This window comes from Arthrobacter sp. Bi26 (genome assembly GCF_918697925.1).
Taxonomy (GTDB): domain Bacteria; phylum Actinomycetota; class Actinomycetes; order Actinomycetales; family Micrococcaceae; genus Arthrobacter.
On sequence record NZ_CAKKMF010000001.1, the window covers coordinates 1 to 56,072 of the forward strand.

Genomic DNA, 56,072 nt, shown 5'->3' on the forward strand with positions numbered 1-56,072 from the left:
GGCAGGGGCAGCGGGAGCCGGAATCGATCCACTCGCTGGGCAACAGGAGGAACGTGCCCTGCTGGAGCAGCTCGCCCGGGCCCTCAAAACCGTGTCAGGCAGCGCTTTGACCGCGAGCATCCGGTCCGGATCGGTCGGCATGATCCTGGCCGTTCCTGCGAAGCAATTGGAGGACCCGACCCTCCAGCGTCTCGCCGATGCCCTCGCGGGCAGCGACACGCCACCCGGCCCACCCGTCCGCGGAGCCCGGCCCGGCAGAGGTCTGCCCGGCGGAGGCTGGGCCGGCAATCCGGCGGAGGCGACATGGAGCATCGGCGTGGGGCACCTGAGGGGTTCCTTGCTCGAAGCGGCGGCGGGCATTGACGAAGCCGCCCACGTCGCCGAAACCGCGGCGACGCTGCGGGGTGATCGGAAGCCGTTCTACCGGGCGACGGACGTCCGGCTTCGGGGGCTGCTGGCCCTGCTGCGCAAGGATCCGCGGGTGCAGCAGTTCGCGGAGTCAGAACTGGAGGGTGTCCTGCAGGCCGACGCCCGGGACGGCGGCGGGCAGCTGGAACTGCTGGGCCGCTACCTCGAGTCCGGCGGCAACAAAGCGGCTCTGGCCCGCACCGGCTATCTCAGCCGCCCGACACTGTACGCGCGGCTGGCCCGCCTTGAAGAGCTCCTCGGCGTGGACCTCGACGACGCGGAGTCCCGGACGTCGCTGCACGTCGCCCTACTCCTGCACCGGCTCCGGGGCCTGTGACCGCGCGGATCCGCGCAGAATGCGAGCATTGACGAATGGCGAAGCCCTTTACCTTGACCCAGCTGCGGTATTTCGCGGTGGTGGCCGAGCTCGAAAACATGACTGCGGCGGCCGAAAGGCTGCTCGTGACCCAGTCCACCCTGTCCACCGCCATGGCCCAGCTTGAAGCAAGTTTGTCGACGCAGCTGTTTGTCCGGCTCAGGACGCGCGGCCTGCGCCTGACGCCGTCCGGCCGGCAGCTGGCCCAGGACATCAAGGTGCTGCTGGAGCATGCGGACTCGCTGTACGAGTCAGCCCGCGGGCTTGCGACAAGCCTGGTCGGAGAGCTCAAAGTGGGCGTGTTTTCGCCCCTGGCGCCCTTCAGGCTTCCCGCAATCCTGCAGACCTTCGAAGTTCAGCATCCGGGAGTCGAGGTCTCCTTCCTGGAAGCCGATCTGGCGAGCCTGCAGACGGCCCTCCTCGAAGGGCAGTGCGATGTCGCGCTGATGTACGGTCTCGGCCGGGGCCGGGGCTTCACACACACGGTGCTCGAGCGCGTGCCCCCTCATGTGCTGGTCCATGCTGAACACCCCGCGGCGTCCCGGCCCGAGCGAAGCATCGCACTGAAGGATCTCGACGGCGAACCCGCGGTGGTGCTGGATCTGCCGCACAGCCGGGAATACTACGAGCAGCTGTACGCGATCGCGGGGGTGCTTCCCAATGTCCGGCACCGCTTTGCCGGGTATGAGACGGTGCGCTCGTTTGTGGCGAAGGGCCACGGCTACGCCATGCTGAACCAGCGGCTCCACAGCGACATGACGTATTCCGGCGGCAGGGTGGTTGCCCTGACCCTGACGGATGACTTCCCGCCAATCGAGGTGATGCTGGTCCGGCCCGAGGGAGTGCAACCCACCCGCCGGGCACTGGCCTTTGAGGAGACCTGCATCCGGCTCTACGGTGCCGCCCGGCACTAGCCCGGCGGATTCCCCGTGCCCACCGACTGTGACTGCGAAAATCCGCAGCGATTGGCATCGATGAAATCGATTGATTTGGCCAAAACAATCAATTGGACAGATGTGAACCGGATCACACAAAGTTGGTCCAGTGCGGTGGTGCCGGCGGGAGTCCAACGGCAAATCCCGCGCAATGACGGCCCTTGGCCGAGTCCCGAAGCGCGACAACCATGTTGATCAAAGGAGATTCAATGGTTCCGATTCACGCCCCAGGTGTCCGACTTATGTCCGGACCGTGGCTTGCCGGCAACACAGCGGCAACATCAGCAGATTTCATTTCCCGGGCCCGTAACACGGCAGGGAACTTCGGAAACACGGCGCCTCTAGCGTGGCTGTCATGACGATCAACGACATCAAGGACCAGCCGGTGTCCGCTTCCCAGACCACACCGTCCGCCCCGGCCCTGGACAAGGACGCTCCGCGGTCCGGACCTCTCGGCATCACCAAGATGCAGAAGCGGGTCCTCGCAGGCGGCAGCATCGGGCAGTTCATCGAATTCTACGATTTCACGCTCTACGGCCTCACCGCCGTCATCTTCTCCCAACTGTTTTTCCCCGGCAGCAACCCGGTCACGGCCATGCTTGCCACGTTCGCCACCTTCGGCGTCGCCTTCGTGGTCCGTCCCATCGGCGGCCTGTTCTTCGGCGCGCTCGGCGACCGGATCGGCCGCCGCCGGGTCCTGACCATCACGCTCGTCGCCATCGGCGGGGCCACCGCCTTGATGGGGCTGCTGCCGACCTACGGCCAGATCGGCGCCTGGGCACCGGTGTTGCTGGTCCTCTGCCGGCTGATCCAGGGCTTCTCCGCCGGCGGCGAATCCGTGGGAGCACCCTCGTTTGTCTTCGAGCACGCCCCGGTCAGCCGCCGCGGGTTCTGGCTCAACATCACCATCGCCGCCACTGCGCTGCCCTCTGTCGTCGCCGGTTCGATGATCCTCATCCTGAGCCAGTCAATGCCCAACGAGGCCTTCATGGCGTGGGGCTGGCGCCTGCCGTTCCTGCTGGCACTGCCGCTCGCCCTGTTCGGCGTCTGGATCCGCAGCCGGACGGTGGAAAGCGATGCGTTCAATGAGGCCAAGGCTGCCCGGACCAAGGAATTCAGCCCGGTCCGCGAAGCCTTCCGCGAAAACCGGCTCCGTATGGTCCAGGTCATCTTCGTCATGGGCCTGACCGCAATGGGCTTCTACTTCCTCTCGGCCTATTTCGTCTCCTATGTCCAGACCACGGGCCACCTGAGCCGTGAACAGTCCCTCCTGGTCAACGCCGCCGCTCTCGCGCTCTACGCCGTCCTGCTTCCTTTCGGTGGCCGGCTGGGCGACCGCTTCGGCCGCAAACCGATGCTCATTGCCGGTTCAGCCGCGCTGGCCCTGCTTTCAGTGCCGAGCTTCATGCTGGTGACCAGCGGAAGCCTCCCTCTTGCCCTCCTGGGCCAGTCCCTCTTCGTGGTGGCGCTCTGCATCTACGGCGGAGGCTGCTACACCTTCTTCGTTGAAATCTTCACCACCCGCACCCGCTTCACGTCGGCGGCAATCAGCTACAACGGCGCCTACGCGCTCTTCGGCGGCACAGCACCGTTCATCGGGACCGCCCTGGTCGGCGGCACCGGAGTGCCTCACGCGCCCGGCTTCTACATGGCCGCGGCCGCCGCCGTCGTGCTCCTGCTGGTGCTCTTCACCAAGGTTCCCGAGACGCGCGGCCGCATGGGCTAAGCCCGCCGCCCCACCCTCTCCACCGCAACCTACAAAGGATTTCCCATGACTTCAGCAGCTTTCCTCGAAGACTTCCACCACGTGGCCACCATCGGCGCCACCCCCGACAACGGCGTCGACCGCCAGGCGGCAACCCCGGAGGATGCGCAGACACGCCACTGGTTCGCCGGGTGGGTGCGTGACGCCGGATGGGAACTCCGGGTGGACGGGATCGGCAACATGTTCGGGCTGCTGGAGTGGACGCCGGGGGCGCCCTATGTGCTGATCGGATCCCACCTGGACAGCCAGCCGCTCGGGGGCCGGTTCGACGGCGCGTACGGTGTCGTCGCCGCCCTGCACGCGGCCCGGCGTCTGGACGCCGAGGTTGCGGAGGGCGGGCCCGCGCCGCGGTTCAACCTGGCCGTAGTGAACTGGTTCAACGAGGAGGGCGGCCGGTTCGCGCCGAGCATCATGGGAAGTTCGGTGTTTGCGGGACTCCTGCAGCGGGAACAGATGCTGGATGTGGCGGACCTGCAAGGCGTCACAGTCCGTGAGGCGCTGGATGGCATCGGGTACCTCGGCACCTCTGACGGGCCCGAGGCCGCCGGCTACGCCGAGATCCACATCGAGCAGGGCAGGATCCTGGAACGCGAGGGCATCTCCATCGGCCTGGTGGACAGCAGCTGGTACACCCAGAAACTGGACATCGAAGTGCTCGGCGAACAGTCGCACACCGGAGCGACGGCCATGGCCGACCGGCACGACGCCCTGGTGGCAGCCTCCAAGATCATTCTTATGGTGCACGACGTCACGGCTGAGTTCGCCGAGGAGGCCCTCGTCTCATCCGTGGGCCAGCTGACCCTCGAACCGAACTCGCCCATTGTGGTGGCCCGTAGGGTCCACCTCGTCGCCGACCTCCGCTCCGGCGATCCGGACATCGTCAAGGCGGCCCGCGCCAAACTCATCGAGGACATCGATGCGCTGGCACGCGAGCACGACATCAAAGTCAATGTGAAGGACTTCGACATCCGGCCGATCCGCCGCTTCCCCGAAGGCGGGATCGAACTCGCGGACAAGGTGGCTGCAGACCTGGGCCTTTCCGCGCGGCGGATCCAGACCATGGCCGGCCACGATTCCGTTGCCATGAACACAGTGGCGCCGTCGGTCATGCTCTTCATCCCCAGCGTGGACGGCGTCTCGCACTGCGAACGGGAGTTCAGCACCGACGAGGACATGGTTGCCGGCGTGGACATGCTCACTGGGGTGGCCCGGGACCTGGTTGCCGGCGCCCTGGCCGAAGCCTCCTCCGAGCCGGCAGCGGCCTTGGCATGACCGAGCTGCACTACCTCGACGCCGGCACGGCCCTGCGGCTTTTCCGCTCCCGGGAGCTCTCGCCGGTGGAGCTCATGGAAGCGGTGATCACCAGGACCGAGGCCGTCAACGGCGGCATCAACGCCCTGACGGAGACCCTGTTCGAAGAGGCGCTCCCGGCAGCACGGCAGGCCGCTGCCCGGTATGCGCGGGGCAGGGACCTCACACCCCTGCTGGGGCTGCCGGTGGCCGCCAAGGAAAAGCACGGGCTCCGGGGACGCACCCTTTCGCAGGGGCTCGTAGCCCGCAAGGGGGAGCTCGCGCACGCGGACCATCCCGTCATCGACCGAATCCGGCGTGCCGGCGGCATCATCCATGCCCGCACCACCACGCCCGAATACAGCTGCGCCACCGTCACCCACAGTCCCCTGTGGGGAGTCACGCGCAATCCCTGGAACCGGCAGTATTCCCCGGGCGGCTCCTCCGGCGGTTCCGGGGCGGCACTGGCCGCCGGGCTGGCGCCGCTGGCCACCGCCTCCGACATCGCGGGTTCAACCCGCCTGCCGGCGTCGTTCACCGGGACCGTCGGCTACAAGGCGCCCTACGGAAGGATTCCCGGCCTGGCCCCGCTCTCCGCGGACCACTACCGCGGCGACGGCCCGATGGCACGGACCGTGGCGGACGCAGCCTTGCTGGCGAACGTCATGGCGGGCCGTCATCCGGGCGACCACACCTCCCTCGCCGGGAGTCCGGCGTTGTCCTGCCCGCCGGGTGCTGACACCGCCTCGGCAGTGGCCGGCATGCGCATCGCTCTCTGCATCCGGCTGGGGAACTATCCCGTCGCCGCGGATGTTGAGGCCAATACGCGCGGCGTGGCAACGGCCCTGCGTGATGCCGGCGCCGTGGTGGAAGAGATCGAGCTGCCCTGGACCACCGAGGACATCAGCCGGACAATGTTCACACATTTCGGCTACCTCCTCGGTCCGGCCATGGAGGACGAGACCTCGGAGTCTCCCGAGCTGCTGGCCCCGTACACACGGCGGTTCATGGCGGACGCCCGGAAAGCCGCCGCGGAAAACCGGTTCGTCGACGGCATCCGGGCGGAAACCAGAATCCAGGCCGAGCTTGCCGCGGCGATGTCCGGCTTCGACGCCCTTCTCTGCCCGGCCTCGGCCGTGGCCGCCCTGGACGCGGACGGCATGTACCTTGACGGGATCGACGCCGGGGGCGAGCGGCTCGGGCACTACTGGCAGGGGCACATGACGGCGCCCTTCAACATCAGCAACCGCTGCCCCGTCCTGGCCGTGCCGAGCGGCATGGCCGACTGCGGCATCCCCACGGGTGTGCAGATCGTGGGCCATCCATTCGAGGACGCCACAGTCTTCACGGTGGGTGCCGCCGTGGAGGCGGTGCGGCCCTGGGCAGGACGCCGTCCGGAGCTCCTGGTGAACAGCTAGGCGCCCGGGCCCCGGCCGGTCCGTCCGTCCATGGGAAGATTGAACGCGTGGCTCATATTGACGTTTCCGGCATCGACTACTTCCTCTCCGACGGCACCCAGCTGCTCAACGGCGTGACGTTCAAGGTCCCCGACGGCACCAAGACGGCGCTGATCGGGCCCAACGGAACCGGCAAGACCACGCTGTTCCGGATCATTTCCGGCGACCTCGTTGCGGATGAAGGCGTGATCGGCCGCTCCGGCAACATGGGGATCATGCGCCAGTTCGTGGGCCAGGTCCGGGATGAGTCCACCGTCCGCGACCTCCTGGTCTCCGCCGCCCCGCCCGCCCTGGCCGCCGCCGCGCGCACCGTCGACGAGGCAGAACTCGCCATGCTGGAGCACGACGACGAGCCCACCCAGATGGCCTATGCCCAGGCCATCGTGGACTGGGGAGACGCCGGCGGCTACGACGTCGAGACCGTCTGGGACGAGGTCTGCATGGCCGCCCTCGGCCTGCCGTTTGACCGGGCGCAGCACCGCCCGGCGTCGAGCCTCTCCGGCGGCGAGCAGAAGCGGCTGGTGCTCGAGGCTCTCTTCGCCGGCCCGGACGAACTGCTGCTCCTGGACGAGCCGGACAACTACCTCGACGTCCCGGGCAAGCGCTGGCTCGAGGCCAAGCTGAACGAGTCGAAGAAGACCGTGTTCTTCATCAGCCACGACCGTGAACTGCTCAACAACGCCGCCGGCCGCATCGTCACGCTGGAACCGGGCATCAACGGCGCCGGGGCCTGGATCCACGGCGGCGGTTTCGGTTCCTACGTGGATGCCCGGGCCGACCGGAACGCGCGCTTCGAGGAGCTGCGCAAGCGTTGGGACGAGGAGCACGTAAAGCTCAAGGAACTCGTCAACATGTACAAGAACAAGGCCGCTTTCCGTTCCGACATGGCCAACCGCTATCACGCGGCCCAGACCCGGCTCGCGAAGTTCCTCGAGGCCGGTCCGCCCGAGGCCCTGCCGATCGAGCAGAATGTGCAGATGCGGCTCAAGGGCGGGCGCACCGCCAAGCGCGCCGTCGTGGCGGAGAAACTGGAACTGACGGGCCTGATGAAGCCGTTCTCCACCGAGATCTGGTTCGGCGACCGGGTGGGCGTCCTTGGTTCCAACGGTTCGGGCAAGAGCCACTTCCTGCGCCTGCTCGCCACCGGCGGCACGGATCCGGAACGGGAGCACCTGCCGGTGTCCGACGTCGAGATCGCGGAGGTGCCGCATGAGGGCACCGTGAAACTCGGCGCCCGGATCCGGCCCGGCTTCTTCGCCCAGACCCACGTCCGGCCCGACCTGCTGGGCAAGACCCTGCTCGAAATCCTGCACCGGGGCGACGAGCACCGCTCCGGCATGGGCCGCGAAGCCGCCGCCGGGGCGCTGGACGGCTACGGGCTGGCAGCGCAGTCCGAGCAGAAGTACGAGTCCCTCTCCGGCGGCCAGCAGGCGCGGTTCCAGATCCTGTTGCTGCAGCTCTCCGGCGCCACGCTGCTGCTGCTTGACGAACCCACGGACAACCTCGACCTGCACTCGGCCGAGGCCCTGGAACGGGCGATCGACCACTTCGAAGGCACCGTCCTGGCAGTCACCCACGACCGCTGGTTCGCCCGCACTTTCGACCGCTTCCTGGTCTTCGGCTCCGACGGCAGGGTCTACGAGTCCGCCGAACCGGTCTGGGACGAAAAGCGCGTCGAGCGCGCCCGCTAAGCCAACAAGCAACGCGGCGTCACTTAACGCCCATCCCCGAGGGGTTTCTGGGGCGCCAAGTGACCCCGCGTTTGCTCTTTGGGTCGCGCAACAAATGATTAAATGATCACAAACCGTTAGCATTTGATCATGAACACTGATGAGCGGCACCGCCTGATCGGCGGACTGCTTCGCAACCGCGAGCAGGTGACGGTGGACGACCTGATGGCCGCCTGCGGCGCCTCCGGTGCCACCATCCGGCGCGACCTCGACATCCTGGCCCTGCACGGCGTGCTGCGGAGGGTCCACGGCGGAGCCAAGAGCCTGGTTTTCGGCGGTGAAAACCCCCAATACGGGCAGCGCGAGCTGGAGGACCACACCGCCAAGGTGAGGATCGCCGCCGGTGTGGCGGCCATGCTCCAGGACCGGAGTCACGTCTGGCTGGACAGCGGCACCACCGCTACGGAGATCGCCCGCCAGTTGCGCCAGCGCGAGATGACGATCATGCCGATGTCGTTGCGAGCCGTCACCGCGCTGTCCCTGGACGATGTGCCTGCCGGCCGCCGCCCCGAGCTCCTGATGCCGGGCGGCAGCCTCGTTCCCGGTGAACTGTCTTTCCGCGGGCCCATGACGGAATCCAACATCCGCTCGCTGCGCTTCGACGCCGCCGTGGTCACGCCCTGCGCCCTGAACCTCAAGGACGGGCTGTTGGCCCACGATCTCGACGACGCCGCCGTCAAGCGCGCTGGCCTGGAATCCGCGGCCCGGGTGATCGTCGCCTGCGCCGGATCCAAATGGAACGCCAGCGCCGTCGCCCTCGTCGCATCCCTGGACGCCGTCGATGCCGTCGTGACCGACCGGCAGCTCAGCCTGGAAGAACTTGACCAACTCTCACAACGCTCGGTGGAAGCAGTGATCGTATGACCAGTACCGCAACCGTCCCGCAACTGAAGGCTGCCACCGGGGCGACTTTCCTTGTCTTCGGGATCAACGGATTAGTCTTCGCCAGTTGGGCTGCCCGCATCCCCGCGGTGACAGAGATCCTGCACATCACCGCGGGCCAGATGGGAACGCTGCTGCTGTGCCTGGCGGTCGGCTCGCTGATCGCCCTGCCCACGGCCGGGTTTGTCGTCGGCCGGATCGGCACCGCCAACACCGTCCGGAGCGCCGGACTTGTGGCCGCGGCGGCCGGCGTCGGCGTCGCGCTGTCCCTGATGGCGGCCTCCGTCCCGGGGACGGCGATTGCCCTGTTCTTCTTCGGGATCGGCGTCGGGCTCTGGGATGTTTCGCAGAACATTGAAGGTGCCGACGTCGAGCACCGGCTCGGGCGCACCATCATGCCGCAGTTCCACGCGGCCTTCAGCGGCGGCGCATTCATCGGGGCCCTGATCGGCGCCGGCCTGTCCACCCTGGGGGTCGGGCTCCCGGAGCATCTGCTGGTCATAGCCGCCGTCGTCGCCGTCCTGACCACGGTGGCCCCGCGGTACTTCCTGCCCCATCTGCCCGCCGCGGCGCCCGCCGCGGGGGACCCGGACCACGGCAAGGGCGGGTCGGCCTGGCGGGACGGGCGCACGCTGCTGATCGGCGTCGTCGTTCTCGGCGCCACCCTGACTGAAGGCGCCGGCAATGACTGGATTGCCAAGGCCGCGGTTGACGGCCTGGGCGCTGAACAATCCACGGGGGCGCTGCTGTTCGCCGCCTTTGTGCTGGCAATGACCGCCATGCGCTTCTTCGGCGGCCGCGCGATCGACGTCTACGGCCGCGTGGCTGTGCTGCGCGCCAGCATGGCCGCGGCAGCCGCGGGCCTCTGCCTCTTCGTGTTCGCCGGCACCATCTGGCTGGCCGCTGCCGGCGCCGTGCTCTGGGGCGTGGGCGCCGCCCTCGCATTTCCGATCGGGATGTCCGCCGCGGCGGATGACCCCCGGAAGGCGGCCGCCCGGGTGTCCGTCGTGTCCACGCTGGGCTACATTGCCTTCCTCGCCGGGCCGCCGCTGCTGGGCTACCTGGGCGATGTCACCGGTATCAGGGCCGCCCTGCTGGCGATCGGGATTCCGATTCTGGTGGCCCTGGTGCTCGCCGGCGCCGCGAAGCCCTTGCGCGCGAGGTAGGTGCCCGCCGCGCCCTTGCCTCCGGCGGGCCGTCCGGCAGTATGGTGGTCAAATGCGAACCATGCTGAGGAAGGCCCCCGGCCGCCTGTCGAAATTCGACCTCAAACTGGTGCGCGCCGTCTCCAATCTGCCGGGCGGAGGCCATGACGAGTTCTTCCGCCGTCTCTCCGCCGCCGCCAACAAAGGCAAACTCTGGTTCGGCGTCGCCGGAGCCATGGCCCTGGTGCCCGGAAGGACGCGCCGGGCAGCCTTGCATGGGCTCTTGGCCCAAGGCGTGGCCTCGGCAGTCACGAACGTGGTGTTCAAGACCCTCCTGCCCCGGACGCGGCCCCTGCCCGAACACCTTCCGGTCTTCCGCTTCGTCAATCCGCAGCCGACGAGTTCGTCGATGCCCTCGGGCCATTCGGCCTCCGCGGTGGCCTTCGCGCTCGGAGTCGGCATGGTCCGGCCGGCACTCGGTGCGGCGCTGGCCCCCGTCGCGGCCGGGGTGGCCTACTCCCGGGTCCACACCGGGGCCCACTGGCCCTCGGATGTGCTGTTCGGTTCCGCGATCGGCGCCGGCGCGGCCATGGTGACGCGGAAGTGGTGGCCCGTCCGGCCGCCCTTCCCGGAAACCCGCCGTGGCGCCGTCCGGGCCGCGGAACTCCCGGACGGACAGGGTCTCTGCATCGCCGTCAACACCCTCGGCGGGTCCTATGCCGACGAGACCGTTGACGCCCTGCAAAAAACATTCCCCAAAGCGTATATAAAGAAAATTGGGCATGATGAGGCCGTTGACGCGGGCATCGCCGAGGTCGCGACGCGGCCGGGCATTGCGGCCCTGGGCGTCTGGGGCGGCGACGGAACCGTGGGCGCCGCGGCGGCCGCCGCCGTCGAACGCTCCCTCCCGCTGCTGGTGCTCCCCGGCGGAACGCTCAACCACTTTGCCCGCGACGCCGGGACGCCCACGCTGGGGGCGGCGGTGCAGGCGGCCTCGCACGGCGAGGCCGCAGTGGCCGACATCGGCCACGTGAGTGTCGAACGCGGGCTCCCCGACAGCCCGGAGCACCTCGAACTGATCATGCTCAACACGGCCAGCATCGGTCTCTACCCGAACCTGGTCCGCCGGCGCGAACAGCTCCAGCCGGCTCTGGGAAAACCCCTGGCCGGAGTGGTGGCCATGTTCCGGACCTTCGCGGCCGGTACCCCCACCACCCTGATCGTCAACGGGGTGCGGCACCGGCTGTGGATCCTGTATATCGGCCGCGGCCGCTACTACCCCAGCGACCACGCGCCGCTGGTGCGCCCCGTGCTGGCGGACGGGGTCCTGGACCTGCGGATGATTACTGCCGATGAGCCGTTTGCCCGGCTGCGGCTGCTCTGGGCCGTGCTCACGGGCACCGTGGCCACTTCCGAAATCACCCACCTCAGCGAAACGGACCGGATCACGGTGGAACCCGGGAACGGGCCCATGGTCCTCGCCGTCGACGGGGAGGTCATGCCAGGAGTGCGGAGCGTGGAGTTCACGGTCCGCCGCGACGCCCTGACCTACTACTCGCCCCTCGACTGAGCCTGTCATCCTCCCGGACTACCCTGATTGGCCCCTGAATCATCCCTGAGACCGGCGAAATACGCCGCCGGCCTCGGTAGCGTGGTGTGCAGACGGGCCCGTGACTGCGGAGCCCCGGATAATCTCCCGCTACGCAAAGGAAAGCTTCCATGATCGAAGCACGAGGCCTGACCAAGGTTTACGGCGACAAGACCGCCGTCGCCGGCGTCAACTTCACCGTCGAAGCCGGCCGGGTCACCGGCTTCCTGGGTCCGAACGGGGCCGGAAAATCCACCACCATGCGCATGATCATGGGACTGGACCGGCCGACGTCGGGCTCAGTGACCGTCAACGGGTCGCCGCTGACCGGGCACGCCGCGCCGCTGCGCGATGTCGGTGCGCTGCTCGACGCCAAGGCCGTCCACACGAGCCGCTCCGCCTACAACCACCTGCTGGCCATGGCCGCGACCCACAGCATCCCCAAGAAGCGGGTCCACGAAGTCATTGAGATGACCGGGCTGGCCGAGGTGGCCCGCAAGAAGGTCGGCGGCTTCTCACTGGGCATGGGCCAGCGGCTGGGCATCGCCGCCGCGCTCCTGGGCGACCCGCAGACCGTCATCCTGGACGAGCCCGTCAACGGTCTCGACCCGGAAGGGGTGGTGTGGGTCCGGAACCTGGTGAAGTATCTGGCCTCCGAGGGCCGCACGGTCTTCCTCTCCAGCCACCTCATGAGTGAAATGGCCGTCACGGCGGACCACCTGATCGTGATTGGCCGCGGGAGGATCATTGCGGACGCCCCGATCCAGGAAATCATCACCGGCAAGGGCCAGGGCCGCACGCGGGTCCGCACAGACCAGCCGGACCGGCTCATGCAGTTGCTGGCCGGAACCGGCGTCTCCGTGGAGGCCCAGGAGCGTGAGCTCCTCGAAGTCACAGGCCTGGACCCGCGGCAGATCGCCACCGCAGCGCTGGAGAACCACGTCATGATCTACGAACTCACCCCGCTGCAGGCCAGCCTCGAGGAGGCCTATATGGAGCTGACCAAGGATGAGGTCGAATACCACTCGCTGATCACCACGGGCGCTGTTCCCGTCGAAGCCGGAGGCAACTAAGCCATGAGCTCCACAACCGTTGAATCCACGCCATCGCCCCGCGGCGCCGAATCCCGCGCGCAGCGGTCCGGAAACGGCAGCAGTTCCGGCCCCGGCCCCAGCTTCCTGCGGGTCCTCAACTCCGAATTCATCAAGTTCCGCACCCTGCTCTCCACGCTGATCCTGCTCGGCTCCACAGTGGTCGTCATGGTCGGGTTCGGGGCGCTTTCGGCCTGGGGGACGGGCCAGTTCTCCGAGGCGGCGGCCCAGGACCCGGAGGTGGCGGCCAGGCTCGCGGCGCAGGGCGGCGACATCGCCGTCAGCGTGCCGACTTCCGGCATCGCGTTTGCCCAGCTGATCCTGGGCTCCCTCGGTGTGCTGCTGATGAGCTCCGAGTTCACCACGGGCATGGCCCGGTCCACGTTCGCGGCAGTGCCCAAACGGATTCCGGCGTTCGCGGCCAAGCTCGTGGTGGTAGTGCTGACCTCCTTCGTCATCACCGCCGCCTCCACCCTGGTGGCCGGGTTGGTGTCGGTGCCGATCCTGGATAACTACGGCCTCGGCCTGGACCTGGGCAGCTCGCAGTCGGTCAAGCTGCTCGTTGTCAACAGCATCTATGTGGCGGCGGTCGCGGCGATCGGCATGGCGCTGGGCACCCTGATCCGCAACTCGGCGGGCGGCATCATGAGCCTGGTCGGCCTGTTCTTCGTGGCGCCCATCGCCTTCCAGCTCATTCCGGGCGACTTCTTCGTGGAGGCCCGCAAGTACCTGCCCGGCAACACCGTGGATCCCCTGACCGCCGTGGAGCACGTCCCGGACACGCTCGAGGCCTGGCAGGCCGGCCTGGTGCTGGGCGCCTGGGTTGTGGTCCCGGTGCTCCTGGCCGCCATCCTGCTCAAGAAGCGGGACGTCTAAGCCGGGCGCACAGGCCCAGCGTCTAGGCTCAGAGCATGATCGATGCAGTACCTGTGAGGGACGCGTCGGCCGGACCGGCCGACGCGTCGCTCGCCGAACTCACCGCCCGCCGCCGCGGCCGGCTCCGGCGCTACTTGCTGGCCAATCCGCGAGTCATGGATGTCCTGGTGGTGCTCTGCTACCTGGTCCTGGTCACGCCGACGGCCATCGAGTCGATCCTGCATGGCGACTGGCCGGTGGCCGTCCTGCTCGCCGCGGCCGCGCCCGTCCTGCTGTTCCGGCGGGCCTATCCCGTGCGGGTGGCGGCCGCCGTGGCGGCACTGGAGCTGGCCGTCACCTTCCTGCATCCGTGGGGATCCAATGTCTCCGCCGGGCTCTGGTTTTCGCTGTACGCCGTCGCCGTCGTCCGCACGCGGCGGTTCGCCCTTGCAACACTTGCCCTGACCACCGCCCCGCTCCTGCTCCTGTACTTCCTGCTGGCCGTTGGTCCGCTGGACGGGCGGCTCCCGGACATGGCGGTCCGCACGCCGGAGAATTTCCAGCTGCTCACGGGCATCGCGGCGGGCATCGGCATCACGCTCTCCAACGTGATCGCCACGGGGATCGGGATCTCGGTGCGGCAGCGGCGCGAGCACGAGTACGAGATCGCCGCATGGGCCGCCCGCGCCCAGCAGCTCGGTTCGGTCACGGAACGGAACCGGATCGCGCGCGAAATGCACGACGTCGTGGCGCACTCGCTGACGGTCATGATCAGCCTTTCGGACGGCGCCGCCGTCGTGGTCAAGAAGGATCCGGCGCGCGCCGCCGGCGTCCTGGCCGAACTCTCCCGGACGGGACGCACCGCGCTGGCCGACATGCGCCGGGTGCTCGGCGTGCTGCGCGAGGACGCCGCCGCAGGGCACGCCCCGCGCGAGCCGCTGGTGGCCGGAGGCAGCCTGGCCACACTGCTTGAGGGTTTCCGCACCGCGGGACTGCCGCTGCACTACACGCACACCGGCCCGTCCCTGCCCTCCGATGCGGCGTTCCAGCTGACCGTGTACAGGATTGTGCAGGAGTCGCTGACCAATGTGCTGCGCTACGGCCGTGCGCTCAGCCGCGTGGACGTCAGCATTGTCCGCAACGGTTCACGCGTCACCATCGAAGTGGTCGACGACGGCAGGGGCACCGTTGACCCCGGCAGTGCCGGGGCCGCCGCGCAGGCGAAGCCCGACTCACTGGATACCTTCGGCACCGGGCATGGAATCGCCGGGATGCGGGAGCGGGCCAGGATTTACGCAGGCACTGTACACGCCGGGCGCACTGGTGAGCGCGGCTGGCGCGTGCACACGGAACTGAACTGCAATGGCGAGAATGCCACGGATACAGGGGGGAACAATGCTCGACAAAGGACCGGTACGCGTTCTGCTGGTGGATGACCAGCCGCTGCTTCGGATGGGCTTCCGGCTCATCCTGGAGGGCGAAGATGATTTGTGCATCGTGGGCGAGGCATCCAATGGTGCCGAAGCGGTCAGCCACGTCCGGGAGCTCGCGCCCGACGTCGTCCTGATGGACGTGCGGATGCCGGTGCTGGACGGGATCGAGGCCACCCGGGCCATCGCGGCCTCGGATTCGGACGCCAAGATCATCATCCTGACCACCTTTGACCTCGATGAATACGCCTTTGCCGGGCTGCGGGCCGGGGCCTCGGCCTTTCTGCTCAAGGACGTGGCGCCGGCGGAACTGATCAGCGCGGTGCGGGTGGTGGCCAGCGGCGACGCAGTGGTGGCCCCGCGCGTTACGCAGCGGCTGCTGGAGACCTACGTCCGCGGCGCCGGAGCCGGCATGGATCATGCCGGGGCGGACGGCGGCGGACAGCGCGCCGGGGCGGAGGACGGCGGCGGACAGCGCGCCGCCAGCCCGGCACGCCCGGCGAGGGATCCGTTGCTGGCGGACCTGACGCCCCGCGAAAACGAGATGCTCGGGGCGATGGCGGAGGGGCTCTCCAACGCCGAAATCGCGCACAGGTACTTCCTGTCCGAGGCCACCGTCAAGACGCACGTGCGCCGGATCCTGACCAAGCTCCACCTCCGCGACCGTGTCCAGGCCGTCGTGTACGCGTACGAGACCGGCCTCGTGGTGCCGAGCAACGCGGACTACTGACGGGAACGGCCCGCCGGCCGTGGGAGCCGGCTACCGGCGGGTAGGCCTGAAGCAGTGGTTTCAGGCACATTGCCGAGTTGTCTATGAGGCAACTTTAGTTGCGCTGAAGCCCTCCCTGTTGGGGGATGGCCCGGTCTCGCGGGCCGTCATTTGTGGGACTGCACAAGACGGGGCCTGTGCCGCGCGGTCTAGTGTGAAACGACATTGTGGTCCGCCGCACAGCAGGGATTCGATTCCGTGCCGGCAAAGAGCGGGCCTGAACCCCCACAAAGGACGGCGCTTCCATGCCCGCTGACCAGCAGCTCTCAAAATCCCTGAAACCCAGGCATCTGTCCATGATCGCCATCGCCGGCGTGATCGGCGCCGGACTGTTTGTCGGTTCCGGTGCGGCGATCCAGCAGGCCGGCCCGGGCATCCTGGTTGCCTACGCCGCGGCGGGACTCGTCGTCATCCTCGTCATGAGAATGCTGGGCGAGATGGCTGCGGCCAACCCGGAAACCGGCTCATTCTCCACCTACGCGGACAAGGCCCTGGGCCGCTGGGCCGGGTTCAGCATCGGCTGGCTCTACGCATGGTTCTGGATCATTGTCCTCGGCATCGAGGCCACGGCCGGGGCTGCGATCATGCACCGCTGGGTCCCCGGCATTGACCAGTGGGTGTGGGCGCTTGCCCTGATGATACTGCTGACGCTGACCAACCTCGGGTCCGTGAAGTCGTACGGCGAGTTCGAGTTCTGGTTCGCTTCCATCAAGGTGGCGGCAATCGTGCTCTTCCTGCTCTTTGGCGCCGCCGCGATCCTCGGCCTCATCCCCGGCGTTCCGGCACCCGGTCTGGACAACCTGATCGGCAACGGAGGGTTCATGCCCAACGGTCCCGGCGCCGTCCTGGCCGGCATCCTCGTTGTCGTGTTCTCCTTCTTCGGCGCGGAGATTGCCACCATCGCCGCCGGTGAATCCGAAAACCCTGTCGACGCCGTCAAGAAGGCCGTGAAGTCCACCGTCTGGCGCATCCTCGTCTTCTACATCGGCTCCATCGCCATTGTGGTCACCCTGCTGCCCTGGAACTCCGCCTCCGTCGCCAAGAGCCCCTACGTTGCGGTCATCGAGCTGTTCGGCATCCCCGGCGCCGGAACCATCATGGACATTGTGGTGCTGACCTCTGTGCTCTCCTGCCTGAACTCGGGCCTCTACACCGCCAGCCGCATGCTGTTCTCGCTCTCCCGCCGCGGCGATGCCCCCAAGTCATGGATGCGGATTTCCAAGCGCGGCGTGCCTTCTTCCGCGGTACTGGCCTCCACGGTGGTCGGCTTCATCACCGTCGGCCTGAACTACATCGCCCCGGACACCGTCTTCCTGTTCCTGGTCAACACTTCCGGCGCTATCGCCCTGTTCGTGTGGCTCGTGATCGCCGCCTCCCAGCTGATCCTGCGCCGCCGCATGGGCGCCGCCGCCAAGGATCTCCAGCTGAAAATGTGGCTCTTCCCGTACCTGACCTGGGTGTCGATCGTCAGCATCGTGGCCCTGCTGATCGGCATGGTGATCCTGGAATCCACGCGGGAATCACTCCTGCTCTCGCTGGCTCTCGCCGCCGTCGTGGTGGGGATCGGGGTCTTCCGCTACCGCAGGAACGGCTCCAAGGCCACCGTTCCCGCAGCAGGTGTCGCCGAGGCTCCTGCCGGGAGCGCCGAAGCTGCTGAGGCTCAGGCTGAAGCTGCCGAGGACGCCACTGTGGCTCGTGCCGAGGACGCCACGGTGGGCGCCCGACCGGGGGCATAGCTTCCAGGACTCGCTCGGCGACCCCGGACCACCGGACATGCCCTCCCCCGGCGCCAACCAGCGGACATAGTGGCATTATGTCCATGCCTTGGCCCGAGGGGAGGGCATGCCCATGCCTGCCGCGGGGACATGTCCATTCCCCTGGCGGAGGGGAGGGCATGTCCGGCGGTACCGAGAAGGGACATGTCCGTTCTTGGCCGTGGTCAGAGAGCCTTTTCTGAGGTCTGAAATCCGGACATGCCCTCCCTCTGCTCCCACGAGTGGACATAGCGCCACCATGTCCACTGCTCGGCGCGAGGGGAGGGCATGCCCATGCCTGCCGCGGGGACATGTCCATTCCCCGGCCCGAAAGGAGGGCATGTCCAGCCGCGGCACAGCCGTTTCACAGGAAGGGACTAGCCAGCCCATAGCGCTGCCGGGTTCGATGGGGTTATGACAAATAGGCCCCAGCCCCCGCACGAGCCGCACCCCAACCATGACCGCGGCCTGGAATTCGATCTCTCCACCCTCATGAGCCGCCGATCCCTGGGCATGTTCCTCGGCGCGGGCACGGCTGCCGCCCTGGCGGCCTGCACCCCTGGCGGCACCAGCGGCAGTTCGACGTCGGCCCCGGCCGCAGCGACTTCGGCGGCAGCAGCGCCCGCGACAGCAACGACGTCGGCCGCGGCAGCGGCGTCCGCCTCGTCATCGGCCACTCCGGCCCTGACCCGTGCGATCGCCGAATGCGGCATTGAAATCCCGCAGGAAACCGCCGGCCCCTACCCCGGTGACGGATCCAACGGGCCCAACGTCCTCGAGGCTTCCGGCGTGGTCCGCCAGGACATGACGTCCAGCTTCGGGACCTCCACCAGCACGGCCGAGGGCATTCCGCTGACCGTCACGCTGACCCTGCTGGACAACGCCAACGGCTGCACCCCGCTGGCCGGCGCCGCCGTTTACGCCTGGCACTGTGACCGCGAGGGCAGATACTCCATGTACGATTCCGGGCTCCAGAACGAGAACTACCTCCGCGGCGTCCAGGAGGCCGACGCCAACGGGCAGGTCACGTTCACGACCATCTACCCCGGCGCCTACAGCGGCCGTTGGCCGCACATCCACTTCGAAGTGTTCGAGTCCATGAACAAGGCGACGGCGGCCGGCCAGGTTCTGGCGGTGTCGCAGATCGCGCTGACCGAGGCAGCCTGCAAGGAGGTCTACGCGTCGGCCGGCTACGAATCCAGTGCACAGAATTTCCCCCGCACCACGCTGAAATCCGACAACGTCTTCGGCAACGACGGCGGTATCTACCAGCTGGCCACGATGAGCGGCTCGGTAGCCGCGGGCTACGCCGCCGGCCTCAACGTCACCGTCTAGGCAAGGCGGCGCCCGGCACGCCCGGGGCCCTGTGCGTGCCGGGCTAGACTCGGAGCCATGCCAACACCGAGCACTGCCGTAGAGCACATCCAGGACCTCGGCGCGTACGTCAGCGCGTCGCCGTCGAGTTTCCACGCCGTCCACGAAGCCGCGCGCCGGCTGGAGGCGGCGGGCTTCACGGGCCTGGAAGAACTGCAGGCCTGGCCGGAGCCGCAAGCCGCCGCTGCCAGCAAGTTCTATGTGATCCGCGACGGCGCCCTCATCGCCTGGGTGGTGCCGTCAGGCGCCGGACCGACCACGGGCTTCAACATCCTCGGCGCCCACACGGACTCGCCGTCCTTCAAACTCAAGCCGAAACCCACTACGGGCAAGTTCGGCTGGCTGCAGGCCGGCGTTGAGGTCTACGGCGGGCCCCTCCTGAACTCCTGGCTGGACCGCGAACTCCAGCTCGCCGGCCGGCTCGTCATGCGCGACGGCAGACAGCACCTCACGGCCACAGGCCCGCTACTGCGCTTCCCCCAGCTCGCCATCCACCTTGACCGGGCCGTAAATGAAGGCCTCGCCCTGGACAAGCAGCAGCACATGAACCCGGTCTTTGGCCTGGGCGATCCCGCCGGCGAGGACCTGCTCGGGCTCCTCGCGGACAGGGTCAGCGATGCTGCGGTGGATCCGGCGCAGATCGGCGGGTACGACGTCGTCATTGCGGACACCCAGGCCCCGGCGGTGTTCGGCGCGCGGGGTGAATTCTTCGCCTCCGGCCGGCTCGACAACCTCTCAGCGACCCATGCCGGACTCACGGCGTTGATCGCGCACGCCGCCACGCCGCTGCCAAACGGTGCGCCGATCGCCGTGCTGGCCGCCTTCGACCATGAGGAAATCGGATCAGCGTCCCGATCCGGCGCGTGCGGGCCCCTCCTCGAAGACGTCCTCGTGCGGATATCCGACGGACTCGGAGCCTCGGCGAGCCAGCGGCGGCAGGCGTTCGCGGCGTCGTTCTGCGTTTCGGCGGACGCCGGCCATGCCGTGCACCCGAACTATCCGGAGCGGCACGATCCCGCCAACCGGCCGGTCCTCAACGGCGGGCCGCTGCTAAAGATCAATGCCAACCAGCGCTACGCGACCGACGCCGCCGGGGCCGCCCTCTGGGCGCGGCTGTGCACGGACGCCGGGATTCCGTACCAGGAATTCGTCTCCAATAACGTGATGCCGTGCGGCTCGACGATCGGTCCGCTGACGGCCACCCGGCTGGGAATCCGGACGGTCGACGTCGGCGTGCCCCTGCTGTCGATGCACTCGGCGCGCGAGCTCTGCGGAGTCCAGGACCCGCACTGGCTGGCCACGGTCACCCGGACGTTTTTCCGGACGGCGGTGTAACCGCAGGTCAATGAGGGGTTGAAGCGCCATGGCCGGCCCTAGACGGCCCTGAAAGGGCCTAGCGGCCCTAGACGGTCAGCCCGACCACAAGGTTGAGTGTGGCGGCCAGGATGATGGTCCCGAAAATATATGACAACAGGCTGTGCTTGAGCGCCTCGGCCCGCACACCATGGTTTTCCAGGGCGGTGTCGGAGACCTGGTACGTCATTCCCAGGCTCGTGGCGAGGTAGGCGAAATCCGTGTACTGCGGGGGGCCGGCCTGGTTGAAGTTGATCCCGCCAACCGCCGCCCCCGCATGGGCGTCGGTGCTGTAGTAAAGCTCGGCATAGCGCAGCGTAAACAGGGTCTGGACCAGCAGCCAGGACAGCGCCACCGAGGACAGCACCAAAAGCCCGCCGCCGAAGCGCGCCCAGGTGTCGGTGCTGTGCGAATCGATAACGACGGCGGCCACCGCGACGAGGCTCGCCGCATTCGTGGCCAGGATCAGCAGGTCGGTGACGCTGCGGGACGGGTCCTCCGCCGTGGCATGGGCCATGGTTTCGATGGGGTCCAGCCGGCCGATCACCAGCCAGACCCAGATCACGTAGCATGCCGCGGCGCAGGACCAGCCGACCGCCGGGGCCTCCACCCAGTACCCTGCCAGCCCGGTGACCGTCGCAGCGAGCACGCCGACCAGCATCATGACCGCAAAGCGCAGCCGGCTGCGGCGGATCGGTGGGGGCACGGCGGTGGCATCGGTGTCGGTGTCCATTTTCAGATCATGGCACAGAGCGCACGCCGGCTCCCCGACCGCCGGCCGTGCGGCGGTTTTCCACATGAGCGCCCTGCCCGGTTCCGCCCCCGGCAAGCCCGGGCTAGCGTGGCTCCATCAGGAATCGCCGAAACCAGCCCCAATGCACTAAGATATTGAAGTCTGTGCTGCGCCCTGCCACCGTTCCGGCGGCCGGGCATTGCATGACACCGCAAATGAACCTCCTGTTACGGAAATGCCGTAACCGCTTAGCCCAAAGGAGGTGGGTTCACATATGCGTCCTTACGAATTGATGGTAATCATCGACCCCGAGGTCGAAGAGCGTGCCGTTGAGCCGTCGCTTCAGAAGTTCCTGAACGTCATCACCAACGATGGTGGAACCATCGAAAAGGTTGACATCTGGGGCCGTCGTCGCCTGGCTTACGAAATCCAGAAGAAGTCCGAAGGTATCTACGCCGTGGTGAACTTCACCTCTGAGCCGGCTACCGCCAAGGAACTTGACCGCCAGCTGAGTCTCAACGAGACCATCATGCGCACCAAGATCACCCGCCCCGAAGAGCAGAAAGTTGTTGCTGAGTAATTCAGCAGCCAACCTTCAATCTTCATCCCCGCAGGAACGCACAAGGAGGCAGTAGATGGCAGGCGAAACCACTATCACGGTTGTCGGTAACCTCACCAATGACCCCGAACTCAGGTTCACACCGTCCGGTTCGGCCGTAGCGAATTTCACCATCGCGTCTACTCCCCGCACCTTCGACCGGCAGTCCAATGAGTGGAAGGACGGGGAAACCCTGTTCCTCCGCGCGTCGGTCTGGCGCGAAGCAGCCGAAAACGTCGCCGAATCCCTGACCAAGGGCATGCGCGTGATCGTCTCCGGCCGCCTGAAGAGCCGTTCCTACGAAACAAAAGAAGGCGAGAAGCGCACCGTTATCGAGCTTGAGGTCGATGAAATCGGCCCGAGCCTGCGCTACGCCAATGCCAAGGTCAACCGCACCCAGCGCTCCGGCGGTCAGGGTGGACAGGGTGGCTTCGGCGGCGGCAACAGCGGCGGTGGCTTCGGTGGCGGCCAGGGTGCAAACCAGGGCGGCAACACCGGTGGAACATGGGGCGGCAACCAGCCCGCCGCGCAGGAAGACCCGTGGGCCACGCCCGGGGTCAGCAATGCCGGTGGCGGCTGGGGCAACGGCCCGGATTCCGAACCTCCCTTCTAAACAACATCTAAGGTCCGGCAACGAAAACCGCCTGGACGCCGCAAGGCGGCCGGGTGCAGACCGCGCCGGATCACCACCATCCCGTGGATCAATATCCACGGGCTCCATCGAATAGGAGCTCCACGATGGCTAAGGCTGAACTCCGTAAGCCCAAACCAAAGTCCAACCCCTTGAAGGCCGCTGACATCACTGTCATCGACTACAAGGACGTAGCATTGCTGCGCAAGTTCATCTCCGACCGCGGAAAGATCCGCGCCCGTCGCGTCACTGGCGTCACGGTGCAGGAACAGCGCAAGATCGCCCAGGCAATCAAGAACGCCCGCGAAGTTGCTCTGCTGCCTTACTCCGGCGCTGGCCGCGGCTAAGGAAGGGATTAACTAACATGGCAAAGCTCATTCTGACCCACGAAGTAACCGGTCTCGGTGCTGCTGGCGATGTTGTCGAGGTCAAGGACGGTTACGCACGTAACTACCTGCTGCCCCGCAACTTCGCCCTGACCTGGTCCAAGGGTGGCGAGAAGCAGGTTGAGTCCATCAAGGCTGCCCGCGTTGCCCGCGAGCACGCTTCCCTGGAAGACGCTCAGAAGCAGGCCGCTGCACTCTCCGCCAAGCCGGTCAAGCTGATCGTCAAGGCCGGCGCAACCGGTCGCCTGTTCGGCACCGTCAAGCAGGGCGACGTCGCCGACGCTGTTGAGGCCGCTGGCCTGGGCCGCATCGACAAGCGCAAGGTTGAACTGCCGGCACACATCAAGTCGACCGGTTCCTACCAGGCAAACGTCCGTCTGCACGACGACGTTTCCGCTGTGATCGAACTCGACGTAATCGCAGGCAAGTAGCCCTCACCGGCTGCAGTCCTGAACTGCGGGAAGGCCCCCGCCTCCGGTTCCCTCTGAGGGACCGAAGGCGGGGGCCTTCTGCTTTAAAAAACTAGGCGTGGTGCAGCATCGTGCTGACATGCCGGTAGCCGAGCCGGATCAGTTCCGCCAGCACGGCCTCGTCGACGTCGTCGAGCTTGTTGACGTACAGGCAGCCGGCGCCGACCTTGTGCTTGCCCAGCCTGCCGAGCAGTTCGGCGGCCTCCGGTCCGTACGTGAGGCCGTAGAGCGACAGGCTGGATTTCCTGGGGGAGAATCCGACCGCCGCGGCGTCGCCCTCCCGGCCGCTCGCGTACTTGTAGTGGTAGCGGCCGAACCCCACAATTGTCGGACCCCACATCTGCGCCGGTTCCCCCGTGATTCCGGACATCAGCGCCAGCAGGCGGAACCCGTCGCCGCGCCGGACCGGATGCTCGACGGCGGCCAGGAACTCCTCCACCGAGGCGCCGGTGGCCTGCGTTTTGTTTTCAGCCATGAGGGCAGTCTGGCAGAGCGCGGCACTCCTGTCAGGCAAGGCGTGTGTCCGGGAATAAATCCAGGCATCCGCCGCTTCTAGAGGTAGATGCAAACGCATGTAACAGCGTTGCTACCAGGATTCAACTTAGGAGCACTCCGTGGAAACCCGCCGTATTACCGTTATCTCCGCCGGACTCGGCGTCCCCTCCTCGAGCCGCCTGCTGGCGGACCAGCTGGCGGCGTCGGCTGAACGGCAGCTCGCCGCGGCCGGCTACGCCGTGGACATCGACGTCGTGGAGCTGCGGGACCTGGCCGTGGACATCGCCAACAACTTCGTGACCGGCTACGCGGCTCCGCGGCTGGCCGAAGTGATCGCCGGCGTCGAGGCCTCCGACGGCGTGATCGCCGTCAGCCCCGTGTTCAGCGCCTCCTACAGCGGGCTTTTCAAGTCCTTCATCGACGTGCTCGATCCCAAGGCGCTGGAAGGCAAGGCCGTTCTGCTCGGGGCCACCGCCGGCACGGACCGGCACCAGATGGTGCTGGACTTCGCGATGCGGCCGCTCTTCACCTACCTGCGCACCCGGATCGCCGCCACCGCGGTCTTCGCCGGACCGCAGGACTGGGGAAACAACGACGACGACGGCGGCTCACCGCTCTCGGTGCGCGTGGACCGGGCGGCGGAGGAGTTTGTCGGCCTGCTGCAGGACTCAGGGCCGCAGCAGAAGCCGGCCGCGCTGGAATCCCTGCCGTTTGAGCAGCTTCTCGCCGGGATCACCGGCCAGCGGTAGGCTCTGCACACCGGGCCGCCCGAACCTTTTCGGCGGCCCGCTCGTTGTCCGGGACATGAAGTGTCCCGTGGATTCTATTGACCTGATCATGAGTGAACGCAGCGGCGTGGAGATCGACTACTGCCCCAAATGCCGGGGAGTGTGGCTGGACCGGGGGGAGCTGGACAAGATCATCGACCGTGCGGCGGAGTCCCTGGGCCCGGCAGCAGCCGTCCCCGCCGCGCCGCTGCCGCCGACTGCGCTCCCGCCTGCTGCCTTCCCCCCTACGGCGCCTGGCCACATTCCGCCTCCGCTGTACAACTTCGACCCGCGCCGGGATGACCGGCGCCCGGATGACCGCCGCTATGACGACCGCAGGTACGATGAGCGCCGCGACCGTCCGCGCCCAGATCAGTCGCGCCCAGATCAGTCGCGGTATGAGCAGCCGCGTTACGACGACCGCCGCCGTCCCAAGAAAAAGGAAAGCTGGCTGGGGGACCTGTTCGACTTCTAGGCGAGGAAAACTACCTGCCAGCGCGGAATCTACCGGGTAGGGCCAGCGGGATGGATGAACGGGGCCAGGGCCCTATGGCGCTCAGTCGCCCAGCAACGCAATAAATTCCCTGGCCTGCTTCATGGAAATATCCGAGTGGCGGGTCAGGGCTGTCGCTGCGGCCTCGGTATCGCCGCTCTTGGCCAGGGTGCGGATCCTCCCGTAGATCTCATCATTGAGCATGTTGCTGCTCACCTCGCGCGTGACATCACCCTTGCTGGCGATCGCGCGGTAGCGGTACGCGAACCGCTGCGGCACGTCGTCCTCGTCCGGAACGTCCTCCGGCGCGGGCTCCGGGGCGCGGAACGGCTGGGGGTGCGCCGCCAGCGCCGCGACGGCGTCGCGCGACGCCCGCAGGCCCTCGCCTGTGGCCTCGAGGTACACCTTGATGGCGGCCATCGCCTGCCCCTGCGCGATCAGAGCGTATAGCCGCCGGTGCTGCTCCTGGGTGAGCCTGGCGGCCGCCGCACGCGCCAGCTCCGCCGAGCCGGGGTCCTGCTGTGGCATGGGTGCCGGCCTGGAGCGTTCGCCGCGGCGGCTCCAGGCGCGGACCGCGATCAGCACGCCGGCGGCCACGAGCACCAGGATCAGTACGGGAATGAGCAGGGAGTCCATGTGCTACAGCCGTTCTACGTAATTCTTTGCGGTCTTGAAGTCCGAGTGGGTCGACTGCCGCAGGAGCCGGGCGGCCTTCGTCTTCTGGCCGTCGCGGGCCAGTGACTGGAGTTGCAGGAGGAGTTGGGGACTCAGGTGTCCGACGGCGAGCAGGGCGTCCTCGTGGCCGTGGCGGCTCCGCGAGGGGGCGGAGCCGATCTTGGCCAGCAGGGCGGAGCGGGCGTTGTCGGCCTGCTGCGTCTGCTGCTGGGAGTTCTGGCTGGGGCGCGTGGTGGCTTCAACCCGGGCGCGGGCAGCCTCGGCAGCCTGGACCTGTGCCGCGTAGTGGGCCAGGGACTTTACCGCCAGTTCCCGCTGATAGCGCTCGGCGTCGGAGATGCCGAAATTCCGCGGCTTCAGGGCTGTGGTCACCGCCCACAGCACCGCCGCCAGAATGAGGGCAGGCAACATGACTATCAGTACATCGCCCATGTTTAGAGCTTATGCCAGATTGCGGTTATCCACAGCATGTTCCGCACCGCGCGTACAGTGCGCCGCGGCTGGCGTCAATTCGGTGCGGCGGCATGAGTCCGGTCACAAAATGTGCACATTGGGCGGCAAATGTGGCCTCCGGCGCCGCAGTCTATCCCCAGCTGCAAGGTGCAGGCTGTGGATGAAGCTTGGCGAAAAATGTTTTGTGTCCACAAGATGAATCCAATGTTTCCGCAGGTCAAGTACGGATTTCGGGCTTAAATTTCTTTCTATCCACAGCTCTACCCACAGACTGTGCACAAGCATCTGGCACTAGTACACAGGTTATCCACAGGGGAGCGGGGCTGCCGGGTTGGTGCCTGACCGATCGGCGGATAACGTTGCAGGATATCGGGCCTGGGAAGCGGAAATCCTGCGGTAGCCAGGTGATGTCAACCGGGGCCCAGCCCCCGGATCCCGGTGGCACACAAGCCGCACCAACGCTGTGGATAACGGCGGTGTCGGATCGGCGCGAACTGTCGGAGCTGACTGATAAGAATTGAGCGGCCGGCATGTGCCGGGCTTTGCCGCTGGGCATCACAGCATCACAGCATCGGGCATCACAGCAGTTGGGCATCACGGCTGTTGGGCATCAAGGCACAGGGCATTAAGGCGCAGGGCATTAAGGCACTGGGCACACGCGCTGCGGCGAACGGATATCCGCCACGGCACACAATGAAGGACGGCAGTTTTGTCAGTTACGCATCTGGACTCAGTCGAGGGTACGCGGGGAGGCGAGGGCAGCCGCAAGCCCCCGCAGGACATCCCCGCGGAGCAGTCAGTCCTGGGCGGCATGATGCTGTCCAAGGACGCCATCGCCGACGTCGTCGAGATCCTGCGTGGCCAGGACTTCTACCGTCCGGCCCACGAAACCATTTACGAGGCCATCATCGACCTCTACGGCCGGGGCGAACCGGCTGACGCCGTGACGGTCTCGGACGAGCTGACCAAGCGCGGCGAAATCAACAGGATCGGCGGCCCCGCCTACCTGCACGAACTCATCCAGACCGTCCCCACGGCCGCGAACGCCGGTTATTACGCCGAAATCGTGGGCGAACGCGCGGTCCTGCGCCGCCTCGTCAATGCCGGCACCAAGATTGTCCAGCTCGGCTACGGACAGGACGGCGAGGTCGAAGACCTGGTCAACCAGGCCCAGGCCGAGGTCTACGCCGTCGCCGAACGCCGGACCGCCGAGGACTATGTGGTCCTCAAGGACGTCATGGAATCCACCGTTGACGAGATCGAGGCCTCGGGCCACCGGGGCGAGGGCATGGTGGGCGTCCCCACCGGCTTCTATGAGCTCGACGAACTGACCCACGGCCTGCATCCGGGCCAGATGATCGTTATCGCCGCCCGCCCGGCAGTCGGCAAATCCACGTTCGCGCTGGACTTCGCCCGCTCGGCAGCCATCAAGAACAACCTCGCAACCGTCATGTTTTCCCTCGAAATGGGCCGCAACGAGATCGCCATGCGCCTGCTGTCCGCCGAGGCAACCATTGGTCTCCAGGACCTCCGCAAGGGCACCATCAAAGACGAGCAGTGGTCCAAGATCGCCACCACCATGGGCCGCATGAACGATGCCCCGCTGTTCATCGATGACAGCCCCAACATGTCGCTGATGGAAATCCGGGCCAAATGCCGGCGCCTGAAGCAGCAGCATGATCTCAAGCTCGTGATCCTGGACTACCTGCAGCTCATGAGCTCGGGCAAGAAGGTGGAATCCCGCCAGCAGGAAGTCTCCGAGTTCTCCCGCGCCCTCAAGCTCCTGGCCAAGGAACTCCAGGTGCCGGTGATCGCGCTGTCGCAGCTGAACCGTGGCTCCGAGCAGCGCCAGGACAAGCGGCCCATGGTCTCGGACCTGCGCGAATCCGGCTCAATCGAGCAGGATGCCGACATGGTGATCCTGCTGCACCGCGAAGACGTCTATGACAAGGAGTCCCCCCGCGCCGGCGAGGCGGACATCCTGATCGCCAAGCACCGTAACGGCCCCACAAAGGACATTGTGGTGGCCTTCCAGGGCCACTACTCGCGGTTTGCCAACATGGCGGCCGACGCCGGCGGTGGCGGCGGCTTCTAGCCGGCCCTAGGCCCCGCCTGCCGCGAGCAGGTGGTTGGGCAGCCGGTTTCCCGGCGCCCGGCCGCGGATTTCCAGCAGTTCGCGGGCATGGGCGTGGAGCCGGACGTCTTCCCCGGACACCGGTACCCACTGCGGAATCGGGACCGAGGTGCCGGTCTCGTCGCGGGCGACCATGACTGTCAGGCAGTAGGTGGTGAGGTTCAGCTCGCGCCCCTTGGGATCTCCGGACCGGACATGGACAGCGATGTGCATGCCCTTGGTGCCGGTGTAGACCAGCCGGGCCTCGACCTCCACGACGTGGCCGATCAGCAGCGGCCGGTAGAACCGCACGCCGCCGGAGAACACGGCCACGGTATCCTTCCCGCAGTAGCGGGACGCGCAGACGTAAGCGGCCTCGTCGATCCACTTCATGACGATGCCGCCGTGGACCTTGCCGCCCCAGTTCACGTCCGTGGGCGCCGCCATGAACCGCAGCACCACCCGCTCGGCCGTGCCGGCGTCGGTATATTCCTGTCCGCTCATGGCCTGGACGATGTCCTCGCGGACCTTGATCCGGGCCAGAGCGTCGTCCCGCTGCTCGATTTCTTCCGGCGTCACGGGTTCAAACTGAGGCACCGGGATGGGCTTGCCGTCTGCGCCCACTGCCACGAAGATCACGATGCACTGGCTGCGCATGGTGGCAGCTCCGCCCTTGGGGTCCCCTGAGGACACCACGGTGCGGATATGCATCGAAGAGCGCCCGGTGTACACGATCGTGGCCTCGACCTCCACCATGTCGCCGCTGTTGACCGGGTCCGCGAAGTGGATGTTTCCCACGTAGGCCGTCACGCAGTACGACTTTGCCCAGCCGACGGCGGCGGCATAGGCCGCCTTGTCCACCCACTCGAGCACGGTGCCGGCGTCGACCGAGCCACTGTGGCCGACATCGGTGGGGGCCGCCAGGAAGCGCAGGGTCACGGAATTGGGCGCGTTCTCGCTCATGCTGCGAGTTTACTGAAAGGCCCGGCAGGAGCCGCCGGCAGGCGACACAATCGCTGTCCGGGACGCCATAACCGGGACAGTGTCAGGCGGTGGCACGAACGACGGCGGGCAGTCACCAAGGGTGACTGCCCGCCGTCGTTCGCTGATTGCCTTTGGCGAAGCCTTAGGCGAGGACGCTGAGCTTCGAGTTGCTGCGGCCGAAGAGGGCCCGGTCAGCGGAGAGCTTGCCCGCGCCGACAAGGGCCACGGCCAGGGCGGCGGCGGCCAGGATCAGGACCAGCTCGTAGCCGCCGGTGGCGACAAAGACGCCGGCGGAGGCGTGGACCAGGAACAGGGCGCCGAGCATGTCCAGCGCAAGGAGGGCGGCGAAGACCCGGGTGAGGACGCCCAGGATCAGTGCGACCCCGCCGACGAGTTCGAGGGTGGCGACGAAGGGGGCCACCGCCTGGGCTGCCGGGACGCCCATCTGGGAGAAAGCCGCCTGGGTGCCGGCGATGGTGAATTCGTTGAACTTCTGCCAGCCGTGGGCGGCGAACAGGAAGCCCGTGATGACGCGCAGGATGGTCCGGGCGGAGGTGGTCAGTGCGGGCTGGTTCATTACGTGCCTTTTCTAGAGTCTGGGTGCTGCGGCGGGCGGGCCGCAGCAGCGCAAAAGTTGTATGTTCAACTCTTATGGTTCCGTCATTTACTTGAAATGTCAACCAAATGACGTTCTGTGGCTATTCTTGTGCCCGGCTAGGGTTAAGCCGTGCATCCTTCCCCGCCGCTGTCCACGACCCTGCCGCCGGCTACAGGGCACCGGCGGGAAATCCTGCGCCTGGCCGTGCCGGCCTTCGGCGCGCTGATCGCCGAGCCGTTGTTCCTGCTCGCGGATTCGGCAATTGTGGGCCATCTCGGCGTGGCCGAGCTGGCCGGCGTGGGGCTGGCATCGGCGGTCCTTCACACGGCAGTTGGACTCATGGTGTTCCTGGCATACTCCACGACGCCGGCCGTGGCGCGGGCCATCGGCAACGGCCAGCTGGCGAAAGCCCTCGCCGTTGGACGCGACGGCGTCTGGCTGGCGCTCCTGCTGGGATTCGTCCTGGCGGCCGCCGGGTTCCTGGCCGCCGGGCCGCTCCTGGACCTGATGGGCGCCCGCGGTGAGGTGCATGGGTTTGCCGTGGACTACCTGCGCGGGTCCATGCCGGGCCTCGTGGCGATGCTGCTCATCTTCGCGGGCACCGGGGTGCTGCGCGGACTCCAGGACACCCGGACCCCGCTGATCGTCGCCGCCGCCGGTTTCACACTGAACATCGCGCTGAACCTGGTCCTCGTCTACGGGATGGGCTGGTCCGTGACCGGCTCGGCCGTGGGCACGAGCATCGCGCAGTGGGCCATGGCAACCGTCTATGTGCTGATCGTCCGGCGCAACGCCCGCAACAACGGGGTGTCCCTGCGGCCGGACTGGCGCGGCATCCGGGCCCTGACCAGGGTGGGCTCCTGGCTGATGCTGCGCACGCTCAGCCTTCGCATCGCGATTCTCGCCACGGTGGTGGTGGTCACCGCCCAGGGTCCCGTCAATCTCGCCGCGCACCAACTGGCCATGACCATCTTCACGTTCTTCGCCTTCGCGCTGGACGCCCTCGCGATCGCCGCCCAGGCCCTGATCGGCAAGGAACTCGGTGCGGCCCGGCCGGTGGCGGCACGCGCGCTGACGCGCACCATGACGCGGTGGGGGCTCGGCTTCGGCGCACTGACCGGGATCCTCCTGGCTGCCGCGGCGCCATGGGCAGGCGCCCTCTTCACGTCCGACGCCGACGTCCGGGCGGCGCTGACCCTCGCCCTTTGGGTGCTCGCCGCCGGGCAGCCGCTGGCCGGTTACGTCTTTGTCCTCGACGGCGTCCTCATCGGCGCGGGCGACGCCCGCTATCTGGCGATCGCCGGCGTCGTCAATCTCGCGGCCTACCTGCCGCTGCTGCTGGCCGTCGGGTATTCCGGCGCCGGCGCCGGCGCGGGATTGCTCTGGCTGTGGGCCGCCTTCTCCCTGGGCTACATGGCGGCGCGGGCGCTGACGCTTGGCCTCCGGGCCCGGACGGAGAAGTGGATGGTCCTCGGCGCGCGCTGAGTGCGCTGAGCAGGAACCGCGGGCGGGCGCACTGAGCCGGCCCGGCCAGCAGACGCGCGGGCAGTGGCGGCTTCGCACTAAACTGGACGGGTGACTCTTCCCGCAGCGCCTGACGCGACCCCTGCCATCCGCGCCGCGGCCGACCTCTGGAAGCCCGTGCTTCTCAGGGCGGCCGTTGCGCTCGTGTTTGGTGCCGTGACCGTGTTCTGGGCCGCGCCGTCCGAGGCCGGCATGGGCTGGGCCGGCGGCCTCTACCTGCTGGCCACCGGTGTGGTCATGATCTGGGGCCTGCCCAAGACCGGGTTCCGCCCCCGGGAAGGCGCCGGCAGGATCCTCTCCGCCGGCGGAGCAGCCCTGGCTGGAGCCGGCGCGGCCGTGGCCCTGATCCCCGCCCCACTCGTCTTCGGAACGATCGCGGCCCTTGGCCTGGGCGTGGCCGGCGCCGCGGAACTGTCCGCGGGCATTCTCGCCCGCGGCCGGTCCGTACTGGCCCGCGACTGGATCGCCTCCGGCGTGATCGGGCTGGGCACCGCGATCGCGCTGCCGTTCTTCATCGGCCTCGGCCCGCACGCACTCCTCGGCGTTGCGGGCGGCGGGGCCATCATCAGCGGCGTCCTGTGGATGCTGTCCGGCCTGACCCTGCGGCATGATGCTCCGGGCGATTCCGCGGAGGCCGTAAACTAGTACCGACAGGTTCTACCCGGCGTAGAACAATTGCGGTAACAAGACAGCCACGCTTCCCTGCGCGGGCTGCAGGAGGAAAACACCTTGGCACAGCAGAAACCCGGAGCGCCCCGCAGCCTGCGGAACTCGGTCAAGGGGCCGCTCATGTTCTCCGCGTTCTGGGCCGTGGTGATGTTCTTTGGCGTCCTGATCTTCGCCTCGGGCGGCAGCGCCCGCTCACCCCGGTTCGACCTCGCGTTCATCGGCGCCGGGATCGCCTTCATTGTGATCCTGGTGGTGGCCGCCATGCTCGCGATGAGCCACAAGGACAACCCCGAGGACCTGGGCAAGGGCTCCGGCGTCAACCTCAGTTCCAAGCACCCGTCCTCCGGCCACGGCGGCCCGTCAGCGCGGCCCCGCCCCGAGGCCGGCCCCGGCGATTCCCGTGATGGCGGCCCGCAGGCCTAACACCGCAGGCCTCACAGCGCAGGCCTGACGGCGCAGTTTTAACAGAAGGCCACGGCCCGCGGCCGTCGCCGTCAGGACGCGGCTTTCCGGGCCCGGTACGCGGCCACGTGGGCGCGGTTGGCACAGTTGCCCGTGTCGCAGTAGCGCTTCGAGCGGTTGCGGCTCAGATCCAGCACGACGGCGTCGCAGTCGTCCGCGGCGCACACCAGCAGGCGGTCCATTTCCTTGCTGCGGATCACGTCAACGATCGCCATGGCCGCCTCCGTACTCATCCGGTCGGCCAGCGGAGCCTCCGGGGTGGTGGCGTGCAAGTGCCAGTCCCACGGAACATGCTTGACCAGCTGGGGCAGCGCCCTGGCCTCCCGGAGCAACCGGTTCACGGTCTCGGCGGCAGTGGCCTCGTCCGCCAGCCAGAGCTCGGCGAGCTCGCCGCGCAGGTACCGCACGCTTGCCAGCTCGGCCTCATCCCGGGTCCGGGAACCGGTGAAGCCCTCGGCCTCCAGGAAGTCGTCCAGATCCTTGGCGGTGGCCAGATGTTCCTCACCGTTGGCCGCCGTGTTGATGAGGTTGACCACAGAACGCAGGGCAACTTCCGTGTCAGGGGCAAAAACCATCTTGACTCCTTACCTTGTCCGGGCGTAATGTCATGAGCATAACCCTATTTTACTCCTGACAGGAGATTGCCGTGTCTGCCCCCCAACGCCCCGTCGCCGCCCCGGTACGAGACCTTGCCGCCCAGCGGCCTGCCTCCGAACCGGGCAGCGCCGCGCAGGGCGCGAGCCAGGGTGCCACACAGGCTGCCAATCGGACCGGAGCGGCATCAGGCTTCATGGCCTCCGGCCTGGGCGTCGCCCTGTTTTCGTCCGCGGTGTTCGGGCTCTCCGGATCATTCGCCAAGGCGCTCCTGGAAACGGGCTGGACACCCGGCGCGGCCGTCACGGCCCGGCTCACGGGCGCGGCCCTGATTCTGGCCATCCCCGCCATTCCCGCCCTGCGCGGGCGGTGGCACCAGCTCCGGGACAACTGGCTGACCGTCGTGCTGTTTGGATTCATCGGCGTCGCGGCATGCCAGCTGTTTTACTTCAACGCAGTGTCCCGGCTCTCGGTCGGCGTCGCCCTGCTGCTGGAGTACCTCGCGCCGGTCCTGATCGTGCTCTGGCTGTGGGCCGTCAGCCGAAAACGGCCGCGGCCACTGACCATTGCCGGCACGCTCCTGTCCCTCGGCGGGCTGGTCCTGGTCCTGGACCTCACGGGAGCCGTGAAGGTCGACTTCATCGGCGTGCTGTGGGGGATCGCGGCCGCCGTCTGCCTCGCCATCTACTTCTTCATCACCGCCAAGGAAAACGACACCCTCCCGCCCATCGTCCTGGCCTCCGGCGGGCTCATGGTGGGCGCCATTGTCATGTGGCTGACCGCGGCAACCGGGCTGCTGCCGATGGCCTTCAGCACCGCCGACACCCGCCTGGGACCCTGGGTCACCCCGTGGTGGGTGGCGCTGGGCGGCCTCGTCGTCCTGGCCACGGTGGTGGCGTACGTGTCCGGAATTGTCGCCGCGCGGGCGCTCGGGTCGAAAGTCGCGTCCTTTGTCTCGCTCACCGAAGTGCTGTTCGCCGTCATCTGGGCGTGGCTGCTGCTGGGCGAACTGCCCGGACCCATCCAGCTCCTGGGCGGGCTCCTGATCGTCGGGGGCGTGGTCCTGGTCCGTCTGGACGAGCTCCGGGCACCGGCCGGCACCGGTGCGGCAGCACTGGATCACGCGAACGACTGCGAGCCCGTGCCGTAAGCCACCACCAGCGTTACCTCTCAGGTGCCTGCCGGGTGCCAGCATTCACGCCGGGGTCCTCGTTCCCGGGCCCGAAGGCACCTAGCATGGAGATATGTGCCGAAACATCCGGACCCTCCACAATTTTGAGCCCCACGCGACCACCGCCGAGGTGGAGGCCGCAGCGCTGCAATACGTGCGCAAGATCAGTGGCAGCACGAAGCCGTCCAAAGCCAACGAAGAGGCCTTCAACCGGGCTGTGCATGAGGTTGCCCACGCGACGCAGCACCTGCTCGACTCCCTCGTGACCCACGCCCCCGCAAAGGACCGCGGGGAGGAAGCCGCCAAGGCCAAAGCCCGCGCTGCCGTCCGCTACGGCGCGGCCTGAGGCAGTGGCGCCAGGGGCGGGACCGGCTTAGCGGCCGAAGCTGCGCAGCCGCAGCGAGTTGGCCACCACCAGCACCGAACTGGCGGCCATTGCGGCGCCGGCGATCATCGGGTTGAGCAGGCCCAGGGCTGCCACCGGAATGCCCACGGCGTTGTAGAAGAACGCCCAGAAAAGGTTCGTCTTGATGGTGCCCAGCGTCCGGCGGGAGAGCTCGATCGCCTGCGCCACCTGCCCGAGGTCGTTGCCCATCACCGTCAGATCGGCGGCCTCGATGGCGACGTCGGTGCCGGAGCCCATAGCGATGCCCAGGTCCGCCTGCGCTAGCGCCGCGGCGTCGTTGACGCCGTCCCCGGCCATCGCCACAGTGGCGCCCGCCGCTTGCAGCTTCCGCACGGCGTCGACCTTGCCCTCCGGGAGTACACCCGCGAAGACGTCGTCCGGGCTGATCCCGACGGCGGCCGCCACCTGCGCGGCCACGGCGGCGTTGTCACCGGTCAGCAGGATCGGCCGGAGCCCGAGTTCCCGGAACCGGGCGACCGCGGCTGCGGAGCCGGGCTTGAGGGTGTCCCGCAGGCGGATGATGCCGGCGGGTTCGCCGTCAACGGCAACCCAGATGGCCGTGGCGCCCGAGTCTTCGGCAGTGCCCAGCGCCTCCCGCTGCGCCGGGGCCGGGGCGATGCCGAGCTCCAGCAGCCAGCCGGTGCGCCCCGCGGTTACCCGCCGTCCGTCCACGGTGCCCTGGACGCCGCCGCCGGGCGCGGAACGGAAGCCGGCGACGGCGGGGTGGCCGGCGCCGTCGTTGTTCAAGCCCTCCGCGGCCAAAGCCGCAGCGGCGATGGCCCGGGCGATCGGGTGCTCGGAGGCGTTTTCCACTGCCCCCGCGAGGCGCAGGACCTCGGCTTCGCTGTGCGGTCCGAAGCTGTGGATGCCGTCCACGGCGAGCCGGCCGGTGGTGACGGTTCCGGTCTTGTCCAGCAGGATCGTGTCCACCGTCCGGGTGTCCTCGAGGACCTGCGGCCCCTTGATCAGGATGCCGAGCTGGGCGCCGCGGCCGGTTCCCGTGAGCAGCCCCACCGGTGTGGCCAGCCCCAGGGCGCAGGGGCAGGCGATGACCAGCACAGCGACGGCGGCGGTGAAGGCGGCCCGGACCTCGTCGGGGCCCATGGCCGGTGCGGCCGCCATCAGCCAGGCCCCGAAGGTGAGGGCGGCGATGGCCAGGACGACCGGTACGAAGACGGCGCTGATGCGGTCTGCGAGCCGGGCGATGGGTGCTTTTCCGGTCTGCGCCGCAGAGACGAGGCGCCCCATTTGGGCCAGCGTGGTTTCGGACCCGACGCGGGTGGCGCGGACCAGCAGCCGGCCGGAGGTGTTGATGGTGGCCCCGGTGACTTGGCTGTCCGGGCCAACTTCCACCGGTACGGATTCGCCGGTCACAAGGGAGGCGTCCACGGCCGAGGAGCCGTCGATGACCACGCCGTCGGTGGCGATCTTCTCGCCGGGGCGGACCACCATCACATCTCCGACGGCCAGCTGGTCGGCCGGGATCTTGTGCTCGGTGCCGTGGCGCAGGATCGTCGCGTCCTTTGCCCCCAGGTCCAGCAGGGCCCTGAGGGCGTCGCCGGCCTTCCGTTTGGCATTGGCCTCGAGGTAGCGGCCAAGGAGCAGGAACGTGGTGACCACGGATGCGACCTCGAAATACAGGCCGCCGGAGCTCATGCCCTCCGCTGCCGGGTGTGCGGTCATGCGCGGGTCGGCTAGGAGCTGGCCGGCCGAGAACGCGTAGGCAGCAATCACGCCGATTGATACCAGGGTGTCCATGGTCGAGGCCAGGTGCCGGGCGTTTGCTGCCGCGGCGCGGTGAAACGGCCACGCCGCCCAGGTGACCACCGGCAGGGCAAGGACGGCGGCTGTCCAGCCCCAGTTCGGGAACTGCAGCGCCGGGATCATCGAGATCGCGAACACCGGCACGGTGAGCGCGGCTGCCGCGGCGAGCCGCGGGCGGAGTGAGGGTGCGGCTGAGCCAGTCGGAACCCCGGTGGTGGCCGGGAGTTCTGCGGGCTCAACCGGTGTGCCCGGATACTTGGGGGACCGGATCGTGGCCTTGTAGCCAGCGGCCGCGACCGTGGCGGTGATTTGGTCGTCGGTAATGTCCGCCGGGACGCTGACACGGGCGGACTCGAGGGGCAGGTTGACGCTGGCCTCGACGCCGTCGAGCTTTCCGAGCCTGCGCTCGACCCGGTTGACGCAGGAGGCGCAGGTCATGCCCTCGATATCGAGGTCAATGACCCGGCTTCCGGCCTGGTCCAACAACTGCTCGCTGCTCACGGCGTCCTTCTTTTCCCGTCGATGCCCTGTCTGCCGTTGGCCGGCGTCTGCCGTCCGCCGGCGCGAACGTCACTCAGGCTTCGCTGGCGACCATGAGGTAGCCGGCCTCGGCGACGGCCTCGCCGATCTCGGAGGACGACAGTGTCTCGCTGGAGGTGATCGTGACGGTGGAGATGCCCCCGGCCTTGAGATCGACGTCGACCTTTTCGACGCCGGAGAGCGCCTCAAGTTCTTCGCTGACGGAGGACACGCAGTGGCCGCAGGTCATGCCGGAAACGTTGACGGTGGTGGAAACGGTGGCCATGGCGTGCTCCTTGTCGCTGGGCAGGTGGTGGTTCCCCGGCCCGGTGGTGTGGTGGGTGATGCAGGTCCTAGCGCAGGAGGCGTCCGATTGCATCGGTGGCTTCCTTGACTTTGAAATCGATGGCCTCGGCCCGAAGCTCCGGATCCGGCTCGGCGGCGGCGCCGACAACGCAGTGCCCGATGTGCTCCTCGACGAGCCCCAGGCTCACCGCGTGCAGGGCCTTGGTGACGGCGGCGACCTGAGTGAGGATGTCGATGCAGTACTTGTCCTCGTCAACCATCCGGGCGATGCCGCGGACCTGCCCTTCGATCCGCTTGAGCCGGCGAAGGTAGGCATCCTTGTTGGCCGTGTAGCCGTGCTGCTCGTGGGGCGCTGTGTCCAAGCTCAACGGGTCCAAGCTCGACGGGTCCGGGCGCGCCGTGCCGGGGACTTCTGACTCGCTCATGCCCCCAACATATACCCCCTAGGGGTATGTTTCAAGCCTGCGCGCGGGCTTGCGGGGAATCTGGAACGTTGCGCAAATTAAAGAGCTCCGGAGTGCGTTATTGGGGGATACGCACTCCGGAGCAGCTATAGGGTAGGCGGTTCGTCCCGCCTACACATCGAGCTTACTTGGCGGTAGTGGGATAACACCAGCACTCCGAATAAGTACTTTCGCTTTATTTTCTACCCGCCGGAACGATGAGGATCGGACGTTCCTGATGGTGGCTCAGCCATGCCGCCACAGAGCCGTTGAGCGCAGCGGAAATGCGGTGGCCGATGCCGCGTTCGGGGGTCCCCACCACAATCATGCGCGCGTTGGCGTCCGCGGCCAGCCTGCCGATCGCCCGGGCGGGGTCCCCGGCCAGGGTGCGCAGTGTCCAGTCGATCCCCAGGCCTGCGCAGTGTGCCTCAATGGCCGAACGCAACTCCTGGGTGGTCTCCCGGATCCGGGCGTCGTCCGCGTCCGGATGCAGCGACAGGCGGTGCGCGGACCGCGCCGGATCCCACTCCACGAGGTAGCTTGCCTCATCCACGTAGGCGCAGATCATGGGCGCGGCCAGGGTCTTCGCAAGGGATGCCGCCAGCTGCAGCACCTCGGGATGCTGCCCCGGAACCACGCCCACCACGAGGGGCGCCGGGCCGTCGGCGGAGTCGTCAGACATACTTCATTCTGGCGCCGGGGTGCCGCCCTGAACAGGGGCTTACTTCCCGTTCCCGCAGCTCGGGACGGCGCTGGCGCAGTTTGCCGGGGAATCCCTTGAACAGCCCGGGGACGGGGCCTACGGTTGAAGAACACAGGAGGAGGTGGCCGCCGTGGAGATCTACATGTGGTGGTTGGATCTGGATTTGGCGAGCAAAGAATGGCTTCGGGAAAATCTCCGGACCGTCGAACTGCCCGAGGCCGTGCAGCGGGGGATAGCCGCCGCCGGCGGCCCCAGTCCCGCTGAATCGTCCGCCGGCGGCGCCGCAGTTTTGACGGCTGCGGACTGGGACTTCATCGAGACGCAGTCGGAGTTCGTCGACTGACACGCGCCACGGTACCCCCGTCGGCGCCGGGAGAAAACCATTGCGGCCTTCCGGCGGGGATGGTTGCATGGGACGCATGGCTACTGCAGAGAGTTATGTCCTGGCGATCGGGACCAAGAAGGGCCTTTGGCTGGCGACCAGCCCGGACCGGAGGCACTGGTCCTTGTCCGGGCCGCATTTTCTGATGAGTGAGGTGCCCAGCATCGGCATCGATACCCGCGATGGCAGGACCCGGATCCTGGTGGGGGTCCGCTCCGAGCACTGGGGTCCCACGGTTTTTCACTCCGATGACCTGGGCGGAACTTGGAGCGAACCCGAAAACGGCGCCATCACGTTCCCCGACGGCACCGAGGCCGCCTTGGAACGGATCTGGCAGATCCACCCGGACGCCGACTCCCGCCCGGGCGTCGTGTGGGCAGGATGTGAACCGATCTCCGTCTGGAAATCGACCGACGGCGGCGAGCATTTCGAGCTCAACCGCGGCCTCTGGGACCATCCGCACCGCAGCGAATGGGGCGCAGGTTATGGCGGCGCCGCGGCGCACTCGATCGTCGTTGACCCCACGGGCGAGAAAGTCCACGTTGCCATGAGCACGGGAGGGGTCTACCGCTCGCTCGACGGCGGCACCTCCTGGGAGCCGCGCAACAAGGGGATTTCCGCCTACTTCATGCCAGACCCCAACCCGGAATTCGGCCAGTGCGTCCACAAGATCGCGGCCGACGCCGCCGTCGACGGCCGGCTGTACGCGCAAAACCACCACGGCGTGTACCGCAGCGACGACGACGCCGAATCGTGGGAGTCGATCGCCGAGGGGCTGCCGGCGGACTTCGGTTTTGTGATGCTGACGCATCCGCGCCGGGCCGGTACGGCGTGGGTGATCCCGCTGAAGGCTGACGGCGAACGGATTCCGCCGGACGGGAAGTTGGCCGTGCACCGGACGGATGACGCCGGCGCCAGCTGGAAACGGCTCGACGCCGGGCTCCCGGATGCCGAGTACAACGCAGTGCTGCGCGATGCTGCCAGCGTGGACGGCGCGGAGCCCACGGGCGTCTACTTCGGGACGCGGGGTGGCAGTGTCTACGCCAGCGCCGACGAGGGCGAACACTTCACCGAAATCGCCTCGCACCTGCCGGACGTGCTGTGCGTGCGGGCGGCCGTGGTTTCCGCGGCTTTGGTGCCGGCGCAGCCGTGAGGGGACGAACAAGCGCATGAACGGCGCCATGGTCGACGGCGACTCCATGCCGGCCGAGTCCGCGATCAGTGTGGTCCTGCCCAGCGTGCTCCAGCCGCTCGCTGGCGGGCAGTCCATCCTGACTACGCCCGCGGAGGCGGCGGTGACGGTGGAGCGGTTGCTGGATGCGGTGACCGGGGACTATCCGGCGTTGTCGCGGCGGTTGCGGGACGAGACCGGAGCTGTCCGCCGTTACGTGAATATATACGTCAACGGGAATGAAATCCGGCGGCTGCAGGGCCTGGTGACTGCCGTGGCACCAGGCCAGGAAGTCCTCATCATCCAGTCAGTGGCGGGAGGCTGAGCCTCAGGCGACCCGCCAGACGGTGCATTCGTCCGCGTTGATGGCCTTGCGCATGCCCGATTGGCGGTCCATGATCCAGACGACGCCGATTCCGGGGGCCGTTTCCTGGACGCTGCCGCGGCGGATCACGACGTCGTCGTAGTTCGGGCCCACGCTCAGGCGGGCCTCGATCTCATCGCCGCGGTGCAGCTGGTCGAGGGTGCGGATACGGGTTACATGGGCTTTGGCTTCCTTCAACATGGCGGGGCCTCCTGACTGGAGCTGGTGCCTGCTCTTGCCGGCACTTCCAGTGTCCTGCGCCAATGTTGCGTCCGCGTTTCAGCACGGTAAGGGGCCGGTTAGTTTTCGACGGCGCGGCGGTTACCGGCCCTCTTTTTCGCCGGCCCCCTTAGTTTGCCGGCCGCCGCACTGCCGGCGGGCGCGCTCAGGGGAGTTGTCGTTCCCCCGGGCGCTGGACCCGGAACCACCGGTATCCGTAGCGGTCCAGCGGAAGCTCGAAGGCGCCGTCGTCGGAGAGCGGGATGTCCTCGCCGCCGAGCAGGTCCCGGAGCACGGCCCCGGCGTACGACCGCACCTCGCCGCCCGTCGCGTCCGGACCCGCTGGCCCGCTTTCCTCGCCCTCCTGCGGCGATGCCGCCGCCATCGCGCCCGTCACGGACACCGACTCCGCGCCGAAGTTGTGGGCGACAATCACCGTGGAACCGTCCCACGTGCAGCGCTGCAGCAGCACCGCCGGCGAGCCCTGCTTGATGAGTTCGAACCTGCCCCAGCCGAGCTCGGGACATTCCCGGTAGCGCTGGATCAGCGTCGCGACGAAGTTCCACAGCGAATCGGGATCCCGTTTCGCGGCCGCGGCGTTGATATGTGCCGGGCCGAAGGGTCCCTCCACCGGCTGGGCCACGAGGTCCCCGGACGGGGCGGTCGAGAAGCCGCCGTTCGTGGTGTTGTCCCACTGCATGGGGGAGCGGACGGCCGAGCGGCCCTTCGCCCGCAGGTCCTCGCCCATCCCGATCTCTTCGCCGTAGAAGAGCACCGGGGTGCCCGGCAGCGAGAACATCAGGGAGTAGACCATGCGGATCCTGGCCGGGTCGCCGCCGAGCATGGTGGGCAGCCGCCGCCGCAGTCCGCGGCCGTACATCTGCATGTCGGGATCTGGGCCGAAGGCTGCGAAGACCTCGTCGCGTTCGGCATCGCTGAGTTTGTCCAGCGTGAGTTCATCGTGGTTCCGGACGAACATGGCCCATTGGTTGTCAGGATTGATTTTCGGACGGCTGCTCAGCGTCCGGGCCAGCGGCCGGGCGTCCTGCCGGGCCAGTGACAGGTACATGTTCTGCATCGAGAGAAAATCAAACTGCATGTTCAGCTCGTTGCCGGCCGGGCCGCCGAAGTACTTCAGCTGTTCCTTGTACGGGAGATTGACCTCGCCGAGCAGCACGGCACTGCCCTGGCGGCGGTTGAGGAAGCTGCGCAGGGCGCTCAGGTATTGGTGCGGATCGATTCTCGCGGCCTCGTCCTTGGGCTCGCCGAGCAACTCCAGAAAGAAGGGCACCGCATCCAGCCGGAAGCCGTCCAGGCCCAGCTGCAGCCAGAATCCCATGGACTTCGCGATCTCGTCCCGCACCTTGGAATTCATCACGTTCAAGTCCGGCTGGTGTTTGGCGAACATGTGCAGATACCACTCACCGGTGGCCTTGTCCTGGGTCCAGATGGAGGTCTCCTCGCCGGGAAACACCACCTGGTCCGAGGTGTCCGGCGGCGTGTCCTTCCGCCAGACGTAGTAGTCGCGGTACGGGTTGTCCACGGACTTCCGGGCCTGGACGAACCACGGGTGCCGGTCGGAGGTGTGGTTGATGACAAAGTCCGCGATCACCCGGATGCCGCGATCGTTGGCGGTGCGGATGAATTCCACCAGGTCCCCCGGGCTCCCCAGCCGGGGGTCCACGCCGTACATGTCGGTGACATCGTAGCCGTCGTCCCGGTCCGGGGAGGGGTAGAAGGGCATGAGCCAGATGCAGGTAATTCCGAGCGCGGCAAGATAGTCAACGCGCTGGATCAGCCCGCCGAAGTCTCCGGTGCCGTCGCCGTCGCCGTCGAAGAAAGTCTCCGGGTCCAGGCAGTAGATCACCGCGTTTTTCCACCAGAGGTCAGAGGTTTCGGCGATTCTCACAGCGCACCGTCCGGTCCGGTCAGGGCTTGTCCGGCCGGGCGGAGCTGGGGGAGGACGTGTTCGGCGAAGACGTCGATAAACGGAGCCTGCTCCTGGCCCACGAAGTGCAGGTACAGCTCGTCGAATCCGAGGTCCAGATAGGACGCGAGCCATTGGGCGTGCTGCCCGGCATCGGCGGAAACGTTGACGGCCGCCCGCACCTGGTCCTCCTGGACACCGGCGCTGACGCCGTCGAAATGGGCCGCCGTGGGCAGGTCCCAGGGAATCGGCGGCGCAAAGACGTTGGTGCGCCACTGCTCCATAGCGATCGCGACGGCCTCGGCCTCTGTCGGTGCCCAGGACAGGTGGACCTGGAGGGCAGCGTTCCCGCGGCCACCGGCGTCCCGGTAGGCCGCCAGCATGTCCTTCAGCTTTTCCGGCGGCTGGTTCACGGTGACGAGTCCGTCCGCCCAGGCCGCCGCCCGGCGCGCTGTTTTCACGCTCACGGCCGGGGCAATGAGCGGCGGCTTGGTCTCCGGGACGTCCCAGATCCGGGCTTGCTCCACCGTGACGAGGCCGTGGTGCGTGACCACGTCGCCGGCGTGGAGCCGGCGGATGATGTCGACGCACTCCTCCAGCCGGCGCTGCCGCGTCTCCTTCTGCGGCCAGTGCTCGCCGGTGACGTGCTCGTTCATGTACTCACCGCTGCCCGGCGCCATCCAGAAGCGGCCGGGAAACATGTCCGCCAAGGTGGCCGAGGCGTGCGCGATGATCGCCGGGTGGTAGCGCTGCCCGGGCGCCGTCACCACCCCGAAACGCAGCCCGGTGGTGGCCAGCGCGGCCCCGAGCCAGGACCAGGCGAAGCCGGAGTGGCCCTGCCGGGCGGACCACGGCTCAATATGGTCCGAGCACATCGCGGCATCGAAGCCGGCCTGCTCGGCCAGCTGCACGTCCTTGAGGAGGCGGCCGGGGCTGATCTGTTCATGCGAGGCGTGGAACCCAATGGTAGCCATCACCCATGTCTACCGTGGGGGCGGGGCCGTGTCGAGGAAACCCTCGTTGGGGAAAGCCCTGCGGCGGGGCTGGCGGTGCCGGGTCCGCGGCGCAAGAATGGGCGCTATGCGACTGCCGTTGATGCCACCCATTGCGCCCATGCTGGCCAAAGCACTCCCTGCCCTGCCGGTGCCGGACACTGGAAAGGGCTGGCTCTTTGAACCGAAGTGGGACGGGTTCCGCTCCATCATCTTCCGCGACGGCGACGAGGTGGAGATCGGCAGCCGGAACGGCAAGCCGATGACGCGCTACTTCCCCGAGCTCGTCGAGGCGCTGAAGACGGAGCTGCCGGAACGCTGCGTGGTGGACGGCGAGATCATCCTGGTGGCGGCCTCGGGGGACCGGCTCGACTTCGATGCGCTCCAGCAGCGCATCCATCCGGCCGCCAGCCGGGTGAAGCTGCTCGCGGGACAGACCCCGGCGCGTTTCGTGGCGTTCGACCTGCTCGCCCTCGGCGACGAGGACCTCACCGGAAAACCCTTCGCCGAGCGCCGGCGGGAGCTCGAACGCGCACTCGCGGCCAGCGCGGCCCCGGTCCACCTGACGGCCGCGACTTCCGACCGGGACACGGCGCAGCGCTGGTTCCGGCAGTTCGAGGGCGCCGGACTTGACGGCATCGTGGCCAAGACGCTGGAGGGCACCTACCAGCCGGACAAGCGCGCGATGGTCAAGGTCAAGCATGAGCGGACGGCGGACTGCGTGCTCGCCGGATACCGCGTGCACACCTCCGGTCCGGACCGGATCGGCTCGCTGTTGCTGGGGCTCTACGACGACGCCGGGGTGCTGGCGAATGTCGGCGTGGTGGGCGCCTTCCCGATGGCACGGCGCCAGGAGCTGTTTGCCGAGCTGCAGGAGCTGGTCACCGGTTTCGAGGACCACCCCTGGGCCTGGGCCCGGCAGGAGGAGGGGGCGCGGACCCCGCGGAATGCCCAGGGAAGCCGGTGGAGCGGCGGCAAGGACCTGTCCTTCACCCCGCTCCGGCCCGAGCGCGTGGTGGAAGTGAAGTACGACCACATGGAGGGCGAACGGTTCCGACACACTGCCCAGTTCGTGCGCTGGCGTCCGGACCGGGATCCGCACTCCTGCACCTATGACCAGCTGGAGGAGCCGGTGAAGTTCGATCTCGCCGCGGTGCTGGGCGCCGTACGCTAAGGCCCAAACCTAACCTGAGACGACGCAATAGCGCCTTTAACGACGCGGCCCGCCCCCAAAGGGACGGGCCGCCGTCGTGCGGTGCGGAACTGCCGGCCGAGCGCCGGGCGGGAACCTAGTGCTGCTGGCCGAGCTCCCGGGTGGGGACCTTGAACGTCTCCTTGGCCGTCAGTGCCGCGACGGTGGCGATCAGGCAGATGATGCCGGTGAAGATGCTGATCTGGACCCAGCCGCCGGACTGGATGCCGCCCATGGCCGCGACGATCGCCGGGGCGAAACCGGCCATCAGGAAGCCAAGCTGCGTACCGATCGCGAGGCCGGAGAAGCGGACGTTGGTGGTGAACATCTCGGCGTAGAAGGAGGGCCAGACCGCGTTGGCCGCAGCGTAGCCGAACGAGAAGAACCCGATTGCCGCGAGGAACATCAGAGGGACACTGCCGGATTCGAGGCTCAGCAGGAAGACCGGGGTCAGGACCGCGCTGGACAGTGCGCCATAGATGAAGACCGGTTTGCGGCCGATCTTGTCCGCGAGCATGCCGAACAGCGGCTGGGTGCCCAGGGCCATGAAGTTGGCGCCCACCACGAGCCAGAGGGTGGTGGTGCCGTCCACGCCGGCGACGTTCTTGGCGTAGCTGATGGCCAGGGTGCCGAAGACGGTGGACACGGCGGCGATGAAGGCGCAGGCGATGACGCGGAGGACATCGCGCCAGTGGTCCTTGAGGAGGTCGGCCACCGGGAGCTTGGAGATCTGCTTGGTCTTCTGGGCTTCCTCGAACGCCGGGGGCTCGTGCAGGGTGCGGCGGATGAAGAACGCGATCAGCACAACCACGGCGCTGAGCCAGAACGGGATGCGCCAGCCGATGGTGTATTTGATCTCATCGGGCAGGGCCAGTACGGGGATGAACACGAGGGCGGCGAGGATCTGGCCGCCCTGGGTTCCGGTCAGGGTCCAGGAGGTGAAGAACGAGCGGCGGTTGTCCGGGGCGTGCTCGAGCGTCATGGAGGAGGCGCCGGCCTGCTCGCCGGCTGCGGACAGGCCCTGGCAGAGCCGTGCCAGCACCAGAAGTGCCGGGGCCCACCAGCCGACCGTGTCGAAGTCCGGGAGACAGCCGATAACGAAAGTGGCGGCACCCATCAGCAGCAGCGTGAACATGAGGACCTTCCGGCGTCCAATCCTGTCGCCGAAGTGGCCGAGGATGACCGCGCCGACCGGACGGGCCACGTAGGCGAAGCCGAAGGTCGCGAAGGACATGATGGCCGCATTGGTGTCCGCATCGGGGAAGAAAACGTGCGGGAAGATCAGTGCCGCTGCGGAACCGAAGATGAAGAAGTCGTAATACTCGACGGCGCTGCCCAGGAAGCTGGCAAGGGCCGCCTTCTTCGGCGTCCCTCCTGTGACGGTACCCGGCGTCGTGGACGGGACAGTGTGGCTCATGGTGTTCCTTTGGTGTGACGACGTTGTCGCGGATGGATCAGGAAGGTCTCGACTGCCGCTTGCTTAAGTGTGGTGCAGCCGGAGGTCCGTGGAAAGACCAGGATTAGTAGCCACATGGTGGAAGCTACTTTTGCGATATAGCAATCATGACTGTGAGCACAGTCACTTGTCAAGAAAAATAATCACCATCTAGAAATAGCTCTCACTATGTGGGAATATCAGTACATGAGTGTGAATCAAGCCACAGATACGCCCGCCGCTTCCGGGTATCCCGGGGAAGCCCCTGCAAAGCCGGCCAAAGCCGCCAGGGAGGACTCGAGGACGGACATGGTGGGCAAGGCGCTGGGCCTGCTGGTCCTCCTGGGCGACGAGCCGCGCGGCGCCAGTGCCGCGGACATTTCCCGCCGGGCGGATCTGCCGTTCAGCACCACCTACCGCCTGCTCGGGTCCCTGACGCGGGACGGCTTCGTGGACTATGAGCCGGACGGCCGCCGCTACCACCTGGGGCTGCGGGTGTTCCAGCTCGGCCAGCGCGTTTCCAACCATCACGGCTTCGCGGGTACGGCCCTGCCCATCCTGCGGCGGGTCACCGAGGAAACGGGCGAGGCGACCATCCTCTCCGTGCGCGACGGCCTCCACCACCTGACGGTGAACAAGGTGGACGGCCCGCAGACCTTCCGGGTCACGAGCGACCCCGGGCATCTCGGGGCCCTGCACACCACCTCGGTGGGCAAGGCGCTGGTGGCGTTCGCCGATGACGCCACCCGCGTCCAGCTCGTCGACGAGCTGCCCCTGGAACCGCTGACGGCGCTCTCCATCACCGACCGCGAGGCTTTCCGGGCGGAAATCGAGCAGGTCCGGCGCCAGGGCTACGCGACCATGGACGAGGAAAACGAGCTCGGCATGCGCGCCGTCGCCGTCCCGGTCTTCAACGCCCAGGGGCACGCCTTCGCCTCCCTTGCCACGGCAGTTCCGGTGTTCCGCCTCAGCATGGAGTCCCTGGTGGCCCTTGTGCCGTTGCTTCAGGCGGCGGCCGCCGAGCTGTCGGCCCGGCTGCCCCAGCGGTGACGGCCCGACGCCGGAGCCACCGCCGTAACAATAAGTTCGTCATTCGAACAACAGTGCAACATGTGAACAAAGTCTGTAATGTAATCCCTGTCACCCGGGCCGCCGGAGATGCCGCAAGCGTCCCAGCCCGCCGAGTGCCGTTGTCAAAGGAGCTAACCGGATGAGCAATCGAGCAGAGTCCTTCCTCGTGGGCCTCGTGGGAGACGGCGTCATGCCCTCCCTCACGCCCTACATGCACGAACGCGAAGGCGACGTGCAGGGCCTCCGGTACCTCTACCGCCCCATCGACCTCACCGAACTCGGCCTGCCCGGCCAGGCCGTGGGGGAGCTGCTCGCCGGCGCCCGGAGCCTCGGGTTCAACGGATTGAACATCACGCACCCCTGCAAGCAGCTCGTGCTCGACTACCTCGACGAAGTCTCCGCAGACGCCCGGCGCCTCGGCGCCGTCAACACCGTGGTCATCCGCGAGGGCCGCTTCATTGGCTACAACACCGACTTTTCCGGCTTCGCGGCGGCGCTGGCCTCCGGGCTCCCCGGCGCCACCCTGGACCGCGTGGTGCAGCTGGGCGCCGGCGGCGCCGGTTCCGCCGTCGCCTACGCCTTGCTCACTGCGGGAGTCCGCGAACTGGACCTCGTGGACACCGACGCGGCGCGCTGCGCCGCCCGGGCGGCCGAGCTCGCCGGATTCTTCCCGGACCGGACCGTCACTGCCCGGACGACGGCGGAGCTCCCGCAGCTCATGCCGCAGGCCGACGGCCTGGTGCACTGCACCCCCGTGGGCATGGCCGCCCACCCGGGCGTTCCGCTGGACATGTCCCTCGTGGAGTCCCGGCACTGGGTGGCCGACATCGTGTACCGGCCGATCGAAACCGAGCTTGTCCGCGAGGCGCGCGCCAAGGGCTGCGATGTGCTCGACGGCGGCCGGATGGCCGTGGGCCAGGCGGCGGACGCCTTCCGGATCTTCACCGGGCGCCAGGCCGATGCCGACCGCATGCGCTCCCACTTCCTGGAACTTGTGGCCGCGGAAGAAGTGGCCGCCTGATGCGCACCGGAATCGCCACCGTCTGCCTCGCCGGCACCCTGCGGGAAAAAATGCAGGCCTGCGCCGTGGCCGGCTTCGACGGGATCGAAATCTTCGAACAGGACCTCGTGACGTCCCCGCTGAGCCCGGAGGACGTCCGGAAACTGGCCGCCGACCTCGGCCTGAACCTGGACCTCTACCAGCCCTTCCGCGACTTCGACAGTGTTCCCGAGGACTTGCTCGCCGCCAACCTTCGCCGCGCGGATGCCAAGTTCAGGCTCATGTCCCGCCTGGGCATGGACACCATGCTGCTCTGTTCCAACGTCGGCACGGCCACGATCGACGACGACGATCTCCGGGCAACCCAGCTCTCCCGGCTCGCGCACCTCGCGGGTGAACACGGCGTCAAGGTCGCCTATGAGGCCCTCGCCTGGGGCAAGTACGTCAACGACTACGAGGACGCCCACCGGCTGGTCGACATGGTGGACCACCCCAACCTGGGCACCTGCCTGGACTCCTTCCACATCCTCTCCCGGGACTGGGACACCGCGCCGATCGAGGCCTTCAACCCGGAGAAGATCTTCTTCGTGCAGGTCGCCGATGCCCCCAAGCTGTCCATGGACGTGCTGTCCTGGAGCCGGCACTACCGGGTGTTTCCGGGTGAGGGCCAGTTCGAGCTCGCCAAGTTCATGGGCCACGTGGTCCGCGCCGGCTACACCGGGCCGGTGTCGCTGGAGGTGTTCAACGACGTCTTCCGCCAGTCCGACGTCGAACGCACCGCCGTCGATGCCATGCGGTCGCTGATCTGGCTCGAAGAGCAAAGCGCCGCCTGGCTAGAGGCAAACCCGGCCCCCGCCGAAGGCGAGGAGGCCAGCAAGGCGGCCGGCCCCGCGGCCCGGCGCCGCTACCCCATGGAGCTCGCCACGCTACCCCGGGTGGCCGAGCCCGCCGGCTTCAACTTCGCCGAGGTCCGCGCAGGGGACACCGCCGGCCTGGAAACCCTGCTCGGCCAGCTGGGGTTTGCGTTTAACGGGCGGCATCGGACCAAGGACGTGCAATTGTGGACCATGGGCCACGCCCGCGTGATCATCAATGAAGAACCGGCCACCGCCGCCGGTGCTGCCCTCCAGCAGGCTCCCGCCGCCGCTGCCATTTCCGTTGCCATTTCTGCCGTGGGCTTTGACGTCGACTCTCCCGTCATCGCCGCCGCCCGCGCCCAGCAGCTCAAGGCTCCCGCGGTGCCGCGCAAGAGCCAGGCCAATGAGGAAGTCTTCCAGGGCTTCGCCGCGCCGGACTCCACCGAAATCTTCCTCTGCCAGGGCAGCCCGGACGGCACCGCCGCGTGGACCCGGGAATTCGGCGACGGACCGGGCGTCCCCGCGGAGGATCGGGCCGGCAACCCGGGCGCCGTGATCGACCACGTCAACCTCGCCCAGCCGTGGCAGCACTTCGACGAGGCCGTGCTCTTCTACACCAGCGCGCTTGCGCTGGAGCCGCAGCCGTTCGCCGAGGTGGCCAGCCCCACCGGGCTGGTCCGGTCCCAGGTGATGCTCACGCAGGACCGGGGCGTCCGCCTGGTGCTGAACCTGGCGCCGCTGCTGCAGCAGGAGGGCCCCACCGGCGCGTCGGAACCCGGCGCGTCCGGGACCGGCCACCGCCGCACCTACCAGGAGCACGTGGCGTTCGCCGTGGATGACCTCGTGGCCACTGCCCGGGCGGCACGGGACCGCGGACTGGACTTCCTGCGGATCCCGGCGAACTACTACGAGGACCTCGATGCCCGGTTCGAGCTGGAGCCGGAATTCCTGGCCACGCTCCGCGAGCTCAACCTGCTCTATGACCGCGATGCCGACGGCGAATTCCTGCATTTCTACACGGCCACGGTGGGCAGCGTGTTCTTCGAAATGGTGGAACGCCGCGGCGCCTACGACGGCTACGGCGCCCCGAACGCCCCGGTGCGGCACGCCGTCCAGTACGACCATCTGCACCACCTGACCCGCACTTCCTGACCCCATCCGAACAACAAACACACCAAGGAAAGGAGGCTGCTGTGCCTGAAGAAATCAACCTCGACATCTACAATGCCGACCCGATCACCGAGGACGTGTCCGACGAAGCCACGGAGGCCGCACCAAAGACGTATGCGCCGCTCGACGCCGCCGCTGAGTCGCAGGCGGACCTCAGCGCCGAGATGAAGGCGATCGGCGAGGCCTACGCGCAGGCCCTCAAAAACGGAGCCCCGGCCGAAACCCAGCCGCGGCTCGACTACGCGCCGTACCGCAGCAGCGTCCTGCGCCACCCCACCAAGGACCTGCACCACGCGGACCCGGAAACCATCGAACTCTACTCGCCGGCGTTCGGGCACATGGACGTCCACGCGCTGGAAGCGGACCTGACCATCGCGCACAACGGCGAGCCGCTGGGCGAACGCATCGTGGTCTCCGGCCGCGTGCTCGACGGCGACGGCCGCCCCGTGGCCGGCCAGCTTGTGGAGATTTGGCAGGCGAACTCCGCCGGCCGCTACATCCACAAGCGGGACCAGCACCCGGCACCGCTGGACCCCAACTTCACCGGCGTCGGCCGCTGCATCACGGGCGCCGACGGCTCCTACAGCTTCACCACCATCAAGCCCGGCGCCTACCCGTGGAAGAACCACCTCAATGCCTGGCGCCCGGCCCACATCCACTTCTCCCTGTTCGGGCAGGAGTTCACCCAGCGGATCGTCACCCAGATGTACTTCCCCGGTGACCAGCTGTTCCCGCTGGACCCGATCTACCAGTCGATCGTGGACCAGGACGCCCGCGACCGGCTCGTGGCCACCTACAACCACGAGCAGACCAAACCCGAATGGGCTCTGGCCTACAACTGGGACATTGTCCTGACCGGGTCCAAGCGGACCTGGACCGAAAACCAGGCATTGGGCGCAGGAGGCGACGAGAATGAATAGGAGCGCCATGAGTAAACTCACCCCGACGCCGGGCCAGACTGTGGGGCCGTTCTACGGCTACGCCCTGCCCTACACCAAGGACCGCGAGCTCCTGGCCCCCGGCTCCCCGGGCTCCATCCGGCTCCAGGGCACCGTCTATGACGGCGCCGGGCACCCGATCCCGGACGCGATCCTGGAGATCTGGCAGGCCGACGCGGACGGCAACGTTCCGCACCGCACGGGCTCCCTGGTCCGCGACGGCTACACCTTCACCGGCTTCGGCCGCAGCGCCGTGGGCAACACCGGCGTCTTCACCTTCACCACGGTGAATCCCGGCCCCACCGAGGAGGGCGCGGCGCCGTTCATCGCCGTCGCCGTCTTTGCCCGGGGCCTGATGAACCGCCTGTTCACCCGCGTCTACCTGCCGGAGGACGAGGAAGCCCTGGCCAAGGATCCGCTGCTCAGCTCGCTCGAGCCGGACCGCCGCCGGTCCCTGATCGCGCGCCGGGATCCCGACGGCGGACTGACCTGGGACATCCGCCTCCAGGGCGAGGGCGAGACGGTGTTCCTGGATTTCAGCGACGCCGAGGGTGCCTCGAAGTGACCTTCTTCGAGACCGACGGCGACGTTGGCCTGCATGGCGACTTTGGCCTGCTGAATCCCGTGTCGGCGTCGCCGCTTGTGGCGGCGCTGACCGGGGACCGTGCAGTGCTCGCCGCCATCCTGACCGTGGAGGAAGCCTGGGCGACGGTCCTGGACGAGGCGGGCCTCGCCCCGGCCGGGTCCGCCGCAGTGGTGGCCGCCGCCGCGGACGTGCAGCGGTACGACGTCGCTGGCATCGCTGTCCGCGCCCAGGGCGGCGGCAACCCCGTCATCCCGCTGCTCGCCGACCTCCGGGAACAGGTCAGGAACCTGGACACCGGCGGTATTGGCGCGGTACAGGCCGTTCACACCTCGCTGACCAGCCAGGACGTGCTCGACTCGGCACTGATGGTGCTGGCTGCCGGGGCCGTGCGCGAGCTGAAGGCCGAGCTCAAGGCGGCCACGTCCGCCCTCGCGGTGCTTGCCGAAGCCCATGCGGCCACGCTTTGTGTTGCCCGCAGCCTGACCCAGCACTCGCTGCCCTACAGCTTCGGGCTGCGGGCCGCGCAGTGGTTCAACGGGCTCGCTGCCGCGGCCAGCCGGCTCGAGGCCCTCGACCTGCCGGTCCAGACCGGCGGCGCCGCCGGGACCCTCGCCGCAGGCACGGTGCTGACTGAAGGCACTGTGCTGACTGACGGCGTGTTGACCGCCGGGCGGCTGTCCCCGTTTGACCTCGCCGACCGGCTCGCCGCCCGCCTGGGTCTCGCCACGGTTCCTGCCCCCTGGCACACCAACCGGTTGGCCGTGACCGGGCTCGGCGACGCGCTGGCGGCCGTGACGGACGCGGCCGGAAAGATGGCCGCCGACATCCTGTTCCTGAGCCGGCCGGAAGTGGCCGAGCTCGCCGAACCGCGCGCCGCCGGACGGGGCGTGTCCTCGGCCATGCCGCAAAAGCAGAACCCCGTGCTCTCCGTGCTGATCCGCAGCGCCGCCCTGCAGGCTCCGGCCCTGGCCGCACAGCTGCACCTCGCGGCCGCCAATTTCAACGACGAACGCCCCGACGGCGCCTGGCACAGCGAATGGGTGGCCCTGCGCCAGCTGCTGCGTCTGGCCCTCGGCGCCGCGGCGCAGATGCGCGAATTGGCCGAAGGGCTGCAGGTCTTCCCCGCAGCGATGCGCCGCAACCTGGACCTCGCCGGCCCGCTGCTGCTCTCTGAAGCCGTCAACGCCGCCGTCGCGCCGCTTTTGGACGTGCGCAGCGCCGAGACGGGATCGGGCCGGACCGGGAAGCAGCGCCTGCAGGCCGTCGTGGACGAAACGCTCCGGGCCCCGGCCGCGGAGCAGGCGGCCACCTACCGGACACTGCTCCGCGCGGCCGTCCCGGAATATCTGCTCACCGACGCCCGGCTTGAGGAGCTTTTGGACCCGGCCAACTACCTCGGCCAGGCCGTTGAGATCTCCCGCCGCATCCTCGCGGCGTACCCGGAATACGCCACCGCCCACGCCGCCGCCCCGGCCGGCGCCACCGCCCACCAACTCCAGAACGGAGCCTCCCGTGGCTAGACCCACCGTCAAAGCAGTCCTGCTCTCGCCCCAGCGTCCGCTCGGCGACAAGCCCCTCCTCGTCGTGGGCCCCTCGCTCGGGACGTCCTCGCTGCTCTGGAGCCAGGCCGGCACCATACTGGGCGCCGACGTCGACGTCGTCGCCTGGGATCTGCCCGGCCACGGCGTCTCGCCCGCGGCGCAGGAGAACTTCACGGTCGCCGACCTGGCCGACGCCGTGATCGGACTGGTCGATTCGATCGCCCCTGGCGCGCGCTTCCACTATGCCGGCGTGTCCCTCGGCGGGGCCACCGGCCTGCAACTGGCCATCAAGCACGGCGACCGGCTCAAGAGCCTGTCCGTGCAGTGCTCCGGCGCGAAGCTCGGCACGCCAGAGGGCTGGCTGGAGCGAGCCGAAACCGTCCGCACGCAGGGAACCCCGGTGATGATCCAAGGGTCCGCGGAGCGCTGGTTCGCCCCGGGGTTCATGGAGAGCCAGCCCGAACTCAGCAGCCGGCTCCTGCACACCCTCCGGGACGCCGACCGCTTCAGCTACGCCTTCTGCTGTGAGGCCCTGGCCGGCTTCGACGTGCGGGACCAGCTCGGCACCATCCGCGTCCCCACGCAGGTGGTTGCCGGTGCCATGGACGCCGTCGCCCCGCCGTCCATGGCCGAGGAAGTCGCCGCGGGCATCACCTCCGGCGGCGGCACGGCCACGGCCGTCAGCCTGGAGGGCGTGGCACACCTGGCGCCCTTCGAGGCGCCGGGCCACATCGCCGAGCTGCTGAAGGGCCTCATCGCCTGGACCGAGACCCAGGGAGCGGGCGCATGACCGGCTCCGAACGCAACGGGCCCGAACGCAATGGTGTGGTCCAGCCCGGCGCGACCAGCCAGGAAATCTACGACGGCGGCATGAAAGTCCGCCGCGAGGTGCTTGGCGCCGCGCACGTGGACCGCGCCAACGCCAACAAGGATTCCTTCACCGAGGACTTCCAGGACATGATCACCCGGATCGCCTGGGGCGGCATCTGGACCCGGCCCGGGATCAGCCGCCAGATGCGCTCAGCCGTCACCCTTACCGCCATGGTGGCACACGGGCACTGGGAAGAACTGGCCATGCACATCCGCGCGGCCATCACCAACGGCCTGAGCCGGGACGAGATCAAGGAAATCCTGCTCCAGACCGCCATCTACTGCGGGGTCCCCTCCGCCAACACCGCCTTCAAGACCGCCCAGCAGGTGTTCCAATCGATGGACAACACAGCCATGGGCGAGGCAGAAATGGACAAGAACCCATGAATCAGGCCTTTTTGTACGACGCCGTGAGGACCCCGTTCGGGAAGTTCGGTTCCGGCCTGGCCGGGGTCCGGCCGGACGATCTCGCTGCGCACGTGATCCGGGAAGCGGTGAAGCGCGCCCCGGGGCTGGACGTGGAGCGGATCGATGAGGTGGTGTTCGGCAACGCCAACGGCGCCGGGGAGGAAAACCGCAACATCGCCCGGATGGGCACCCTGCTGGCCGGGCTGCCGGTCTCGGTCCCGGGCACCACGGTCAACCGGCTGTGCGGCTCGTCCCTGGACGCGGCGATCATCGCGTCCCGGCAGATCAACACCGGCGACGCCGAGCTCATGCTGGTCGGCGGCGCCGAATCCATGTCCCGCGCCCCGTGGGTGCTGCCCAAGACCGAGAAACCGTACCCGGCCGGGGACCTGGCTCTGGCTTCCACCACGCTGGGCTGGCGGCTGGTGAACCAGGCCATGCCGAAGGAGTGGACCATTTCCCTGGGCGAGGCCACCGAACGGCTGGCCGAAAGATACGGCGTGGGCCGCGAGGCGCAGGACGAATTCGCCGCCAACTCGCACAACCTGGCCGCCAAGGCGTGGGACGAGGGCTTCTACGACAACCTCGTCGCCCCGGTCCCGGGCACGGACCTGGTCCGCGACGAGGGCATCCGGGCCGGGTCCTCGGCGCAAAAGCTCGCCGGGCTCAAAACCGTCTTCCGGGCCGAGAACGGCACCGTCACCGCCGGGAACGCCTCCCCGCTCTCCGACGGCGCGTCCGCGGCCTGGCTCGGCTCCGAGGCCGCCGCCGGGATCCTCGGCCTGGACCCGCTGGCCCGGATCGCCGGGCGCGGCGCGCACGCCAACGACCCGCAGTACTTCGGCTACGCCCCGGTCGAGGCCGCGAACAAGGCCCTCGCGAAGGCCGGCATCGGCTGGGACCAGGTCGGCGCCGTCGAGCTGAACGAGGCGTTCGCCGCGCAGTCCCTGGCCTGTATCAACGCTTGGGGCATCGACCCCGCGATCGTGAACCGGCACGGCGGCGCGATCGCCATGGGCCACCCGCTCGGCGCCTCCGGAACCCGCATCCTGGGCACCCTGGCCCGGTCCCTGCAGGCTTCCGGGCAGCGCTGGGGCGTCGCCGCGATCTGCATCGGCGTCGGGCAGGGCCTGGCCGTCGTGCTCGAAAACGTCACCGCCGGCGCATCGGCATAGGGAAGGCAAAGGTCATGCTTAATTTCATTGACACCGTCGGTGAGGCCGTCGCCGGCATCAAGGACGGCTCCACGGTTATGATCGGGGGCTTCGGCAACGCCGGGCAGCCGTTCGAACTGATCGACGCGCTGCTGGAGTGCGGCGCCACCGACCTGACCGTGGTGAACAACAACGCCGGCCAGGGCGATCAGGGCCTGGCCCTGCTGATCAAGGAGGGCCGGGTGAAGAAAGTGATCTGCTCTTTCCCGCGGCAGTCCGACTCCTGGCATTTCGACGCCAAGTACCGCGCCGGCGAGATCGAACTCGAGCTGGTCCCGCAGGGGAACCTCGCTGAGCGGATCCGTGCCGCCGGCGCAGGGATCGGCGGTTTCTTCACGCCCACCGGCTATGGCACCATGCTCGCCGAGGGCAAGGAAACCCGCTACCTGGACGGCAAGTGGCAGGTGTTCGAGACCCCCATCCACGCCGACGTCGCCCTCATCAAGGCCCTCACGGCGGACGGCAGGGGCAATCTCGTCTATCGCAAGACGGCCCGGAACTTCGGTCCCATCATGGCCGCCGCCGCGAAACACACCATCGTCCAGGTATCCGAGATCGTGCCCACCGGCGGCCTGG

Annotated in this window: 57 protein-coding genes (1 of these 57 running past the window's edge); 42 read left to right on the forward strand and 15 right to left on the reverse strand. The window is 68.0% G+C overall.

Features of this window, described 5'->3' with window-relative positions:
* From LQV16_RS00005 to LQV16_RS00080, 16 genes are all read left to right on the forward strand, one after another.
* The coding region (locus LQV16_RS00005) for a helix-turn-helix domain-containing protein (RefSeq protein WP_229991872.1) at nt 1-745 on the forward strand (745 nt) is incomplete at its 5' end.
* Nucleotides 746-780: 35 nt separating this feature from the next.
* Nucleotides 781-1,698: a LysR family transcriptional regulator gene (locus tag LQV16_RS00010; RefSeq protein ID WP_229991873.1), complete on the forward strand. Its 918-nt coding sequence runs from the start codon at nt 781-783 to the stop codon at nt 1,696-1,698.
* A 376-nt stretch (nt 1,699-2,074) separates the two neighbouring features.
* Nucleotides 2,075-3,445, forward strand: coding sequence for an MFS transporter (locus LQV16_RS00015; protein ID WP_229991874.1), 1,371 nt, complete (start codon nt 2,075-2,077; stop codon nt 3,443-3,445).
* 45 nt (nt 3,446-3,490) lie between these two features.
* The gene (locus LQV16_RS00020) at nt 3,491-4,756 is read left to right on the forward strand and encodes a M20 family metallo-hydrolase (RefSeq protein ID WP_229991875.1); all 1,266 of its coding nucleotides are present in this window, start codon (nt 3,491-3,493) and stop codon (nt 4,754-4,756) included.
* On the forward strand, nt 4,753-6,192 hold the full coding sequence (locus tag LQV16_RS00025) for an amidase (RefSeq protein ID WP_229991876.1): 1,440 nt from the start codon (nt 4,753-4,755) through the stop codon (nt 6,190-6,192). Before LQV16_RS00020 ends, LQV16_RS00025 begins: the two co-directional genes overlap by 4 nt.
* Nucleotides 6,193-6,239: 47 nt before the next feature.
* Entirely contained in the window at nt 6,240-7,922 is a 1,683-nt protein-coding gene (locus LQV16_RS00030) for an ATP-binding cassette domain-containing protein (RefSeq protein WP_229991877.1), read from the forward strand.
* Between the two features lie 129 nt (nt 7,923-8,051).
* A complete protein-coding gene (locus LQV16_RS00035; protein WP_229991878.1) occupies nt 8,052-8,825 on the forward strand; it encodes a DeoR/GlpR family DNA-binding transcription regulator in 774 nt (257 codons plus the stop codon).
* Nucleotides 8,822-10,009, forward strand: a complete 1,188-nt coding sequence (locus LQV16_RS00040; RefSeq protein ID WP_229991879.1) for an MFS transporter — start codon at nt 8,822-8,824, stop codon at nt 10,007-10,009. The genes LQV16_RS00035 and LQV16_RS00040 overlap by 4 nt, the downstream gene beginning before the upstream one ends.
* 52 nt (nt 10,010-10,061) lie before the next feature.
* On the forward strand, nt 10,062-11,558 hold the full coding sequence (locus LQV16_RS00045; protein WP_229991880.1) for a bifunctional phosphatase PAP2/diacylglycerol kinase family protein: 1,497 nt from the start codon (nt 10,062-10,064) through the stop codon (nt 11,556-11,558).
* Nucleotides 11,559-11,707: 149 nt separating this feature from the next.
* Nucleotides 11,708-12,649, forward strand: coding sequence for an ATP-binding cassette domain-containing protein (locus tag LQV16_RS00050; RefSeq protein ID WP_229991881.1), 942 nt, complete (start codon nt 11,708-11,710; stop codon nt 12,647-12,649).
* Nucleotides 12,650-12,652: 3 nt separating this feature from the next.
* Nucleotides 12,653-13,543 (forward strand): ABC transporter permease, encoded by an 891-nt coding sequence (locus LQV16_RS00055; RefSeq protein ID WP_229991882.1) that lies wholly within the window; start codon nt 12,653-12,655, stop codon nt 13,541-13,543.
* A gap of 35 nt (nt 13,544-13,578) precedes the next feature.
* Entirely contained in the window at nt 13,579-14,958 is a 1,380-nt protein-coding gene (locus tag LQV16_RS00060; protein WP_229991883.1) for a histidine kinase, read from the forward strand.
* Nucleotides 14,918-15,682, forward strand: coding sequence for a response regulator transcription factor (locus LQV16_RS00065; protein ID WP_229991884.1), 765 nt, complete (start codon nt 14,918-14,920; stop codon nt 15,680-15,682). The genes LQV16_RS00060 and LQV16_RS00065 overlap by 41 nt, the downstream gene beginning before the upstream one ends.
* Before the next feature lie 284 nt (nt 15,683-15,966).
* Complete coding sequence (locus tag LQV16_RS00070) at nt 15,967-17,457, forward strand: amino acid permease (RefSeq protein ID WP_229991885.1); 1,491 nt, start codon at nt 15,967-15,969, stop codon at nt 17,455-17,457.
* Between the two features lie 432 nt (nt 17,458-17,889).
* On the forward strand, nt 17,890-18,810 hold the full coding sequence (locus LQV16_RS00075; protein WP_229991886.1) for an intradiol ring-cleavage dioxygenase: 921 nt from the start codon (nt 17,890-17,892) through the stop codon (nt 18,808-18,810).
* 57 nt (nt 18,811-18,867) lie between these two features.
* A complete protein-coding gene (locus LQV16_RS00080; RefSeq protein WP_229991887.1) occupies nt 18,868-20,184 on the forward strand; it encodes a M18 family aminopeptidase in 1,317 nt (438 codons plus the stop codon).
* A gap of 67 nt (nt 20,185-20,251) precedes the next feature.
* On the opposite strand, the gene LQV16_RS00085 is transcribed toward LQV16_RS00080, so the two are convergent.
* Nucleotides 20,252-20,935, reverse strand: coding sequence for a DUF1345 domain-containing protein (locus tag LQV16_RS00085; protein ID WP_229991888.1), 684 nt, complete (start codon nt 20,933-20,935; stop codon nt 20,252-20,254).
* Between the two features lie 274 nt (nt 20,936-21,209).
* On the opposite strand from LQV16_RS00085, the gene rpsF reads away from it, so the two are divergent.
* The 4 genes from rpsF to rplI all read left to right on the forward strand — a co-directional run bounded on the left by rpsF (nt 21,210) and on the right by rplI (nt 22,981).
* Nucleotides 21,210-21,515 (forward strand): 30S ribosomal protein S6, encoded by a 306-nt coding sequence (gene rpsF / locus LQV16_RS00090; RefSeq protein ID WP_090582123.1) that lies wholly within the window; start codon nt 21,210-21,212, stop codon nt 21,513-21,515.
* Between the two features lie 55 nt (nt 21,516-21,570).
* The gene (locus tag LQV16_RS00095; RefSeq protein WP_229991889.1) at nt 21,571-22,146 is read left to right on the forward strand and encodes a single-stranded DNA-binding protein; all 576 of its coding nucleotides are present in this window, start codon (nt 21,571-21,573) and stop codon (nt 22,144-22,146) included.
* 125 nt (nt 22,147-22,271) lie between these two features.
* Entirely contained in the window at nt 22,272-22,511 is a 240-nt protein-coding gene (gene rpsR / locus LQV16_RS00100; RefSeq protein ID WP_003800144.1) for a 30S ribosomal protein S18, read from the forward strand.
* Nucleotides 22,512-22,528: 17 nt separating this feature from the next.
* Nucleotides 22,529-22,981: a 50S ribosomal protein L9 gene (gene rplI / locus LQV16_RS00105; protein WP_229991890.1), complete on the forward strand. Its 453-nt coding sequence runs from the start codon at nt 22,529-22,531 to the stop codon at nt 22,979-22,981.
* A gap of 91 nt (nt 22,982-23,072) precedes the next feature.
* Here the strand turns inward: rplI and LQV16_RS00110 are convergent, their stop codons facing one another.
* Nucleotides 23,073-23,495, reverse strand: coding sequence for a DUF1801 domain-containing protein (locus LQV16_RS00110; protein ID WP_229991891.1), 423 nt, complete (start codon nt 23,493-23,495; stop codon nt 23,073-23,075).
* A 139-nt stretch (nt 23,496-23,634) separates the two neighbouring features.
* On the opposite strand from LQV16_RS00110, the gene LQV16_RS00115 reads away from it, so the two are divergent.
* Complete coding sequence (locus LQV16_RS00115; protein ID WP_229991892.1) at nt 23,635-24,264, forward strand: FMN reductase; 630 nt, start codon at nt 23,635-23,637, stop codon at nt 24,262-24,264.
* A gap of 67 nt (nt 24,265-24,331) precedes the next feature.
* Nucleotides 24,332-24,757, forward strand: a complete 426-nt coding sequence (locus tag LQV16_RS00120; RefSeq protein WP_229991893.1) for a zf-TFIIB domain-containing protein — start codon at nt 24,332-24,334, stop codon at nt 24,755-24,757.
* 81 nt (nt 24,758-24,838) lie between these two features.
* Here LQV16_RS00120 and LQV16_RS00125 read toward each other — a convergent pair whose 3' ends face one another.
* Both LQV16_RS00125 and LQV16_RS00130 read right to left on the reverse strand, forming a co-directional pair.
* Nucleotides 24,839-25,411, reverse strand: coding sequence for a hypothetical protein (locus tag LQV16_RS00125; RefSeq protein ID WP_229991894.1), 573 nt, complete (start codon nt 25,409-25,411; stop codon nt 24,839-24,841).
* Nucleotides 25,412-25,414: 3 nt separating this feature from the next.
* Nucleotides 25,415-25,882: a hypothetical protein gene (locus LQV16_RS00130; protein ID WP_229991895.1), complete on the reverse strand. Its 468-nt coding sequence runs from the start codon at nt 25,880-25,882 to the stop codon at nt 25,415-25,417.
* A 730-nt stretch (nt 25,883-26,612) separates the two neighbouring features.
* Here LQV16_RS00130 and dnaB point away from each other — a divergent pair.
* Entirely contained in the window at nt 26,613-27,998 is a 1,386-nt protein-coding gene (gene dnaB, locus LQV16_RS00135; protein WP_091560661.1) for a replicative DNA helicase, read from the forward strand.
* 6 nt (nt 27,999-28,004) lie between these two features.
* Here dnaB and LQV16_RS00140 read toward each other — a convergent pair whose 3' ends face one another.
* Entirely contained in the window at nt 28,005-28,979 is a 975-nt protein-coding gene (locus LQV16_RS00140; RefSeq protein WP_229991896.1) for an acyl-CoA thioesterase, read from the reverse strand.
* Nucleotides 28,980-29,142: 163 nt separating this feature from the next.
* Complete coding sequence (locus LQV16_RS00145) at nt 29,143-29,577, reverse strand: DoxX family protein (RefSeq protein ID WP_229991897.1); 435 nt, start codon at nt 29,575-29,577, stop codon at nt 29,143-29,145.
* 150 nt (nt 29,578-29,727) lie between these two features.
* Here LQV16_RS00145 and LQV16_RS00150 point away from each other — a divergent pair, with 150 nt between their 5' ends.
* The 3 genes from LQV16_RS00150 (at nt 29,728) to LQV16_RS00160 (ending at nt 32,214) form a co-directional block, all read left to right on the forward strand.
* Entirely contained in the window at nt 29,728-31,083 is a 1,356-nt protein-coding gene (locus tag LQV16_RS00150) for an MATE family efflux transporter (RefSeq protein ID WP_229991898.1), read from the forward strand.
* Nucleotides 31,084-31,173: 90 nt separating this feature from the next.
* Nucleotides 31,174-31,767, forward strand: coding sequence for a hypothetical protein (locus LQV16_RS00155; protein WP_229991899.1), 594 nt, complete (start codon nt 31,174-31,176; stop codon nt 31,765-31,767).
* 84 nt (nt 31,768-31,851) lie between these two features.
* Nucleotides 31,852-32,214, forward strand: coding sequence for a hypothetical protein (locus tag LQV16_RS00160; protein WP_229991900.1), 363 nt, complete (start codon nt 31,852-31,854; stop codon nt 32,212-32,214).
* A gap of 71 nt (nt 32,215-32,285) precedes the next feature.
* Here LQV16_RS00160 and LQV16_RS00165 read toward each other — a convergent pair whose 3' ends face one another.
* Entirely contained in the window at nt 32,286-32,828 is a 543-nt protein-coding gene (locus LQV16_RS00165; RefSeq protein ID WP_229991901.1) for a CGNR zinc finger domain-containing protein, read from the reverse strand.
* A gap of 215 nt (nt 32,829-33,043) precedes the next feature.
* On the opposite strand from LQV16_RS00165, the gene LQV16_RS00170 reads away from it, so the two are divergent.
* Together LQV16_RS00170 and LQV16_RS00175 are read left to right on the forward strand one after the other, a co-directional pair.
* Nucleotides 33,044-33,997, forward strand: a complete 954-nt coding sequence (locus LQV16_RS00170; protein ID WP_229991990.1) for an EamA family transporter — start codon at nt 33,044-33,046, stop codon at nt 33,995-33,997.
* A gap of 94 nt (nt 33,998-34,091) precedes the next feature.
* Nucleotides 34,092-34,364 carry a DUF2277 domain-containing protein gene (locus LQV16_RS00175; protein WP_229991902.1) on the forward strand — a complete coding sequence of 91 codons (273 nt, stop codon included), beginning with the start codon at nt 34,092-34,094 and terminating at the stop codon, nt 34,362-34,364.
* A gap of 27 nt (nt 34,365-34,391) precedes the next feature.
* Here LQV16_RS00175 and LQV16_RS00180 read toward each other — a convergent pair whose 3' ends face one another.
* From LQV16_RS00180 to LQV16_RS00195, 4 genes are all read right to left on the reverse strand, one after another.
* The gene (locus tag LQV16_RS00180; protein ID WP_229991903.1) at nt 34,392-36,689 is read right to left on the reverse strand and encodes a heavy metal translocating P-type ATPase; all 2,298 of its coding nucleotides are present in this window, start codon (nt 36,687-36,689) and stop codon (nt 34,392-34,394) included.
* A 73-nt stretch (nt 36,690-36,762) separates the two neighbouring features.
* The gene (locus LQV16_RS00185) at nt 36,763-36,993 is read right to left on the reverse strand and encodes a cation transporter (protein WP_229991991.1); all 231 of its coding nucleotides are present in this window, start codon (nt 36,991-36,993) and stop codon (nt 36,763-36,765) included.
* A 67-nt stretch (nt 36,994-37,060) separates the two neighbouring features.
* Nucleotides 37,061-37,438 carry a metal-sensitive transcriptional regulator gene (locus tag LQV16_RS00190; protein ID WP_229991904.1) on the reverse strand — a complete coding sequence of 126 codons (378 nt, stop codon included), beginning with the start codon at nt 37,436-37,438 and terminating at the stop codon, nt 37,061-37,063.
* A gap of 214 nt (nt 37,439-37,652) precedes the next feature.
* On the reverse strand, nt 37,653-38,138 hold the full coding sequence (locus LQV16_RS00195; RefSeq protein ID WP_229991905.1) for a universal stress protein: 486 nt from the start codon (nt 38,136-38,138) through the stop codon (nt 37,653-37,655).
* 151 nt (nt 38,139-38,289) lie between these two features.
* On the opposite strand from LQV16_RS00195, the gene LQV16_RS00200 reads away from it, so the two are divergent.
* The 3 genes from LQV16_RS00200 to LQV16_RS00210 all read left to right on the forward strand — a co-directional run bounded on the left by LQV16_RS00200 (nt 38,290) and on the right by LQV16_RS00210 (nt 40,037).
* A complete protein-coding gene (locus tag LQV16_RS00200) occupies nt 38,290-38,502 on the forward strand; it encodes a hypothetical protein (protein WP_229991906.1) in 213 nt (70 codons plus the stop codon).
* A gap of 67 nt (nt 38,503-38,569) precedes the next feature.
* Entirely contained in the window at nt 38,570-39,694 is a 1,125-nt protein-coding gene (locus LQV16_RS00205) for a sialidase family protein (RefSeq protein WP_229991907.1), read from the forward strand.
* A 16-nt stretch (nt 39,695-39,710) separates the two neighbouring features.
* On the forward strand, nt 39,711-40,037 hold the full coding sequence (locus LQV16_RS00210) for a MoaD/ThiS family protein (RefSeq protein WP_229991908.1): 327 nt from the start codon (nt 39,711-39,713) through the stop codon (nt 40,035-40,037).
* Between the two features lie 3 nt (nt 40,038-40,040).
* Here LQV16_RS00210 and LQV16_RS00215 read toward each other — a convergent pair whose 3' ends face one another.
* The 3 genes from LQV16_RS00215 to LQV16_RS00225 all read right to left on the reverse strand — a co-directional run bounded on the left by LQV16_RS00215 (nt 40,041) and on the right by LQV16_RS00225 (nt 43,196).
* Complete coding sequence (locus LQV16_RS00215) at nt 40,041-40,277, reverse strand: hypothetical protein (RefSeq protein ID WP_229991909.1); 237 nt, start codon at nt 40,275-40,277, stop codon at nt 40,041-40,043.
* A gap of 184 nt (nt 40,278-40,461) precedes the next feature.
* Nucleotides 40,462-42,204 (reverse strand): alpha-amylase family protein, encoded by a 1,743-nt coding sequence (locus LQV16_RS00220; RefSeq protein ID WP_229991910.1) that lies wholly within the window; start codon nt 42,202-42,204, stop codon nt 40,462-40,464.
* Nucleotides 42,201-43,196 carry a TIGR03885 family FMN-dependent LLM class oxidoreductase gene (locus LQV16_RS00225; protein ID WP_229991911.1) on the reverse strand — a complete coding sequence of 332 codons (996 nt, stop codon included), beginning with the start codon at nt 43,194-43,196 and terminating at the stop codon, nt 42,201-42,203. The genes LQV16_RS00220 and LQV16_RS00225 overlap by 4 nt, the downstream gene beginning before the upstream one ends.
* 106 nt (nt 43,197-43,302) lie before the next feature.
* Between LQV16_RS00225 and LQV16_RS00230 the strand changes: the two genes are divergently transcribed.
* Nucleotides 43,303-44,388, forward strand: a complete 1,086-nt coding sequence (locus tag LQV16_RS00230; protein ID WP_229991912.1) for an ATP-dependent DNA ligase — start codon at nt 43,303-43,305, stop codon at nt 44,386-44,388.
* Between the two features lie 115 nt (nt 44,389-44,503).
* Here LQV16_RS00230 and LQV16_RS00235 read toward each other — a convergent pair whose 3' ends face one another.
* Complete coding sequence (locus LQV16_RS00235) at nt 44,504-45,823, reverse strand: MFS transporter (protein ID WP_229991913.1); 1,320 nt, start codon at nt 45,821-45,823, stop codon at nt 44,504-44,506.
* 225 nt (nt 45,824-46,048) lie between these two features.
* Between LQV16_RS00235 and LQV16_RS00240 the strand changes: the two genes are divergently transcribed.
* The 10 genes from LQV16_RS00240 to LQV16_RS00285 form a co-directional block, all read left to right on the forward strand.
* Nucleotides 46,049-46,891 carry an IclR family transcriptional regulator gene (locus tag LQV16_RS00240; protein ID WP_229991914.1) on the forward strand — a complete coding sequence of 281 codons (843 nt, stop codon included), beginning with the start codon at nt 46,049-46,051 and terminating at the stop codon, nt 46,889-46,891.
* Nucleotides 46,892-47,051: 160 nt separating this feature from the next.
* The gene (locus LQV16_RS00245; RefSeq protein WP_229991915.1) at nt 47,052-47,933 is read left to right on the forward strand and encodes a shikimate dehydrogenase; all 882 of its coding nucleotides are present in this window, start codon (nt 47,052-47,054) and stop codon (nt 47,931-47,933) included.
* A complete protein-coding gene (locus LQV16_RS00250; RefSeq protein ID WP_229991916.1) occupies nt 47,933-49,921 on the forward strand; it encodes a sugar phosphate isomerase/epimerase and 4-hydroxyphenylpyruvate domain-containing protein in 1,989 nt (662 codons plus the stop codon). The genes LQV16_RS00245 and LQV16_RS00250 overlap by 1 nt, the downstream gene beginning before the upstream one ends.
* Nucleotides 49,922-50,016: 95 nt before the next feature.
* Nucleotides 50,017-50,859: a protocatechuate 3,4-dioxygenase subunit beta gene (gene pcaH / locus LQV16_RS00255; protein WP_229991992.1), complete on the forward strand. Its 843-nt coding sequence runs from the start codon at nt 50,017-50,019 to the stop codon at nt 50,857-50,859.
* Nucleotides 50,860-50,866: 7 nt separating this feature from the next.
* Entirely contained in the window at nt 50,867-51,442 is a 576-nt protein-coding gene (gene pcaG, locus LQV16_RS00260) for a protocatechuate 3,4-dioxygenase subunit alpha (RefSeq protein ID WP_223982391.1), read from the forward strand.
* Nucleotides 51,439-52,983 carry a lyase family protein gene (locus LQV16_RS00265; protein ID WP_229991917.1) on the forward strand — a complete coding sequence of 515 codons (1,545 nt, stop codon included), beginning with the start codon at nt 51,439-51,441 and terminating at the stop codon, nt 52,981-52,983. The genes pcaG and LQV16_RS00265 overlap by 4 nt, the downstream gene beginning before the upstream one ends.
* Nucleotides 52,976-53,794, forward strand: a complete 819-nt coding sequence (locus LQV16_RS00270; RefSeq protein ID WP_229991918.1) for an alpha/beta fold hydrolase — start codon at nt 52,976-52,978, stop codon at nt 53,792-53,794. Before LQV16_RS00265 ends, LQV16_RS00270 begins: the two co-directional genes overlap by 8 nt.
* On the forward strand, nt 53,791-54,261 hold the full coding sequence (gene pcaC / locus LQV16_RS00275; RefSeq protein WP_229991919.1) for a 4-carboxymuconolactone decarboxylase: 471 nt from the start codon (nt 53,791-53,793) through the stop codon (nt 54,259-54,261). Before LQV16_RS00270 ends, pcaC begins: the two co-directional genes overlap by 4 nt.
* The gene (locus LQV16_RS00280; protein WP_229991920.1) at nt 54,258-55,457 is read left to right on the forward strand and encodes a thiolase family protein; all 1,200 of its coding nucleotides are present in this window, start codon (nt 54,258-54,260) and stop codon (nt 55,455-55,457) included. Before pcaC ends, LQV16_RS00280 begins: the two co-directional genes overlap by 4 nt.
* A gap of 14 nt (nt 55,458-55,471) precedes the next feature.
* A protein-coding gene (locus LQV16_RS00285) for a 3-oxoacid CoA-transferase subunit A (protein WP_229991921.1) crosses the window boundary here: on the forward strand, nt 55,472-56,072 show its 5' portion. The gene runs 89 nt beyond the window's last position; 601 of the gene's 690 nt are visible here — the first part of the coding sequence; it begins with the start codon at nt 55,472-55,474; its stop codon lies off the right edge, out of view.

Bases quoted from the DNA above. Each gene is read 5' to 3' on its own strand.
- LQV16_RS00140 (WP_229991896.1), bottom strand. From the start codon at position 28,979: ATGAGCGAGAACGCGCCCAATTCCGTGACCCTGCGCTTCCTGGCGGCC.
- LQV16_RS00145 (WP_229991897.1), bottom strand. From the start codon at position 29,577: ATGAACCAGCCCGCACTGACCACCTCCGCCCGGACCATCCTGCGCGTC.
- LQV16_RS00070 (WP_229991885.1), top strand. From the start codon at position 15,967: ATGCCCGCTGACCAGCAGCTCTCAAAATCCCTGAAACCCAGGCATCTG.
- pcaG (WP_223982391.1), top strand. From the start codon at position 50,867: ATGAGTAAACTCACCCCGACGCCGGGCCAGACTGTGGGGCCGTTCTAC.
- LQV16_RS00075 (WP_229991886.1), top strand. From the start codon at position 17,890: ATGACAAATAGGCCCCAGCCCCCGCACGAGCCGCACCCCAACCATGAC.
- rpsF (WP_090582123.1), top strand. From the start codon at position 21,210: ATGCGTCCTTACGAATTGATGGTAATCATCGACCCCGAGGTCGAAGAG.
- LQV16_RS00020 (WP_229991875.1), top strand. From the start codon at position 3,491: ATGACTTCAGCAGCTTTCCTCGAAGACTTCCACCACGTGGCCACCATC.
- LQV16_RS00230 (WP_229991912.1), top strand. From the start codon at position 43,303: ATGCGACTGCCGTTGATGCCACCCATTGCGCCCATGCTGGCCAAAGCA.
- LQV16_RS00130 (WP_229991895.1), bottom strand. From the start codon at position 25,882: ATGGGCGATGTACTGATAGTCATGTTGCCTGCCCTCATTCTGGCGGCG.
- LQV16_RS00210 (WP_229991908.1), top strand. From the start codon at position 39,711: ATGAACGGCGCCATGGTCGACGGCGACTCCATGCCGGCCGAGTCCGCG.
- LQV16_RS00245 (WP_229991915.1), top strand. From the start codon at position 47,052: ATGAGCAATCGAGCAGAGTCCTTCCTCGTGGGCCTCGTGGGAGACGGC.
- LQV16_RS00015 (WP_229991874.1), top strand. From the start codon at position 2,075: ATGACGATCAACGACATCAAGGACCAGCCGGTGTCCGCTTCCCAGACC.
- LQV16_RS00235 (WP_229991913.1), bottom strand. From the start codon at position 45,823: ATGAGCCACACTGTCCCGTCCACGACGCCGGGTACCGTCACAGGAGGG.
- LQV16_RS00175 (WP_229991902.1), top strand. From the start codon at position 34,092: ATGTGCCGAAACATCCGGACCCTCCACAATTTTGAGCCCCACGCGACC.
- LQV16_RS00250 (WP_229991916.1), top strand. From the start codon at position 47,933: ATGCGCACCGGAATCGCCACCGTCTGCCTCGCCGGCACCCTGCGGGAA.
- LQV16_RS00065 (WP_229991884.1), top strand. From the start codon at position 14,918: ATGCTCGACAAAGGACCGGTACGCGTTCTGCTGGTGGATGACCAGCCG.
- LQV16_RS00085 (WP_229991888.1), bottom strand. From the start codon at position 20,935: ATGGACACCGACACCGATGCCACCGCCGTGCCCCCACCGATCCGCCGC.
- LQV16_RS00060 (WP_229991883.1), top strand. From the start codon at position 13,579: ATGATCGATGCAGTACCTGTGAGGGACGCGTCGGCCGGACCGGCCGAC.
- pcaC (WP_229991919.1), top strand. From the start codon at position 53,791: ATGACCGGCTCCGAACGCAACGGGCCCGAACGCAATGGTGTGGTCCAG.
- LQV16_RS00165 (WP_229991901.1), bottom strand. From the start codon at position 32,828: ATGGTTTTTGCCCCTGACACGGAAGTTGCCCTGCGTTCTGTGGTCAAC.
- LQV16_RS00110 (WP_229991891.1), bottom strand. From the start codon at position 23,495: ATGGCTGAAAACAAAACGCAGGCCACCGGCGCCTCGGTGGAGGAGTTC.
- rplI (WP_229991890.1), top strand. From the start codon at position 22,529: ATGGCAAAGCTCATTCTGACCCACGAAGTAACCGGTCTCGGTGCTGCT.
- LQV16_RS00225 (WP_229991911.1), bottom strand. From the start codon at position 43,196: ATGGCTACCATTGGGTTCCACGCCTCGCATGAACAGATCAGCCCCGGC.
- LQV16_RS00185 (WP_229991991.1), bottom strand. From the start codon at position 36,993: ATGGCCACCGTTTCCACCACCGTCAACGTTTCCGGCATGACCTGCGGC.
- LQV16_RS00280 (WP_229991920.1), top strand. From the start codon at position 54,258: ATGAATCAGGCCTTTTTGTACGACGCCGTGAGGACCCCGTTCGGGAAG.
- LQV16_RS00190 (WP_229991904.1), bottom strand. From the start codon at position 37,438: ATGAGCGAGTCAGAAGTCCCCGGCACGGCGCGCCCGGACCCGTCGAGC.
- LQV16_RS00080 (WP_229991887.1), top strand. From the start codon at position 18,868: ATGCCAACACCGAGCACTGCCGTAGAGCACATCCAGGACCTCGGCGCG.
- rpsR (WP_003800144.1), top strand. From the start codon at position 22,272: ATGGCTAAGGCTGAACTCCGTAAGCCCAAACCAAAGTCCAACCCCTTG.
- LQV16_RS00215 (WP_229991909.1), bottom strand. From the start codon at position 40,277: ATGTTGAAGGAAGCCAAAGCCCATGTAACCCGTATCCGCACCCTCGAC.
- LQV16_RS00045 (WP_229991880.1), top strand. From the start codon at position 10,062: ATGCGAACCATGCTGAGGAAGGCCCCCGGCCGCCTGTCGAAATTCGAC.
- LQV16_RS00010 (WP_229991873.1), top strand. From the start codon at position 781: ATGGCGAAGCCCTTTACCTTGACCCAGCTGCGGTATTTCGCGGTGGTG.
- LQV16_RS00170 (WP_229991990.1), top strand. From the start codon at position 33,044: ATGGCCTCCGGCCTGGGCGTCGCCCTGTTTTCGTCCGCGGTGTTCGGG.
- LQV16_RS00125 (WP_229991894.1), bottom strand. From the start codon at position 25,411: ATGGACTCCCTGCTCATTCCCGTACTGATCCTGGTGCTCGTGGCCGCC.
- LQV16_RS00095 (WP_229991889.1), top strand. From the start codon at position 21,571: ATGGCAGGCGAAACCACTATCACGGTTGTCGGTAACCTCACCAATGAC.
- LQV16_RS00055 (WP_229991882.1), top strand. From the start codon at position 12,653: ATGAGCTCCACAACCGTTGAATCCACGCCATCGCCCCGCGGCGCCGAA.
- LQV16_RS00040 (WP_229991879.1), top strand. From the start codon at position 8,822: ATGACCAGTACCGCAACCGTCCCGCAACTGAAGGCTGCCACCGGGGCG.
- LQV16_RS00240 (WP_229991914.1), top strand. From the start codon at position 46,049: ATGAGTGTGAATCAAGCCACAGATACGCCCGCCGCTTCCGGGTATCCC.
- LQV16_RS00035 (WP_229991878.1), top strand. From the start codon at position 8,052: ATGAACACTGATGAGCGGCACCGCCTGATCGGCGGACTGCTTCGCAAC.
- LQV16_RS00195 (WP_229991905.1), bottom strand. From the start codon at position 38,138: ATGTCTGACGACTCCGCCGACGGCCCGGCGCCCCTCGTGGTGGGCGTG.
- LQV16_RS00050 (WP_229991881.1), top strand. From the start codon at position 11,708: ATGATCGAAGCACGAGGCCTGACCAAGGTTTACGGCGACAAGACCGCC.
- LQV16_RS00205 (WP_229991907.1), top strand. From the start codon at position 38,570: ATGGGACGCATGGCTACTGCAGAGAGTTATGTCCTGGCGATCGGGACC.
- LQV16_RS00025 (WP_229991876.1), top strand. From the start codon at position 4,753: ATGACCGAGCTGCACTACCTCGACGCCGGCACGGCCCTGCGGCTTTTC.